A 57671-nucleotide genomic window follows, 5' to 3' on the forward strand; every position below is an offset into this window, starting at 1 on the left:
AGGGAACCTCTTTCTTTTGGGCTGGCTGGCCATTAAAGGAAACGAAGTTCCCTTTTTTGTATTATTATATAAAAAAATTGCCGCCAGTGATAGATTTTCTATCACCAACAACAAATATTGTAGAGCCTTTATTACACGATATTTCTATTCAAGTGGCTATTAAACCTAATATCAGGTAAAATATAAGTATATGATAATTTTACAAGCGCGGATAAGTTAGATATAAAATAAATAATGTTGTTTTTTGAAATGGAGAAATAAATGAGCTCAATAATGGGACAAGTAGTAACTGCAATGGTAACTGATGAGAATGATACAGAGTTTTTAGTACAAAAAGATGGTATGACAATGCATTTATTAAAAGACGAAAAAAATAGTCAATTAACAAATGGGTCGATGGTCAAAGGATTTGTTTATGAGAATGAAGACCATGATTTAAGTTTATCAACAACGATTCCTAGAGCTGGTATTGATCAATATGCTTTTGGTGACGTTGTCAAAGTCAGAAGAGATTTAGGTGTTTTCGTTGATATTGGGTTACCAGATAAAGATGTAGTCGTATCGTTAGATGATTTACCAGAAATGCGATCACTTTGGCCAAAGGCTGGGGATCGATTAATGGTCGGACTTAAAATTGATTCTAAGGATCGTATTTGGGGTGATGTTGCGGATGAAGAGATGTTCCGTGAAATTGCTAAAAAACCTGATGATTCATTAAAAAATCAAAATATGACATTTACAGTTATTCGTTTAAAAATGATTGGGACATTTGTCATTACTGATGATGATTATCTAGGATTTATTCATCCATCTGAACGTTTTAATGAACCTCGATTAGGGCAAGTGTTAGATGGCCGAGTAATTGGGATTAGAACGGATGGGACAATTAATTTATCTATTAAGCCACGCGCGTATGAAGCAATTAGTGACGATGCAGCAATGTTAGTTGCTGCGTTAAGCCATAATGATGAACAAAAATTGCCCTTTACTGATAAGAGTAATCCAGACGATATTAAAGAATATTTTGGTATTAGTAAAGGTCAATTTAAAAGAGCAGTTGGTCATTTATTAAAGGGACGTTATGTTAAACAAGAAGATGGCGAACTTATTTTAATAAAAATGCCTGAGGAACTTGAAGATAAGGCTGAGGAATCAGTTGACGATATAGATAATTAATAGATAGCGAGGGATTCTGGTGGATAAGGCACAACAAATTAAATTAATTGAAAATAAAATTCACCAGTCTAACTTTAAATTGACACCTCAGCGTCAGGCTATTATATCTGTTATTTTTGAACATTCGAATGAACATCTTAGCCCAGAAGAAATTTTTGTTTTGGTTAAAAAAGTATCATCTGAGATTGGATTAGCAACAGTCTATCGAACGTTAGATGTATTGGTCGAATTAAATATCATTGATAAAATAGCTTTTGAAGATGGTATGGCTAGATATGATTTAACAATAAATGATAAACAACATTTTCATCATCATCTTTTGTGTACGCAATGTGGTTCAATTGAAGAAATTCATGAAGATTTATTAGAGGATGTTGAAAGATTGGTTACGCAACAATTTCATTTTTTAGTGACGGATCATAGGTTAACTTTTCATGGAATCTGTATGAATTGTCAGAGAAAATCAAAAGAATAAACCACGGATTTGACATAACTATTATCAATTTCTAAGATTCGAATGATAATAGATGCCGTAAAAATGTCGTGTATAGAGGAGAACGCTAATGCTTATTAAGTATAAGAATGATTATGAAAAAATTGCGATGGGCTTGTTGTCATTCATTCCTGATTTGAAAGATGTTACTAGAATTAATTCGGCAATTAGCGGTTATCAAGATTCAGATACTCGTGTCTTATATCTTTGGAAAAATGCAGATGGTAATTTCACTGGCATAGTGGGTATTGAAAATGATGGTAATGTTGTGGTAGTGCGTGCTATTTCATTGAGTCCAGATGAAAGACATAAAAAAGTTAGTTTTTTAATTTTAGACGCTGTTTTAGCGCTATATCCTGATAAGAAAATTATGGGCACAATTGATACAACAAAATTAATTGAAAAATGGGAAATACAAAAAAATGAGCCAAAATATTGAAGCAATTAGTGATGTCACACTTAAGTTAGCTTCATTCGAAGGACCACTTGATTTGTTGTTACATTTAATTAAGGATTCTGAGATGGATATTTATGATATTCAAATTTCGGAAATAACAGATTATTATTTATCAATTATTAATCATGCTGAAAAGATGTCTTTAGAGGTGATTGGTCAATATTTAGTAATGGCATCAACTTTAATGAAAATTAAAAGTCAAATGTTATTACCAGTTGAGGTTTCCGAGATAGAAGAAATACAAATTGATCCGAGATCTGACTTAGTTAAGCAATTAATTGATTATCAAATTTTTAAAGATGCAGCTGGTGAGTTGGGTGTCAAAGCAAGTAATCGAGCAAATTATTTTTCTAAAGAACAGAGTCGTGTTCCTAAAAATGATTTTGTTAATCAGCAACTTGATATTCCTGGCTTGGATTTAGAATCACTTCAGAATGCTTTTAAAAGGGTCCTTGTGAAACAAGTTAATCAGCAGTCAGTTGAAAAGAAAATTAATGTACAACAATTTTCACTTACTGATAAAATCTTAGAAATTGAACGAATTGTGACAAATTCGATTGGTAGATTAACATTTGATGATCTTTTCGAAGATTCAATGAGGGTTGATGAAATTGTTATTACTTTTTTGGCGATATTAGAGCTTTCAAAACTGAATCAGATTGAATTAAAACAAGTTAATAGTCATGAGAATATTCAAATTTTAAAAATTGAACCATAGGTTTGTATTAGGGAGGTATGAAAGTGAGTCATTTAGCAAATATTGAAGGACTTTTATTTGTAAGTGGGGATCAAGGCATATCTTTATCAGAAATAGCCAGATTGACTGGTTTAATGAAATCAGCAGTTAAAGAGCAACTCGAAAAATTAGCGATTAAATATATAAATGATGTCGATTCTGGATTAGAATTAATTCAATATAATGATTTTTATCAATTAGTGACAAAAAAAGATTTGGCTAATTTAATCAAAGATTATTTTGATAATCCTAATTCAAGGAGACTTTCTGCTGCAGCACTAGAAACACTAGCTATTATTGCTTATAAGCAACCTGTGACACGACTTATAGTTGATGATATTCGAGGCGTTCAGAGTTCGGGATCATTGCAAAAGTTGGTTGCCCTAAATTTAGTTAGTGAAAGTGGGCGTCTTGATGTACCAGGGAGACCTATTTTATATAAAACAACAATACAATTTCTAAACTATTTTGGATTGACAAGCCTTAAAGAACTTCCAGAAATTGATGAAAATCAGAAGTTTAATGTGGAAGTGGGTCAGCTGTTTTGGGATAGTTTTAACGAAAAATTACAAGAAGATGAGGAATAATATGGCAGAGGCAGAAAGATTACAAAAAGTTATGGCACAAGCAGGTGTTGCATCGAGAAGACAATCTGAAAAAATGATTTCAGAAGGTCACGTCAAAGTAAATGGTAAAGTTGCAGATGAGTTAGGTATCAAGGTGACAAGTGAAGATAAAATTGAAGTTGATGGGATTCGCCTGAATGAAGAGCCATTAGTATATTATTTGTTCTATAAACCAAGAGGGGTTATCTCAGCGGTTAAAGATGATAAAGATCGTAAGGTTGTGACAGATTATTTTCCAGGTGTAAGAGAAAGAATTTATCCTGTTGGCCGATTGGACTATGATACTTCTGGATTATTGTTAATGACAAATGATGGTGAATTAGCTAATAAAATGACTCATCCAAAATATAAAATAGATAAGACTTATGTTGCAAAAGTGAATGGTATTCCATCAAATGATGATTTAAAAGCTTTACGTCAAGGCATTGTTATTGATGGTAAAAAAACGGCACCCGCTCACTCAAAAATTATTTCTGCAGATAAAAATAAGCAAAAGGCAATCATTTCTTTAACAATTCATGAAGGTCGAAATCATCAAGTTAAGAATATGTTAGCAGAGGTTGGTCATCCCGTTGAAAAATTAAAACGTGAAACTTATGGTTTCTTAGATTTATATGGCTTAACTTCAAGTCAATATCGTGAACTATCTGAAGAAGAGGTTCATGCATTGAAGAGTATCGCTGATCGTAAATAGTTGTAACTCATTTTTGCATATGTTATATTCAATAACGTAATAAAATATTTGGTTCGTCTTCAGGGGCAGGGTGAAATTCCCGACCGGCGGTTATAGTCCGCGACCCACATGATATATGTGGCTGGACTGGTGAAATTCCAGTATCGACAGTTAAAGTCTGGATAAAGAAGATAGGGCTTATTTGAGTAAGTAATTTCAAATGAACTCTGTTAATCTTTGTTGATTAATAGTGTTCATTTTTTTATTTATTTAAAAGGTTCTTCATTGAAGATGGCCTTCCAGGGGGTTCTCTAGCATGAAACAATCATCAATTTTTAGAGTTGTGATTACAGCATTTTTGGCTGCAATTTCGTATGTATTAATGTTTTTTTCTTTTCCGGTAATTCCATTAATTCCGTATTTAAAAATCGATTTTAGTGATTTACCTATTTTAATTGGATTTTTTATTTTAGGTCCTTTAGGTGGTACGATGGTTGCCGTGGTTCGTTCATTATTATATCTTGTTTCAACTGGAACGGATATTGCTAGTTTGATAGGTGTTGGAACTAATTTTTTGGCATCAATGGCAGTTTCTTTTCCAACCTATTATATTCTTAAGGGGCGTAACAGCGCTAAACCGACAATTGGTAAGAGTATTCTGGCTATCTTGATAAGTACGCTGGTTTTAACCGCTGCGTTGTCTATCGCGAATTATTTCGTGATTTTACCAGTGTATTTAAATGTTATTGGTATGAATATAGGCATGTCAGTATCTAAATACGTAATTCTTGGGATTGTTCCTTTTAACATCATAAAAGGTATTTTAGTCGTTGGGTTATTCAGTATTTTATATCGCAGAATGTATGAATGGGTTCAGGTAAATAATAAAAAATATAAATAAGTATAGTATAATGATGAGGAAGAATTCTTAAAGGATTCTTCCTCATTTTGGTTTAAAAGGGTGGAAATTTATGATTGAAGATTATCTTTTACAGATGTTTCAAAAAGAACGTCGACGATCTAACGTGATTTATAGCATCATCATAGGTCGTAATACAGTCTCCAACATATATTGGGGTATGCGTTACGGATTATTAGATTATTTTGGTATGGCACCTCGATTTTCAAATGAACGATTTCGAGTAGGTCTGTCTAAATTACAACAAAATCACTTTCTTGAAGAAAGTGATGGGCAGGTCTGGTTAACAGTACAAGGCGTAAATCGACAAAAAAAATTAACACGAGAGTTATATCAAATTAAATTTCCTGAATTAATGAGTCAATATAAATTTAAAGAATGGACAGAAACTTGTATTTTAGCAATTCAAGTTGTGTCTGAACTTAGTTTTGCTAACCGACATTATTATCCAATAGTGACATCTGAATTAACTAAATTTAATATTAAAAAATGGTTTTCAAAGAATGACAAAAAAAAGTTAGCTGAGCAAGTTAATTCAGAATTACATTTGTTTATTCAGAAAATCGATGTGAATGCTGAATTAATTTTTATGAATAAATTAATAGGACACCAACTTAATGGATTAACTGATCAACAATTGGCGATTGAGTTGGAGCTTTCAGAAATAGAGATTCAATTAATTTATCGAGATACAATGAACTTTTTTGCGAGTTGGGTTGAGCAACAGAAACAAAGTGTATTTAAAGAGTTGGTACAACTGGTTCGTAAAACGGGAATTATTTCTGAAAGTGCAAAAGATACGATGAGATTAGTTGATATGGGGTTATCTATTGATGATATTGCTAGAAGAAGAAATTTAAAAAAAAGTACAATTAATGAGCATTTGCTTGAACTAGCGATGCTTAGCGATGTATTTCCGTTCGATATTTTTTTAACTAAAAAAATAAGTGATGATTTAACTGAGGTAATGGGAAAAAATATTGACCGATTACCTTTTCAAAAAATACAAAATCAGTTACCTGATATGACTTTTTTTAATTATCGTTTGTATCAAATTTATAGGAGCAAAACAGAATGACCAAAATTAACTTAAAAGAAAAATTAACTGAATATTTTGGATTTGATTCGTTTATGATGGGTCAGGAAGAAACAATTGAAACAATTCTCTCAGGGCAAGATACATTATCAATATTGCCTACGGGGACTGGAAAATCATTATGTTATCAATTAGCTGGGTATCTTATGAATGGAACAACGGTTATTGTCTCGCCATTATTATCATTAATTCAGGATCAAGTCAGTCAATTTAATTTTCGCGGTAATGAGACGGCTATTGGCCTAACATCGCTATTGAGTTATTCTGAAAAAAAATACGTGTTAAAAAATATTCAATCTTATAAGTTTGTGTATTTATCTCCTGAAATGTTAAGTCAAACTGAGATTATAAATGTGCTTAAAAAGATTGATGTTTCTTTGTTCGTCGTGGATGAAGCGCATTGTATTTCAACTTGGGGACCCGATTTTAGACCTGATTATTTAAATTTGAATCATGCGATTACTGAACTTGGTTCACCTCGCGTATTAGCGCTGACAGCCACGGCTACCCCACAAATTCAAGATGATATTGTGGGACAATTAAAAACAGCAAATCGGCATTTTTATAAAGTTATTAAGTCGGTTAATCGAGATAATATTTTTTTAAGTGTCATAAAAGTGGCTAATGAGCTTGAAAAAAATGAGCAATTAATACAATTATTAAATAAAATCGAGGGTGTTGGTATTGTTTATTTTTCAAGTAAGAAGAAAGCTAATGAAATATCTGACTTGATAAATAAACAAACTGGATTAAAATCAGAACCTTATCATGCAGATTTGACAGATATGGCGAGATATACGGTACAGCAGCAGTTTATGACGAATCAAATTGATGTTATCTGTGCGACAAGTGCTTTTGGTATGGGTATCAATAAAAAGGATATTAGATATGTCATCCATTATCATATGCCTGCTGATTTTGAAAGCTACGTTCAGGAGTTTGGTCGAGCCGGCCGAGATGGTCAGCAAAGTATAGCAATTATTTTTTCACAGGCTAATGATCTGTTCTTGCAAAGAGGGTTGATTGATTTAACAATTCCAGATACTGATTTTATTAGAACTTATTTTAAAAAACATAAAGAATTAGTAGGGCTTGGGGAAGAAAAAGGTAAACTGTTGGATTATTATTATGAAAATCACGATTCAGTTGAAAAAGTCCAATTGCTTTTTAAACAAAGAAAAATGGAAAAAGAACTAGGATTGCAAGATATGGTAACGTTTATTGATTCTAGCCAATGTCGAAAGCAACAAATTTTGAAGCATTTTGGAGAATCAAAAGTAGTGGCACACAATGAAGCGTGTTGCTCAATCATTTTTAATGAGTCTATCCTTCAGCAAATTGGATTAGAAAAAAAGAACGATAAAATTGATAATAAACGACTAATTCAAGCAACAGATACGATTATTTCTAAATTGTTTCAATTATCTTGAGAATAATTTGGATTGTTATGGTAAAATAATGATAATTGTTTTTAGGAGGATTGAAAATTGAGTGATAAAAAAGATAATTCAGAGAAAAAGCCTTGGGAAAAGTCGTTTGAAGATGATAGAGACGATGATGGGAATTATTCTCGATCAGCAAATAGGCGCAAAAGTAAGAATAGTTCGTTATTAACTACGGGGTTACTAGTTGTTTTTGTTGCTATTATTATCGGAACAATTGGGTTTTATATTGTTGAAAGTAATAAAGTTTATCAACCATCAGATGCAACAACTAGTGAGCGTTCTTCAAGCAAGAAGACAGTAACTAAGACGGATAATGTAACAAGTTCCAAATCTAAATCTAATTCTAATTCCAAAGCCAAATCAGAATCGAAAGCCAAAGTAAGTTCTGAATCAAAGGCTAAGGCTAGCTCAGAATCAAGAGCAAAGGTAAAAGCTGAATCAAAAGCAAAGGAAGAATCGAAAGCTAAAGCAATTTCTGAATCTGCATCTAGTACAAGTTCAGCAAGTTCTTCAAGCACATCTTCAAAATCATATGTGACTGTTGAAGCAGGACAAGGGTTATATCGTGTTGCGGTAAATAATGGTTTAAGTGTAAGTGGCCTTTTGCAATTGAATCCTGGCTTAACTGCTGATTCAGCAATTACTGCAGGACAAAAATTAAGAGTTAAATAATAGATATGGATTGATTAAATATCAATCCATATTTTTATGGAGGAATTAGCCAGATGAAAAATAATATTCAAGTTGCAATCGATGGCCCAGCATCAGCAGGGAAAAGTACTGTTGCTAAATTGGTTGCCAAAAAATTAAACTATGTCTATTGTGATACAGGGGCAATGTATCGAGCAATTACTTTTGAAGCGATGTCAAAGAAGATTGCGCTTGATAATGATGATAGATTAGTTCGTTTATTAAAAGAGACAACAATCACTTTTAAACCAGCTGATCCGGAACAATTGGTTTTTATAAATGATCAAGATATTACACAAGCTATTCGCCAACCTGAGGTGACAAATAATGTTTCAACAGTTGCTGCGCAAGAAGGTGTCCGGCAAGAACTGGTGAAAAGGCAACAAGAAATCGCTGAAAATGGTTCTATCGTTATGGATGGCCGTGATATTGGGACAACTGTCTTACCAAATGCTGAAGTTAAGATTTTTTTAATTGCTAGTGTTAAAGAGCGAGCACTTCGTCGATTTAAAGAAAATCAAGTTAAAGGTATTGATACAACACTTGATGTCCTAGAATTTGAAATAGCTGAACGAGATCGAAAAGACTCTACTCGTGAAATTTCGCCACTTGTTCAAGCTAAAGATGCTATACTTGTAGATACAACTTCAATGGATATTGAGGCTGTTGTACAAAAAATAATGGAAATAATCAACAAATAATGAAATAAAATATGAAAGTTGAGTATTAGCACTAGTAATTACTCTTCATTTCAGCTAAAATAATAAATAGAGTTTATTCGCTAAGGAGGACATTGTCCATGAGTAATATTGAAGAAAATAATGATTTACTAGAAGCACTAAATAGTGTAATTGAAGTTAAGGTTGGTTCTGTTATAAAAGGTGAAGTTTTAGCGATTGATGATGCTAAACAAGTCATTGTTGGTATTGAAGGCGCCGGTGTTGAAGGTGTCGTTCCAGCAAAAGAACTAGCACTTAAAGCTGGCGAAGAAACAGAAGACGTTGTCAAAATTGGTGACGTTATGGATTTAGTCGTTATCTCAAGTATTGGTGGAGATAAGGAAGGTGGTAGTTACTTACTATCACAAAGAAGAATTGCTGAACGTGAAGTTTGGAATGACTTACAAAAATTGGCTGATGACGATGCTACAATTGAAGCAACAGTTACACAAGTTGTTAAAGGTGGATTAGTTGCTGATGCTGGTGTCCGTGGTTTCGTACCTGCTTCAATGATTGATGATCGTTTTGTTGAAGATTTATCAAAATACAATCATCAAACATTAGATTTCAAGATTATTGAAATTGATCCAACTGAAAATAGATTAATCTTGTCACATAAAGCTATTGTTAAAGCTCAAAGAGATGCTCAAAAAGCTGAAACACTTAAAACATTAACAGTTGGTGAAATTGTAACAGGAACAGTTGCTCGTCTAACAAACTTTGGTGCATTCGTTGACCTTGGTGGCATTGATGGACTTGTTCATATTTCAGAAATTTCATACAACCGTATTTCTAAAGCTGAAGATGTTTTATCAGTTGGCGAAGAAGTTAAAGTTAAAGTATTGGCAATTGATTTAGATAAGAACCGTATCTCATTGTCAATCAAACAAACATTACCTCAACCATGGGATAATGTTGAAAACGATATTCATGTTGATGACGTCTTAGATGGTACTGTTAAACGTTTGACGACATTTGGTGCATTTGTTGAAGTTATGCCTGGAATTGAAGGATTAGTTCATATTTCACAAATTTCTTACACACATATTGCAACACCAGGTGAAGTTCTAAAAACTGGTCAAGCCGTTCAAGTTAAAGTCCTTGAAGTACATCCAGCAGAACATCGTTTAGCTTTATCAATTAAAGCACTTGAAGAAAAACCAGCAACAGAAGAAAAACCAGAAAAGAAAAAAACAGTTAAAAAAGCTGCACCAAAAGCTAAAGCTTCTAAATCAACAATGAGTGGTATGCCAGAAGAAAGTACTGGTTTCACACTTGGTGATATTTTAGGTAAGGCATTAGAAGATGCAGATACTAACAAATAATTAAAATATTATTTTTAAGTAACGACTGAACTGTGGTTCAGTCGTTTTTATTATTACAAAAGATTTTTAGAGAGTGAGGTTATCGTCTATGGCAAATCCTGTTGTAGCAATTGTTGGACGTCCTAATGTTGGAAAGTCTACAGTTTTTAATAGAATAGCGGGTGAACGAATTTCGATTGTTGAAGATACGCCCGGTGTTACACGAGATCGTATTTATGCGCATAGTGAGTGGTTAGCGCAGAAATTTAGTTTAATTGATACTGGTGGTATTGATATTGGTGATGAACCTTTTTTAACACAAATCACTGAACAAGCACAAATTGCGATTGATGAAGCTGATGTGATTGTTTTTCTTGTAAGTGTAAAAGAAGGTGTAACTGATGCTGATGAAAAAGTTGCTAAAATTTTATATCGTTCTGATAAACCGGTAATTTTAGCCGTTAATAAGGTTGATAATCCAGAATCACGACAAGATATTTTTGATTTTTATTCACTGGGATTTGGGGAACCATTCCCACTTTCTGGAAGTCATGGACTTGGTGTCGGTGATTTGTTGGATGAAATTACAAAAAAATTCCCTGAGAATATTCCTGATGAAGATGATAGTCGAATTAAATTTAGTTTGATTGGTCGTCCTAACGTTGGTAAATCTTCGTTAGTGAATGCGATATTAGGTGAAAATCGAGTCATTGTTTCACCTATCGAAGGGACAACGCGTGATGCAATTGATACAGCTTTCGATTCGGAAGAGGGCGATATGTTCTCAATGATTGATACGGCTGGTATTAGAAAACGTGGGAAAGTTTATGAAAATACTGAAAAGTATTCTGTCCTACGTGCTATGCGGGCGATTGATCGTTCTGATGTTGTCTTGGTCGTGTTGAATGCTGAAGAAGGTATTCGGGAACAAGATAAGAGAGTGGCTGGATATGCTCATGAAGCAGGTCGTGGTATTATTATCGTTGTTAATAAATGGGATACACTTGAAAAAGATAATCATTCACTTTCTGATTTTGAAGCAAACATTCGTCAAGAGTTTGCTTATCTAAGTTATGCGCCCATCATTTTCGTGTCAGCTATTACACAACAACGTTTAACTAAGATACCAGCGTTAATTAAACATGTGAATGAGAATCATAGTCGTCGTATTACATCTTCAGTCTTGAATGATGTCATCATGGATGCTGTTGCTCATAATCCAACACCAACGGATAATGGTAAACGATTAAGAATTTACTACGCAACACAGGTAGCAATACAACCACCTACGTTTGTTGTATTTGTTAATGATACTGATTTAATGCATTTTTCATATGAACGTTTCTTAGAAAATCAAATAAGAACATCATTTGATTTTGAAGGAACACCAATTCATGTCATTGAAAGAAGAAGAAAATAAATTCCAATTGATAAAACGCTATCATTATATCTTTTTTTCTTCTAAAGTGGCTAAATACCTTGATGTCATACGTTTTGTATGGTATCTTAAATAAAGAATTAGTAGAGTAATCTCTGGTTCTGTTATTATTATTTAGTTAAAATAATAACGGCTGAATATCTCTTTAGATATTCAGATATATTTTAGGGGAGGTGAAACATTATGGCAAACAAAGCACAATTAATCGAAAATGTTGCAAAAGAAACAGGATTGACGAAAAAAGATGCTACTGTCGCAGTTGACGCTGTATTTGGTTCAATCCAAAGCACGTTAGCTACAGGCGAAAAAGTTCAATTAATCGGTTTCGGTAACTTTGAAGTACGCGAACGCGCTGCTCGTAAAGGTCGTAACCCACAAACAGGTGAAGAAATTCAAATTCCTGCAAGTAAAGTACCTGCATTTAAACCAGGTAAAGCTTTAAAGGATTCTGTTAAATAAGACTTAGAAAAAGCTAGTACAATTCATTTTGTACTAGCTTTTTCATTCTATAATTTATTTTATAGACAATAGCCAGGTAAGAGATTACTGGCTATTGTCTGCATGATAGATTAAACTGATCCATATTGATTTAATTAAGGAAGGGAAGTTATGTAATGACACATTCAGAAATTATGTTGGACTATTTGGACGAGGGCCAAATTGATGAAGCAATGAAAGAATTTGCTAAAGCATTGAGAAAAGATAATGATGCAACCTTGTTTAGTTTGGCTGAAGAACTGTATAGTTTAGGCTTCTTAGCGCAATCTAAGCGTACTTATGAAAGATTGTTGGAAAAATATCCAGAAGAAGACACATTAAGAACATTCTTAGCAGATATTGCGATTAGTGAAGGCAAATCTGATGAGGCACTTAATTATTTGTCAGAAATTGATGAAGATTCAGATGCATACCTACAATCTCTTATGGTTGCGGCTGATTTGTACCAAACGCAAGGTATGTTTGAAGTTAGTGAAAATAAATTATTGACGGCATATAAATTAGCACCAGATGAGGAAGTTATTCAATTTGCTTTAGGTGAATTATATTTCAATACGAAACAGTTTAGTCAGGCAATTGGGTTTTATCTTGAATTAATTAAGGCAGGTCAAACTGAGCTTTCGCAAGTTAACCTCGTTCAAAGATTAGGCGTTAGTTACGCAAATAGTGGTCAATTTGAAAGAGCAATGGCTTATTTGGAACAGATTCATTTAGAAAATATGGATTCTGATACTAAATTACAAATGGGATTAACGTATTTACAATTAAATGATCAACAAAAAGCAATTGATATTCTTTATGATTTGAAAGAAGAAGATCCTTCATACACGTCACTATATCCAATTCTTGGGCAAGCACTGACAAGCGAGAATCGATTGAATGATGCGTTACTTGTCTACCAAGAAGGTTTAGCAGTTGATGAGGTAAATGATACGTTATATGAACAAGCAGCTGTTGTTGCCTTAAAATTGGATGATGAAAAGCAAGCAGAAAAATATTTGAATAAAGCAATTGCTGTTAATCCGGATAATACGGGAATATTACTTCAATTAAGTAACTTATTAGTTAAGCAAGAACGTGATGATGAAGATATAAAATTGTTAGAAGATATAAAAAGTGATGGCGATGTGGATCCACAAATATTTTGGAATTTGGCAATTTCGTATGAAAGGCTTGAAGATTATGAAAAAGCTGAAGAAAATTATTTAGAAGCCTATCCATATTTTACTAATCAACCTGATTTTTTAAGATCTGTTATATTTGTCTTTAGAGAAAATGGGCGACAAGAAGAATTACAAGATGCAATCAAGCATTATTTAGCACTTGTTCCTGATGATCAAGAAATTATCGACATTCAAAATGATGCAAATTATTAAATTAGAAAAAGATAGTTATACCAATATGAAGGGTATGAGCTATCTTTTTTTAGTGTATCTATTTGGTTGAAGGGAGTGATTAAAATGGCAAAGATTCATTTAGTTACGCCAAAATTAGAAGATAGTGATGAAATATTTAATTTAATTGTTCATAGTCGGTTTGAACTAACCCAATGGCTTCCTTGGGTAGAATTTATGAAATCTAGTGCTGATGAAATTAATTTTTTACGTAAATCACTTCAAGATAAAACTAAATTAACATTCGTTATAAAAATCAGTGGAGATATCATTGGTATGATTGATTTACATGAGATAAATTATTTAGAGAGAACAGCTGAAGTCGGCTATTGGCTAGATAAAGACGCCGTTGGGAAAGGGACTGTATCGGTGGCGTTGAGGATGCTTGAAGAATTGGCTCATAGAGATTATGAAATTAAAAATTTGAAAATAATTTTAAACTTGAATAATAAAAAGAGTGCACAAGTGGCCAAAAGAAATGATTATCGATTCGTAGAAAAAATTGGCCAAAATTTATGTTTTGAAAAGGAATTAGGATTTTCCTAATTCCTTTTTTAATACGTTTAAATAGTTAAGTTCTGTTTAATTATTAAATGACGATAGTATAAAAGTGAACTTGGATCAATTCTTAATTTGGCCATAAGTTCTGAATCTGGTGCCGTGTTATTAGTGAGAATAAAAAAGCAAACAGCTGATTGGTATAGCGAACTTGGTGAGCTATTAGGTTCAATAAAGTGTAAATCTTTCTTTAGATATTTATGTAGACCAGGTAAAGATAATAAGGGGGATTGATTATTTTTGCGTAATTTTAAAAAGCAATCATCAGATTGTTGCATATCTTGTAGTTGTTGAATATAAATGTCAAACTGATTCAAAAAAATTTGTTCTGTCTCTGAGAAAATTAACTGCTTAAAAGAACGATAAAATCCAGGTTGTAAGATTTCTGAAATTTTATAGAAGTGTCGTGTCATTAATAAAACAAGTCGAGAATAATAACTAATGTCTGAATTTAAAAGATAGAAGTCAAAGTTTACTAACCAATCAAATGTTAAAATAGAACTGCTACTATTTTTTTTACCCTTTAACATTAGAGTTGGGATATGGGTATTAATCTGATGAACAAATAAGTATTTAAAATAACCATTCAAATGTGATAAAACCTTTGTATATGTTGAATTTTTAATTTCTCGTTTGTCTTGAAGCATGACTAGATACTGTCGGATGTCTTCTTCTAAAATCGTTTCAACACTGTTAGAGGTTTGATAAGTGATATTAAAATGGAGAAGGTAATTAAAAAAATCATGAATATCGTGATTATATTCTAAAATCGTTGATTTAGATAAAGAACGAGACCTTAATGATAAATTAAAAGCTTGTTTATAGGGATAATTCATTTGGAAAATCTCCTTAGTAATAAATAATAAGTTACTTTAACTATAACGCATTTAAAAAGAAAACGCACTGCAAAAATCGCAGTGCGCAAAACAAGTTATTTATTAAAAATCTGACTTATTTTATTCTTTTTCTGTCGATCATAACTAAATCCTTGACCTAATACCTCATTAACATTGCTAATCGAGACAAATGCATTTGGATCTAGCGTTTGTATTATTTCTTTTAATTGATGAAGTTCATTTCGGTTTATGACAATATAAATCATTTTTTTATCTTGGTGAGAATAAGATCCCTCACCATTAATATAGCTAACGCCTCTTTCTAATTTGGACCAAATTTCATTAGTAATCATTTGATACTGATTGCTAATAATTAAGATGCCAAGCCCGGAGTAACTGCCTTCAAGCGTGAAATTGACAATTCTTGAGAAAACGTATGAGCTTAATAGGGTATACATCATATGTCTAAGGTCCAAATAACTGAGTGATATAATTAGTACAGCGACATCAAGCGCAAGAATTGTTTTTCCCATTTGAATGCCACGTGTTTTTTCTAAAATTCGTGCAACGACATCCGTACCGCCAGTTGTACCGCCAAAACGATAAACCAATCCAGAACCCAAACCACCGAATGCACCCGCAAGTATACCTGCTAAAAATAAATCATTATTCACATCAATATGAATTGGGACACGTTGCCAAATCCATAAAAAAGCTGATAACATTATTGTTCCATAAATAGTGTAAATTAATGAGCGCTTACCTAAGAATCGGTAACCAATAATGATTAATGGAATATTAATTGCAAGTGTTGAATAGGCTGGATCAATGTGAAACCAATAACGTAAAATTAAGGTTACACCGGTAATACCACCTTCAGCCAGATGATTTGTGATATTAACAGTTGCTAGTCCAAATGCATAAAAACAGCACCCAAGAGCAATCATTATTAAATCTATTAATTTAATTCGTTCATTTTTTAAAATTGGGTTCACCTCCTGAAGTAAAGTTCCTTTGATTATCATACCATATTATCGATAAATGTCTGGCGACTAACATTTTAAATCTAGTATAAATCTGTTAAACTAGATTGTATTAATTAAAAGAGGAGGATTACTATGATTAAAGTTTTGGTCGCTGGATTTAAGGGACGAATGGGTACCACTACAACGAATATGATCTTAGAAAATCCATTATTTGAATTAGTTGGTGTTTACAGTACATCAGCTACAGAAAAAAATATAAATGAAATTGCTGACTATAAAACACATGATGTACCAATATTTAACGATTTAGAAAAAATAAATGTGGCAGCTGATGTTTGGATTGATTTTACTGTTCCAAACGCTGTTTTAAAAAATGTTAAATTCGCTATTTCAAAACATATATCACCCGTTGTTGGGACAACGGGTTTATCAGAAGATAATATAAATGAACTGAAGCAACTGGCTAAAGCTGAAAAGTTAGGTGGCTTAATTGCACCTAACTTTGGGATTTCTGCTGTGTTATTGATGCAATTTGCACAACAAGCTGCTAAATATTTACCTGATGTTGAAATTATTGAAATGCATCATGATAAAAAATTGGATGCCCCAAGTGGGACTGCTTTGAACACCGCAAAATTGATTGCTAAAGTTCGGAAACCTAAAGTTCAAGGAAATCCCGACGAAAAAGAGACATTACCTGGCGCAAGAGGGGCTGACTATGAAGGTATGAAAATTCATAGTGTCCGATTGCCTGGATATGTTGCGCATGAACAAGTATTATTTGGTGGAAATGGTGAGGCTTTAACTATCCGTCAAGATTCATTTGATCGCATTTCATTCATGTCTGGTGTTGCCGTAGCCGTTGAAAAAATAGGTCAATATGAAGAATTATTTGTTGGATTGGAAAATATTTTATGATTGTTTCTAATCTTGCGGATGATTTTATTAATGCAGAACCAGTGATTACGGCCATTGAAGATGCTGGATTTGAAGCTTATTTTGTTGGAGGTAGTGTGCGGGATACCATTTTAAAGTTGCCTATTCATGATATTGATATTGCGACTAGTGCATATCCCAATGAAATTAAAGAAATATTTAATAAAACAGTTGATACTGGCATTCAACATGGGACAGTGATGGTTTTAGATCATGGAGAAGGCTATGAAATCACCACTTTTAGGACAGAATCAACTTATCAAGATTTTAGACGTCCGGACCATGTTGAATTTGTTCGTTCATTAGAAGAGGATTTAAAACGTCGCGATTTTACAATTAATGCATTAGCAATGACTCATGAGGGCCAGATTATTGATTTATTCGGTGGTTTACAAGATTTAGAAAACCATCTTATAAAAGCAGTTGGTAAAGCTGATGAGCGTTTTAATGAAGATGCACTAAGAATGATGAGAGCGATTCGTTTTGCAAGTCAGTTGGATTTTACAATTGAGGAAGAAACCGCTAAGGCATTGAAAAAACATGCACCACTTTTGAAGAAAATTGCCATTGAACGTATTCATATTGAATTCGTTAAATTACTATTAGGGAAAAATCCTAAAATTGGCTTACAACATTTCGTTAAGGCTGATTTAGCACGATATTGTCCTGAATTTGATAAATATTTACCAGAATTAATAAATATGTCACAAATATCAACCATTAAATTAACCTCGGAAGTAGCTGCTTGGTCGTTAGTCATTCATGTCTTAAAAATAGCAGAATCTGATATTAGTCGATTTTTAGTGGCATGGAAAAGTTCAAATGAGCTGATTACAAATGTTCAAGTTGTTATTAAAGCACTAACGGGTATCTTAAATGACACTGTTAGTCGAGAACTGATGTATGAGACAGGATTAGAACGCTTGCTAATTGCCAATGAAGTCGCAGCAATCTTTAATAACCACTTAGATGCTAAAAAATTGGCAACGACTTATGAGCAACTTCCTATTAAGTCGAAAAAAGAGATGGTTATCAATGGTGGTCAATTAATAAAAGAAGTCGGTATTCGACCAGGTGAAAAGTTAGGTCGTATTTTAGCCATATTAGAACACCGCATTTTAATGGAAGAAGTTCCAAATGAATCAACTCAATTATTAAGATTAGCTGAACAATTAATGTCAGAATTAACGTAATTTAGAAATTACAAGACGTGTTCAGTAAATTTAACCTATAAAAGAGAATCAAATTAGATAAGAGAGTGATGACATGCAAACACTAAGAGTCGAACATTTAAAGAAAACATATGGTGAAAAGACATTATTTGACGATTTAAATTTTATCGTCAATGAAAAAGATAGAATTGGATTGATTGGAACTAACGGTTCAGGGAAAACGACATTGTTAAATGCGTTGACTGAACTTGATCCAGCTGATTCAGGCGATTTAATTAAACCTAATAATTACCGTATGAGTTATTTAAAACAAATTCCTGAATTAAATGACGATATGACCATTATGGAGGCAGCGTTTGAAGGGGCTTCACCTGTTTTTGAAACTATTCGCCACTATGAAGCAGTTTTAACAGCATACAGTGAACATCCTGAAGATGAAAAATTACAGCAACGTTATTCCGATGCAGAAGATCGCATGAACCGTGAAGATGCATGGAATGCCGACAACGACGTTAAAACCATCTTGACGCAATTGCAAATTACTGATTTAACACAAAAAGTTGCTACTTTGTCTGGTGGACAGAAAAAAAGAGTTGGGTTAGCTCAAGTCTTGATTCAAGCACCTGACTTATTAATTCTTGATGAACCTACTAATCATTTAGATTTTAGCTCAATTGAATGGTTAGAAAGCTATCTTAAAACGTATAAAGGCGCTTTAATTGTTGTTACTCATGATCGTTACTTTTTAGACCAAATTGCGAACCAAATTTTAGAATTATCATTTGGTAAGTTGTATGCTTACGAAGGTAACTATCAAGATTTTGTTGCTCAAAAAGCTGAAAGAGTGGCTCAAGAGGTTACGGCAGAACACAAAGAACAACAGTTATATAAAAAAGAATTAGCTTGGATGCGAACGGGTGCCAAAGCTAGATCAACAAAACAACAAGCACGCATTAATCGATTTAATGATTTAAAAGAAAATATGAATTCGTTACAAATCGATCAAGACGTTTCAATTGGATTAGGACAACAACGACTGGGTAAAAAGGTCATTGAATTAAAAGATGCTAGTTTAGTTTTAGAAAATCATAAAATTATAGATCATTTTAATGAATTAATTCAAGCAAGTGACCGAATCGGGATTACTGGTAAAAATGGTGCTGGTAAATCAAGTTTACTTAATGCTATTGCCGGTAAGTTACCGCTTAATTCTGGTGAATTATTAATGGGTGAAACAGTTAAATTAGGGTATTACCAACAACAAACTGAACCGATTCCTGGTGACAAAAGAATGATTAGTTACCTGAATGAAATTGGTGAAAATGTTGAAAACAAGCACGGTGAACGGATCAGTACCACGCAACTTTTGGAACAATTTCTTTTTCCTCGATTTATGCACGGAACGTTAATTAGACAACTATCTGGTGGCGAAAAAAGAAGACTTTATCTCCTTAAATTGCTTATGCAACAACCAAATGTTTTGTTATTAGATGAACCAACAAATGATTTAGATATTGGAACATTGACTGTTCTTGAGGATTATTTAGAATCATTCAATGGTGCTGTTATTACGGTTTCTCATGATCGATATTTTTTAGATAAAGTTGCAGATCAACTTCTTATTTTTGAAGGTGATGCTAAAATTAATCGCTATACTGGTTTGTTTACATCATATCTTGCAAATAGTGCAATACAAGATGAGACAGTAACAGCGAATAAGGCTAAAACTGTTGAAACTGAAACTATTTCAGATGACAAAGCAAAAAATAAATTAACTTATGCTGAACAAAAAGAGTTTGAAACAATTGAACAAGAAATCGATACCTTAGAAACTAAAAAAGAAAAAGCCGAAAATGATATGGCAAGTACTAACGGCAATGATTTTGTGGCACTAAGTGATTTACAAGTTTTAATTGATAAATTAGATACTGAAATCGAAGAAAAAATGACCCGTTGGGACTACTTAGGGAAATATGCAGAAAAGGAGTAATTATCGTATGGAAGAAACGTATTTACAACTCGAACGTGATATTTTAGAACATGGAAATGATAAGACTGATCGTACACAGACTGGAACTAAAAGTCTTTTTGGTTATCAAATGAGGTTTGATTTAAGTCAAGGATTTCCATTACTAACAACTAAAAAAGTACCATTCGGTTTAATTAAAAGTGAATTGTTGTGGTTTTTAAAAGGTGATACCAATATTCGCTATTTATTAAAACATAAAAATCATATTTGGGACGAATGGGCTTTTAAAAACTATGTTGAAAGCTCTGAATATAATGGCCCAGATATGACTGATTTTGGTCATCGTTCACTTTCAGACCCTGATTTTAAAAAAGAATATGACAGTCAAAAGAAACTTTTTTGCGATAAAATTATTGAAGACGATGCGTTTGCCGAAAAATTTGGCGAACTGGGTGATGTTTACGGAAGTCAATGGCGTAAATGGAAGACGAGGCAAGGGGACACAATTGATCAAATTAAAGATGTTATTGAAGCAATCAAAAAAACACCTGATTCTAGAAGATTAATTGTATCAGCTTGGAATCCAGAGGACGTCCCTAATGTTGCCTTACCTCCATGTCATACATTATTCCAATTTTATGTGGCCAATGGTAAATTGAGTTGTCAATTATATCAAAGAAGTGGTGATGTTTTTTTAGGTGTTCCATTTAATATTGCTAGTTATGCGTTGTTAACCCATCTAATTGCAAAAGAAGTTGGACTTGAAGTTGGCGAATTTGTTCATACGTTAGGTGACGCACATATTTATAATAATCATATGGATCAAGTGAAGGAACAGCTGACTCGTGACGTTCAACCAATGCCCAAGTTGTGGTTGAATCCGGATAAAAATAGTATTTTTGATTATAATATGTCGGATATTAAAGTTGAAGGTTATAATCCAGCACCTCCAATTAAAGCACCTGTTGCCGTTTAATCGTTTATTCTATAAGGAGATTACGCATGATTAATTTTATTTGGGCCGAAGATAATGAGCATCATATTGGATATCAGGGGAAACTGCCTTGGTATCTGCCAAATGATTTAAAATTTTTTAAGGCAACAACCCTCAATAAGGTCATTGTGATGGGGAGAAATACATTTGAAAGTTTCCCAGGATTATTGCCAAATCGAATTAACGTTGTTGTCTCAAGTCAAACAGATTTGATTGAAACAGATAACTTGAAAATTGTCCACTCGATAGCTGAATTGAAGACTTTATTAGGAAACTATACTGGTGATATTTTTATTATTGGTGGCGCAACTTTATTTTCAGAAATGTATTCAAGCGTTGATTGTCTGTACCAAACGAAAATTGATGCTATTTTCGAGGGCGATGTGACCATGATTCCTATCGAATATCACGATTGGAAATTGGTCAAAATAATTCCTGGTATCGTTGATGAAAAAAATAAATATAAGCATGAATTTAGAATTTATGAAAAAAATAAGCACTAAAAAAGTGAAGTTACACTCAAAGACTTGTAGTGGATTTCTAAGACGGATGTACCTTCTGTAAAGTAGATACGTTAAAAAATATAAAAGGCTAAACTCAATAGGGTTTGGCCTTTTAGTGCATTTTGATGCGATTATTATTATACGAAGACATAGCTTGACTAATTTGTTGAAGCCTTTCTTCTTCAGTAGCTGTATGATAAAAATTGAAGAATTCATCTTTTAAATGTCTCCCAAAACTTTTCATACATGCTTCTAGTTTTTAATTGTACTTTATCAATCTTAGTTATTTACTTGTTCTCTTTTTTCTTAAACTCAAAAATCCCATTAAGATACCACCAATTTTTTTGATTTAATATAATATCGTTTACCCATTTTAGTTTGTCATTGATATTGTATATTTTATTGATGGCTTGATAAGTTAAAATAGCCGTTGTCATAGCAACTTTTCCGTACCTCATTTCATGTTTATTACTTATACAGCATATAGTCACATATATTCCAGAACCTTTTGGAGAAATGAAGTTTCTACCTGGTTTACCAAGTCCAGCAGTTTGCTCGTTAGAAATAATAAGCGATTTTTTTATTTATTTATTGACATGCGCTGACGTAATTTTTTTCGTGCTGTATTCATTGTTAAAGTAACGGTATCGTATCTAAAAGTATTAAATATATCTGATTGTTTAATTGACAAAAAATCATTCCTTCTTGTTTGGTGGTTTGCAAATTATCAAAAAAAGTCTTAGTATACACATATGATGATTATTGATAGTAATTTAGATGACACGCGCGTAGAAATTTTTAAAACTTTATCCGATTCAAACCGGTTACGTATGATTCGGATTTTACATCACGCACAGAGAGAATTAACTTGTGGAGAGGTGGGAGAAGAACTTAATATTAACAAGTCGACCGTTTCATATCATTTTAAGATGTTGCGATTAGTTGGTTTGACAAATACACGACGTGATGGGCAAAATAAATTCCTTTCAATTCGAAATGAAACATTTGAAAAATATTTGCCTGGATTTTTGGATTCTTTGTAATCCATTTTTTTTAACTGATACTTCGATGGCCATCGTACAACAAAATGTATATTGAATCAAATTAGTAATCAATCTAATTTTGTTGGGGAGCTTATTATTAAATAGTTTGATAGTTATCAACTAATAGAATAATTTGAAAGGGGTTTGAAATGATAAAAAAAACGAATCTAGTGTTAATTATGACTGCTGTTTTTACAGCTACCTTTATGACATCTGTCGAGACAACCATTATTACAACAGCATTGCCGACTATCATTAACAAATTACATGGTATTTCTCTACAAAGCTGGGTTTTTTCAGTATATTTACTAATTACAGCAATAACAACTCCAATCTATGGAAAGTTCTCTGATCAAATTGGTAGAAAGCCTGTTTTCTTAACAGGTTTAGTTTTTTTTACTATTGGATCATTTTTTTGTGGAGTGTCACAATCTATGCCGATATTAATTGTATCGCGTATTATTCAGGGCATTGGTGCTGGAGCCATAATGCCGATTACATTTACGATTATTGCTGATTTATTTACATATGAACGGCGAGCAAATATATTAGCGCTGAACAACACTGCTTGGGGGGTCTCAGCTTTAGCAGGACCTTTGATTGGTGGCTTTATTGTAGACAAATTGAATTGGCATTGGGTATTTTTCATAAATGTTCCTCTTGGAGTTATCGTAATTTTATTGGTGCTTTTTGGATATAACGATAAAAAGGTAACGACAGGACGAAAGCATATTGATATTTCAGGAATTACATCATTATCAATTTCGTTAATTACACTACTTCTGATATTTCAAAACTTGAGTAATCAGGATAGTTCAATAATTTTAGAAATAACATTACTACTAGTTTTTATTTCAACTACTCTTATATTTTTGGTAGTCGAAAGAAAATCGGTTGATCCGTTAATCCCATTATCTCTTTTCAAGAATAGGACCTTTTCCGCTCAAATAATTACCGCATTACTGTTGAGCGGTGCACAGATTGGGTTTCAAATATATTTTCCAATTTGGTTGCAAGCTTTATATCGTGCGCCGGCTTCTATTGCAGGGCTAGCTATTACGCCAAGTCCGGTAATGTGGCTTGTAGCGTCCTTCTTCGTAGGAAAATTATTAAAAAAGTGGGCCCCAAAACAAATACTACTTGTGGTTACCTTAATATTAATAGTTGCATATATACCACTTGTATTTAGTAATCAAAACTTTAATCTTGTTTGGTTTTATGTCATTGCTGGTATAACCGGAGCTGCATTAGGCATAGCAATAACAACAAATACAGTAATCGCACAAAAGTTGGTTCCAGAAGAGAACGTGGGTCTAGCTTCTTCAATGCTTACGTTGGGACGGACTCTCGGGCAGACAATAATGACAGGTATGTACGGACTTGTATTTAATTTGAGTGTAGGCAGTCAACTAAGCAAACACCGTGAACTGTCGCTTTCACAAATTAATGAATTTATTAATTCAAATTCACAAGAAAGTATTATAAACTCTGTCAGGAAATTACTGAGCAACGTACTTTTAATTACACTTCATAATATTTTTTATTTAGTTATTTTAATGTTTCTTTTAGCCATTATTGTCAATTTTTTTGATAAACAAAAAAAACCAATCTGAAGTGAACCCCAAAAATTGGAGTGAACTTCTAAGATACTAATTGGTCGGAAAGATTTCGGTAGTCAACTGGAGTCTTTCCGACCAATTTTAATCTAATTAGATAATTATTATAGTTATCGCCAGATTTGATTACAGCCTTTTTTTAATCCTCATAGGTTTCAAAATAGTTACCTTAAAAAAGCATCAAAAAATTTATTAGGTGCCAAGACGTTTAATTCTGATGAATATCGTTGAACCCATGAAATCACTAACGATGAAAGGTAATCCTCAATGACTTGAATTTTAAACTGTTTAGAAAATTTAACCATAAAAATAGCCCCCAGAATTGGATTTTGGTCCAATACTGGGGGCTAACTATAGATTGAAAATAGCTTCACTTTTTACATTTTCAAGTATAAAATAAAATTGAAAAGAACATTAATCCTGTACCTAGCATCACAAACAGGTGCCAAACAACATGTAAGTATTTGACGCCATTAATACTATAAATGCCCGCACCAATTGTGAAGGCCAAACCACCAGAAACTAATAACCAAAAACCGGTTACGCCAAGACTAGCATAGAGTGGGAACATAGCACTTAGGCAAAGCCAACCCATAATCAGATAAATAATTGTTGAAATTGTTTTGAAATGACCTAACCAGATTGATTTATAAATAATTCCCAAAATGGTCATGACCCAAATAATTCCGAATAATGTCCAACCTAATGCGCCACCAACAGCGATAAGACAGTAGGGAGTATAAGTCCCTGCAATTAAAATATAAATACTGCTGTGATCAAATATTTGAAAAACGGTCCTTGCCCGTGTAAAAATTAAACTGTGGAATAACGTCGACGTTAAGTAAAGTAATACTAAAGATGAGCCATAAATGGCATATGATGTAATTTCTAATGCACTTCCATCATGAGTTCCTTTGATAATTAAAACAATTAATCCTGCTATGCTTAATCCAAAACCAATGCCATGGGTCACGGCGTTTAACACTTCATTCAAAATGAGGTAGCGCCTACTGTAATTTTGTTCCAAAAAAACACCTCAGTCATTAATTTCTATGTGAAATAGACTAGCATGTCTGATATACTAGACATTAAACATAGAAAAGTTTATAGTGACGTTATTGTATCATGATTAAAAACTTTTGTTAAGAAAGTGTGGATGAAGAAACATGTCAAACATTAAAATAGTAACAGATTCATCTGTTGGATTAATAGATGCTGAAGTAAAAGAAAACAACATTAATATTATACCTTTAAGTGTTATGATAAATGATTCGATTTACGTTGAAGGTGAATCAATTACAAATGACGAATTCGAAGAAAAAATGGAAACGTCAAAAACATTACCAAAAACAAGTCAACCACCGATTGGAACTTTTGTGGAAATGTTCGATAAACTTGGCTCAGATGGAAGCCAGGTCCTTTCACTTAATATGACAGATCAAATTAGTGGGACGGTGCATACTGCAGAACAAGCTGCACAAATGAGTCAATCAGATGTGACAGTTGTTGACACACGATCTACTGATCGAGGTATGGCATTCCAAGTTTTAGCAGCAGCTAAATTAGCAAATGCTGGTGCATCAATGAACGATATTTTAACAAAAATCGCTGAAATTCGTGAAAATTCAACCTTATATATGGCTGTTATGACCTTGGATAATTTAGTTAAAGGTGGCCGTATATCAAGATTAACAGGAGTCCTTTCAAGCGTTTTGAATATGAAAATCATTCTTGAAATGATAGATGGTGAATTAAAAATTAAAAATAAAGGCCGTGGTATGAAGACGGTTAATAAGTTTGTTTCAGATTTAGTTGAAGAATTAAAAACAACACCTCACGTTAAATCAATTGGTATTTCTCATGCTGGAAATGAAAAAAAAGCATTTGAAGTTCGTGATTTATTACAGGCGGCAGTTCCAACCATAGATATTCTAGTTCGCCAAACAGCTCCTATTATTGCCACACATGGTGGTCCAGGAGCATTTGCGGTTATGTTTTATGTAGATAAAGACTAAGAATCTTAAATGATCACATTTAAACTGGTCCAAAAACAACTGTTTTTGTCCAGTTTTTTTAATCTTAAAAAGGAATGATTTTTTGAAATTTTTAAAAAGCTTTTTAATCACTATTTTAAGTATTATGGTACTAAGTGGCGTTATATTTGGCGGTATGTGGTTCGCAACGGGCCATTTTTCAAATCAAAATTTAATTACAATTCCACACAAAAAAAAGGCGATTAAATTAGTAGCACTTGGTGATTCTTTAACGCAAGGTGTAGGAGATACAACCAATAAAGGCGGATTTGTACCATTGATTAAGGCAAAAATGAATGCTAAGCAACAAGTCAAAGTCACATCTTCTAACTTTGGCTTATCAGGAGATCGAAGTGACCAAATCTATGCTCGTCTAAAGAATCAACCTAAGATGCAAAAAACGTTATCAAAAGCCAATGTTGTAACTTTAACAGTTGGTGGGAATGATTTATTGCAAGTTATTCAAAAAAATATTTTATCTAATGACGTGACTAAATTAAATAAAGCAATAACTGCTGAAGAGCTGACGTATACAACTAAATTAAACGAATTATTTAAAGAAATTCGGAAATATAATAGTAGTGCGCCTATCTATGTCATTAGTGTCTATAATCCATTTTATGTTTATTTCCCCAATATGAATAGTATGACGACAATTGTTCAATCATGGAATAAAACGACTAATAAAGTTGTTAAGGCTGACAAAAATAGTTACTTTGTTACAATCGCAAAACAGCTTTCTGAGGGACAATATTATGGTAAAACAAATACGTTAACTAAAAAATCAGACAATTCCGATTTATCTGGGTTATCTGGTTTTAACCTTGAGAGTGTTTTACAGGAAAAAGATGAGAAAAACGATTATATTTCTGTAACAGATCATTTTCATCCGAATAATAAAGGCTATAAAAAAATGACCGATTTATTATACGAATCAATGCAAAAAAATCATTTATTTAAATAATGGGAGAGTTATGGCTAAGAGATCAGAACAAATTCACGTAAAATCTAAAAAAAATTTTAACGCATGGAAGGTAGCATTTATCGTGTTACTTTCTTTATTAATTGGTACGATGCTTTATCTTTTTGTTAGTGTGGCAAGCCAGTCGCAAGACCAAAAAACATTAACAACGCAAACGAATTCAAAAGCAACAGAAAGAACAAGCCTTAGTGTTGAAATGAATAAGGAACAGCTAAATGGAACGATTAATTATTATTTAAAATCAATTCAAAAAGGACAATCAATTAAATATCGATTTTTGGTAGATAAATCTGCGATCTTAATGGGTACAACAAAGGTTTTAGGGCAAAATATTTCGTTTACGTTGTACTCTGATCCAGTTGTGACACCTAATGGAAATATTGTATTAAAAACCAAATCAGTTGCTGTTGGTTCTTTACCAGTTCCTAAAAAATTTATCATGAATTATGTAAAAAAAGCATACACATTACCAAACTGGATTACCATTGATAGTCAAAAGCAAACAATTATGCTTAACTTAAAAGAGCTAGATATTGAAAATGGTATACAGGCTAGTGCGACAAAAATTGATTTAAAGAACAATATTTTTAAATTCGATGTATCTATTCCCTTAAATTAAACGAGGTATAATTTTATGAGACAAACATTCTATCAATTTTTAATGACCGAACGTAATGATCACGGTATAGATGAAGTGGCACAATTTGCGAATAATGCTTTTTTTGATCAAAGTTTCCCAAAACTATCAGATAATTATGATTTTGTATCCAATTATCTTGAATTAAATGCGGGCTATTTGCCTTCAATGACCATCTTTGATGATGCTTGGGCACGATATTTAGACAAAATGAATTAGTGGAGGTTTTTAAACATGGAAAAAAGAAAAAAAGCAAGACGGTTTAAAGCTGATCGTCATTTTTGGACATTGTTAGGTTCAATTTTTTTAGCATTTATTATTGGCGCCGCGGCAATGTATTTTTTTGCAATTAAACAAATTAATAAAGAAGTTAGCTCGTTACAAAGTACCAATTCAGATTTAACTAAAATTGAATCTGTATATTCAACGTTAAACAACTCTTATTATAAAAATATAAGCAAGAAAAAATTAATTAATGGTGCAATTAATGGAATGGTTGATGCAACTGGAGATAAATTTACGTCTTACTTAGGTAAAGCTGACGCAACTGATTTAAATTCAACTATTACAAGTAAATTTGTTGGTATTGGTGCAGAAGTTAAACTTAATAAGAAGAATATCCAAATTGTATCCGCCATCAAAGGAACGCCTGCTAAAAAAGCAGGTTTGAAGACAGATGATATTATTCAAAAAATAGATGGTAAATCAATTTATGGTGATAGCTTAGATAAAGCTGTTTCAAAAATTCGTGGTAAAAAGGGAACTACCGTTAAATTAACTATTAAACGTGATTCATCAACTTTTAATGTTTCAATAAAACGAGATGATATCCCTGTTAAAACGGTTTATAGTAATATTTCGAAGAAAAATAAAAAAGTTGGCTATATTCAAATTAGTACTTTTTCTGAGAATACGTCTAAAGAAGTTAAAGCTGCAGTAAAATCCCTTAGAACAAAAGGTGCTACATCATTTGTTCTTGATGTTCGTGATAATCCAGGTGGTCTTATGGATCAAGCATTGGCAATTGGGTCAATGTTCTTAAAAGATGGTAAAACAATCATGCAAGTTAAAACCAAAACTGGAGATCCGCAAGTATATAAAGCTGGTAAAAAGTATGATTCCGGGTTTAAAGTTACGGAAAAAACAGTTGTTATGATTAATAAAGATAGCGCAAGTGCTTCTGAAATTTTAGCAGCTGCACTTAATCAATCGGGTCATGACAAATTAATTGGTTCTACTTCTTATGGTAAAGGAACTGTTCAAACAATCAGTACTTTTACTGATAAGACAGAATTAAAAGTAACGATTGCTAAATGGTTGACGCCTGATGGTTCTTGGATTAACAAAAAAGGAATCAAGCCAACTGTTTCAGCTGATTACCCTGCATATGCTTACTCAGCATTAATTAATACTGATGAAACATACAAAAAAGAAGATGTTTCAACTCAAGTTAAAAATATACAAACTTATTTAAAGGCACTTGGTTATTACAAAAATAAAGATAATGGCTATTACGGTACATCAACGGTTAACGCCGTTAAGGCTTTGCAAAAAGCCAATAAATTGAATCAAACGGGTGAAGTTGATAAAAAAACGGCTTTAAAAATTGAAACTTTGATTCAGGAGAAACTTTCAAAAGATGATCCTGCATACGATGCGGCAATTAAAGCAGCCACAAATTAATAAAAGACTGGAGAGAGTGAAACTAAATAGCGGAACTCTCTTCTTTTTGTGCATAATTTAAGGTATTCTGATTAAGAACGTTAAATATAAAGAATTAAGCAAGTTAATCAAAAATTTTCTTGGCTTAACAAGGAGAATTTAAATGACAGTAATCCAATGGTTCCCAGGACATATGGCAAAAGCCTTACGATTAGTAAAAGAAAAATTAAGTTTAGTAGATATTGTACTCGAATTAGTTGATGCAAGGTTACCTGAATCATCTAGAAATCCACAACTGGAGCAATTACTTGCCACAAAACCTCATGTGATGGTTTTGACAAAAAAAGATATGGCTGATCCTAATGTGACTGCTCGTTGGTTGCATTACTATGAAAGTAAAGGGATTCCAGCTGTTGCTGTAGATAGTCAGCATGGACAACTAAATGCGATTGAAAAGAAAATAAATGTCGTTTTAAAAGATAAATTAGCGTTACGAGAAAGTAAAGGGATTATTCAACAACGTGTTAAGGTAATGTGTATTGGAATTCCTAACGTTGGAAAATCAACATTATTAAATCATTTAGTAAATAAAAATGTTGCCATAACAGGTAATCGACCTGGTGTAACAAAAGCACAACAATGGTTAAAAGCTGGGAAATCAATGTCACTTTTAGATACACCCGGTATTTTATGGCCAAAATTTGAGGATCAAAAAATTGGTCAACGTCTTGCTTTAACTGGCGCAATTAAAGATTCTTTATATTCAAAAGATGATATCGCCTTGTATGGATTAGAGCATTTTAAACAAACAAATCCAAAGGCATTACAAGAAAAATATAAATTAACTGATGAGCAAATGGCGATGAGCGATGTTGATTTATTATTAGCTTTAACAAAAAAAATGGGCTTTAAAGAGGATTACGATCGTGCAAGTGAGCGTGTCATTTTTGACATTAGACAAGGAAAACTTGGTCGTTATACCTTAGAGATTCCGCAATTAGGTGGCGAATAAACGTGTCTGAACTCACAATTGCTCAAATAAAAACACAATTACTTGATCATCCTTCAGATGATTTTATTCAAGAAATTACTGAAGATCCTCGTAAAGGTGTTATTAAACTTTTGGCACAATATCATAATCGACAAACAAAAACTCTTGAACACCAGGCTTCTTTTGAACATAGGTTATTGATAGAAAGAAATCTTTGGCAAAACGGTATTCCGTATATTGCTGGGATAGATGAGGTTGGCAGGGGGCCTTTAGCTGGCCCAGTGGTTAGTGCGGCCGTTATTTTACCTCATAATTTCAACTTAGTTGACGTAAATGACTCTAAAAAATTAACAGCTAATAAACGCGAGGCACTATATGGTCAAATATTAGCTGTGGCGATTTCTGTAGGTGTATCCGTGATAGATAATCAGATTATTGATGAAGTTAATATTTATCAAGCCACTCGAATTGCTATGTTGGAAGCTGTCAATTCATTAGATGTAAAGCCACAACAATTATTAATTGATGCCATGACAATTGATAGCGATATTCCGCAAGAAAGCTTCATTAAAGGTGATTCTAAAAGTGCTAGTATCGCAGCGGCTAGTATTGTGGCTAAGGTTTACCGTGATCATTTGATGACCTTTTATAATGAATTGTATCCGGGATATGATTTCACTCATAATGATGGTTACGGAACTAAAAATCATTTAGCAGGACTTGATGAATTGGGCGTAACGCCAATTCATCGTCAAACGTTTGAACCAATCAAATCAATGCTAAAAAAATAACCAATTGAATACGTACCTTATTAGTATTAACTAATAAGGAGAACCCATGACAATAAGAGAAACTTTAATTAAACTTAGATTATGTTCAGAAATTACGTATATTGGTGAAAATAAGCTTTTTGATTGGTTACAACAAAATCCAAATTGTACAGATTTAACTTTGGAATTAATCAATCATATTCTAAAATTTAATAGTAAAAAAAGAGCCAGCTTTAACAGGGTCTATACTAGTGCTTCGTTGCAGGCTGAAGTTGTTGCTAATGAAGCGCATGCCACAATTGTAACTATTATTGATGAAAATTATCCGTATCGGTTGAAAGAATGTTATCGGCCACCAATTGTTCTTTTTATGCGTGGTAATTTACAACTATTAAATCGGCAATCACTAGCTGTTGTTGGTGCTCGCCAAAGGACAGCCTATTCAATAGAAGCTATTCGATTGTTATTACCGGCAGTTGTTGAAAGTAAAAAAGTTATTGTAAGTGGATTAGCAACTGGTGTTGATACACTTGCACACCAGTTTTCAATCGCTAATGAAGCTGATACGATTGCAGTAATTGGGACTGGTTTAAATAGATACTATCCAAAAATAAATAAAGAATTACAAATTGAGATTAGTCAAAAAGGACTTTTAATTTCCGAATATGGACTCAATACGGGCCCTGAACGAAATCATTTCCCAGAACGGAATCGAATTATTGCAGGTCTGTGTGAATGCCTATTAGTTACGGAGGCTAAGCATCATAGTGGTAGCTTAATAACTGCTAACTTGGCGTTACAAGAAAATCGCACGGTTTTGGCCGTACCAGGATCAATTTCAAGTCCACTTTCACTTGGTTGTAACGAGTTGATAATAGCCGGCGCAATGCCAGTTATTAATGGTCAACAAATACTTGAAGAGTTTTACGAAAACTAATTACGCTTGACAAGCCTCTCTATCATGCTTTAAGATTACTTACGATTTTAAAAATGTTATTGCTACCAATATAATTACGATGAAGGAGTTCAATTATGCCAGTAACCAAGAAGAAAAAAAGAACACCGGCTAAGAAAAATCTAGTTATTGTTGAATCACCTTCTAAGGCCAAAACAATTGAAAAATACTTAGGAAGTAGCTATCATGTCGTAGCTAGTCTTGGACATATTAGAGATTTACCTCGAAGCAAGATGGGTGTCGATGTCGAAAATAATTATGATCCCCATTATATTTCAATTCGTGGCAAAGGTGATGTCATTAAAAGTTTAAAAAAAGAAGCGAAAAAAGCGAAAAATGTTTATCTTGCGGCCGATCCTGATCGTGAGGGTGAAGCAATTGCTTGGCATTTATCGCACATTTTAGATTTGGATATTACAGCAAAAAATCGTGTTGTTTTTAATGAAATTACAAAAGATGCAGTAAAAAATGCTTTTAATGAGCCTCGGTCAATTGATATGAATCTGGTTGATGCGCAACAAGCTCGTCGTATCCTTGATCGATTAGTTGGTTATTCAATTAGCCCTTTACTTTGGGCAAAAATAAAAAAAGGATTGAGCGCAGGTCGTGTTCAATCTATCGCTTTGAATTTAATTATTGAAAGAGAAAAAGAAATTCGCGCCTTCCAACCTGAAGAATATTGGACCATCGATTCTGAATTTAAAAAGGGCAAAGAAAAGTTTGATGCTGCTTTTTATGGTATCAATGGAAAGAAAAAAGCACTCAAAACTAACGATGATGTTCAAAAAGTGATGACTTTAATAGACACAAAAGTTGATTTTGATATCACTGCCGTTACAAAAAAAGAACGAAAAAGATTTCCCGCATTACCCTTTACAACAAGTACCATGCAACAAGATGCTAACAGAAAATTAAATTTCCGTACAAGAAAAACTATGATGGTTGCACAACAATTGTATGAAGGAATTCATCTTGGAAAACAAGGGACTGTTGGGTTAATTACTTATATGCGTACCGATTCAACTCGTGTATCTACAACGGCTAAACATGAAACTGCTCAATATTTACATGAAAAATATGGTGCAGAATATGCCGCTACCAAGCCAAGAAAAGGGAAACTACAAGAAGGCGCCCAAGATGCCCATGAGGCTATTAGACCTTCATCTGTCTTACGTACGCCTGCTTCAATGAAAGATTATTTGAGTAACGATCAAATGAAATTATATAAGTTAGTTTGGTCACGATTTGTTGCTAGTCAAATGACACCTGCAGTTATGGATACAATGTCTGTATCCATTGAACAAAATGGGGTCGTTTATCATACTTCTGGTTCAAAAACTAAATTTGCTGGATACACAAAAATTTATGAAGATAACAAAAAATCAGATAATATATTACCTGATTTAGAAGTTGGCGATCATGTTAATTTGGCTAAAAATCAGCCTAATCAGCATTTTACTCAGCCACCTGCTAGATTTACTGAAGCTAATTTAATTAAAACACTTGAAGAAAATGGTGTAGGCCGCCCATCAACGTATGCGCCAACGTTGGATACCATTCAACGCCGTTACTATGTAAAATTAGTTGCTAAACGTTTTGAACCAACTGAATTAGGTGAAATTGTTGATGATATGATTGAAGCTTATTTCAGTGATATTGTGAACGTTAAATTTACTGCTGAGTTGGAAAAAGGTCTTGATGACATCGAAGTCGGGGACGAGAATTGGGTTAAAGTCGTTGATGATTTTTATAAACCTTTTTCAAAAAACGTTGAACATGCTCAAGAAACAATTGAAAAAGTTCAAATTAAAGATGAACCCGCTGGATTTAATTGTGAAATTTGTGGGTCACCTATGGTCGTTAAAATGGGACGTTATGGGAAATTTTTCGCATGTAGTCGATTCCCAGATTGTCGTAATACAAAGGCAATTGTTAAAGAAATTGGTGTTATTTGCCCATTATGTCATCAAGGTGAAGTCATTGAACGTAAATCTAAACGTAATCGTTTATTCTATGGATGTTCAAGGTATCCAGATTGTGAGTTTGTTTCATGGGATAAACCAATTGGCCGTGAATGTCCTAAGTGTCAACATTATTTAATTGAGAAAAAAGTCAAAGGCGGCAAACAAGTTAAATGTAGCCATTGTGACTACGAAGAAGCCGTTCAAAAATAAATCAGATTATCTGGTAGCAGGAGGATTATAATGCCAAATATTAGCGTTAATGTAATTGGTGCCGGTCTTGCCGGTAGTGAAGCTGCATGGCAAATTGCCAATCGAGGGGTTCACGTTAACTTGTACGAAATGCGCCCCATTAAAATGACACCAGCTCATCACACTGAAAATTTTGCTGAACTGGTTTGTACAAATTCTTTAAGAGCCAATCAAATTTCGAATGCAGTTGGTCTTTTAAAAGAAGAAATGCGCCAATTAGATTCAGTAATTATGACATCTGCCGACCACAACTCAATTCCTGCTGGCGGTGCATTAGCCGTCGATCGAGATAAATTTTCTAAAGAAATTACTAATTTAGTCAAAAATCATGAAAATGTAACGGTTATTAATGAAGAGTTAACTGAATTACCAGAAGGACCAACCATTGTTGCCACTGGTCCATTAACATCAGCAGGATTAGCAGAATCAATTCAGCAATTAAATGGTAGTGAGGGCCTGTACTTTTATGATGCCGCTGCACCTATTTTAGAAAAATCATCATTAGATATGAATAAAATCTATCTAAAATCACGATACGATAAAGGTGATGCCGCTTACCTGAATTGTCCAATGACTAAAGAAGAATTTATTACTTTTTATAAGGCCCTCATTGAAGCTGAAACGGCTGAAATGCATGATTTTGAAGATGAAAAGTTTTTTGAAGGATGTATGCCAATCGAAGAAATGGCTAGAAGAGGTGCTAAAACGATGCTGTTTGGTCCTTTAAAACCAGTCGGTTTAGAAGATCCAAAGACTGGTAAACAACCTTTTGCTGTTGTTCAATTACGTCAAGACAATGCTGTCGGTGATTTATACAATATGGTTGGTTTCCAAACACACCTTAAATGGGGCGAACAAAAGAAAGTTTTTTCATTGATTCCTGGGTTAGAAAATGCTGAATTTGTTCGTTACGGTGTTATGCATCGTAACACATTCATGCGTTCTCCTGACACCTTAGAACCTACGTACCAATCAAAATTTAGAGATAATCTCTTTTTTGCTGGTCAAATGACCGGTGTTGAAGGTTATGTTGAAAGTGCTGCAAGTGGCTTATTAGCAGGTATAAATGCTGCTCATCTTGTTTTAGGAGAAGAACCAGTCGTTCTACCTAAGACAACTATGATGGGAGCCATGGCTCATTATATAACACACGCGAATGGCAAGCATTTCCAACCAATGAACGCCAATTTTGGTATTGTACCAAAATTAGGCGGAAAGAAAATTCGAGATAAGCAAGAAAAAAATCAAGCGGTTGCAAATCGTGCGCTAGAGCATTTAGCCATATTTAAACCAACTCTTTAAATATTTATGAAATATCTGATTAAATAATTGAGTTATCCTTCATTGTTGTGCTACAGTAGTAGCGTTCAATGAAGTTTTTTTATACAATAAAATGAGAAATAATGGAGGAATTTATTATGGCAACTGTTTCATTTCATGCAACAACAATTTGTGCCGTTAAGCATAACGGACATTGTGCAATGGCTGGAGATGGTCAAGTTACGATGGGTGAGAAAGTTATTATGAAAGGGACTGCCAGAAAAGTTCGTCGTATCTATAATGATCAAGTAGTAGTTGGTTTCGCTGGAAGCGTTGCTGATGCATTCAACCTTGAAGAACGTTTTGAAAAAAAATTAAATGAATTTAGTGGGAATTTACAGCGTGCTGCAGTTGAATTAGCACAAGATTGGCGTAGTGAACAATCATTACAAAAATTAGAAGCTCTTTTAATCGTGATGAATAGTAAAGAAATGTTACTTGTTTCTGGTAGTGGTGAAGTTATTGAACCTGATGACGATATTTTAGCAATCGGTTCTGGTGGTAATTTTGCACTCTCTGCTGCAAAGGCCCTTAAACACCATACAACTGATATGTCTGCCAAAGAAATTGCCGAGGCATCAATCAATATTGCTGGTGATATTGATATTTTCACGAATCATCATGTTATTTCTGAAGAATTATAGAAAGTAGGTAAATTTATGACTGTAATTGATAAAACACCAAAACAAATTGTAACTGAATTAGATCAATACGTTATTGGTCAGAATGATGCAAAAAAAGCGATAGCTGTTGCCTTGCGTAATCGCTATCGTCGGATGCAACTTTCTGAATCCATGCAAAAAGATGTCACACCTAAAAATTTAATGATGATTGGACCAACTGGTGTTGGTAAAACTGAAATCGCTCGTCGTTTAGCAACTATGTTGGAAGCGCCATTTGTTAAAGTAGAAGCAACCAAATTTACCGAAGTTGGTTATGCTGGACGTGATGTGGAATCAATGGTCCGTGACCTAGTTGATGTTTCAATCAAATTAGAAGAAGACGCTCAATATGGTCGTGTTTCGGGCGAAGCATCAAGAATGGCAGATAAGCGTCTCGTAAAATTGTTGGTTCCTGGTATCAGAAAACAAAAAAAAGCTGAAAATATCAATATTATGCAAATGATGTCTCAAATCCAAAAGGGGCAAATGCCAGCAGGTTTGGACACGGAAAACGAAGAAGAGGTTACTGATGACATTAGAAATGAACGGTTATCTGTGTCAGAACAATTAAATCGTGGTTTATTAGAAAATAACGAAGTTACAATCAAAATTGATGAACCTAAACAACCATCTGGTATGAACGGTATGATGGGCCAGATGGGAATTGATATAGGAGATTCATTAAGTGCTTTAACGCCAACTCGAAAAATCGAAAGAACGTTAATTGTATCAGAAGCACGAAAAATTTTAATTCGTGAAGAATCAAAAAAATTAGTTAATTCGGCAGATATTAACCAGGCCGCAATTGAACGTGCTGAAAATACGGGAATTATTTTTATTGATGAAATTGATAAAATTACCTCTAAATCTCAAAAAAATAGTGGTGAGGTCTCAAGAGAAGGTGTGCAACGTGATATTCTCCCAATTGTTGAAGGCTCTCAAATTTCAACTAAATTTGGCCCGATTAATACTGATCACATCTTATTTATTGCATCTGGGGCATTTCATGAAAGTAAACCTAGTGATTTAATCGCAGAACTTCAAGGTCGTTTTCCAATTCGGGTTGAATTAGATGATTTAAGTCAATCAGATTTTGTTAAAATTTTGACTGAACCTCATAATGCGTTGATTAAGCAGTATATTGCCCTAATTGGCACTGATAATATCAATGTGACATTTACAATTGAAGCAGTAGAAAAAATATCTGAAATTGCATATAACGTTAACCACGATACTGAAAACATTGGGGCACGTCGTTTGCATACTATCCTTGAAAAATTACTTGAAGATTTATTATTCGAAGGACCTGATATGCAGATGGGAGACATTACAATTACTGAAAGTTATGTCGAAGATAAGATTGGCAATATCGTTGCCGATAAAGATCTTAGTCGTTATATCTTATAGAAATGGGTGAATAAAATGACAGTTGAATTGAAAAATGATTTCATCACAGTTAAGATTTCTGAACAAGGTGCTGAACTAGTTAGTGTTAAAGGAAACGACACAGCTATTGAGTATATTTGGCAAGCAGACAAGAAATATTGGGGTCGACATGCACCCGTTTTATTCCCAATTGTTGGGCGTTTAAAAAATGATGAATATGAATATAATCAAAAAATGTATCAGATGGGACAACATGGATTCGCTCGTGATATGCTTTTTACGGTAATTTCTCAAACTGAAACGTCAGTTGTCTTGGAATTAGGATCATCTCCAGAAACAAAAGTTAAATATCCATTTAATTTTCGATTAAGATTACATTATATTTTGACTAATCATCAAATAAAAGTTATTTACGATGTCTATAATCCTGATGAAAATGAGTTGTTATTTTCAATTGGAGGCCATCCAGCATTCAATATTCCACTAAAAAATGCCTATCTAGATTTGGAAAATTACCAAATTGAGATTGCTCCCAACGTTGAAAGACGCCAAATTCCATTAGTTGGACCATTCAACGATATTGCAAATGCAAAATTGGTTAAGTTCAACGAACCTATTAAGCTATCTCGAGAAACTTTCAAAAATGATGCCTTAATTTATGAATTGAAACAATCAGAAACAACTGTTTTACTTTCAACGCCTGAAGATGATCATGGGGTTTCTGTGACATTAAATGGTGCTGATTATGTTGGTGTTTGGTCAAAATATCCTGAAAATTCACCGTTTGTTTGTATTGAACCATGGTGGGGTTTAGCTGATAACGTTGCGTCTACAGGCAAATTATCTGATAAAAGTAGTCTTTACAAGTTAGAAGAAAATCAATCATTTGAAGGATCATACGAAATTACAGTATTTTAGCCAAATAAAAAATCGATGAATATTCATCGATTTTTTTTATTCCGTAAATATAAGCCAAGTCCAAACGGCACCATACTCTCAGTTCCATTAAAAATACGCTTTATATTGTCTTTATGTTTATAAATAACGAAAATAGTTAAAATCCCCGCAATTATAGTTAATAGCCAATCTTGAAAGGCTATCGCAACTATCAACATTCCAATAAATCCAAGGACACTTGCAACACTCACCATACTTGTTAAAAGTATTAATGAAATGAAAATTGTACAAGCTATGATGAAAAATAATGGATTATAGGGTAATAAAATACCTGCGCCAGTAGCGACTGCTTTTCCACCTTTAAATTTAGTGAAAATAGAAAAGGTATGCCCAGCTACGGCGCCGACTCCAATTAGTAAAGGACTAACGGTTGCAGCAACACCGAACATGTGAGGAAGACTTGCAGCAATAATACCTTTTGAGATATCCATTACTAAAACGACTGTACCTGCCTTTGGTCCAAGAACGCGATAGGTATTTGTTGTACCAACGTTTCCACTACCAAATTTTCTGATATCTTTTTGATAAAAATATTTTCCAATCCAAACACCTGACGGAATTGATCCTAAAAAATAAGCAATCACTAACATTAAGACAATTGTACCCATGATTATAAACTCCTTTCGACCAGTAAATCTGATAAGTAGTATTTTAACATTCTTTTTAGAAGACACCAATTTATTTTATAAAAAAGAACGTCTATTCGGATTTTTCTTTACATTTCAAAAAAGAATGGGTTATTATAGTAACGTTACTGTATGAACACAGAGTAAGGAGAGTTTAACTGTATGACTAATCCAAATAAAATAAAATATAACGATGATTCAATTCAAGTTCTTGAAGGACTTGAAGCAGTTAGAAAGCGACCTGGTATGTATATCGGGTCAACAGATAGCAAAGGATTGCATCATCTTGTCTATGAAATTGTTGATAATGCTGTTGATGAAGCCTTGTCAGGTTATGGTTCACAAATTGATGTTACTATTCACAGTGATAACAGTATTACGGTTGTCGATTACGGTCGTGGTATGCCAATTGGTATGCATGCGTCAGGAATTCCAACTGTTGAAGTTATTTTTACTGTCTTACATGCTGGTGGAAAGTTCGGTCAAGAAGGTGGCTATAAAACTTCTGGTGGACTACATGGCGTTGGTGCGAGTGTTGTTAATGCCTTATCATCTTCATTAACGGTTGATACCGTCCGTGAAGGCGTGCGTTATGAAGAAAAATTTGAAAATGGTGGGCATCCAGTTGGAACATTAAAAAAATTGGGTGCTACTAAAAGAGCAAACGGAACAACGGTTACTTTTAAACCTGATGAAAGTATTTTTTCAACGACGGTTTATAAATATGATATTTTAGCTGAAAGACTGAAAGAATCCGCTTTTTTATTACGTGGTGTTAAAATTGTTTTAACTGATGAAAGAACTGATAAACAAGATATCTATCATTTTGAAGAAGGTATCAAAGAATTCGTTGCTTATCTGAACGAAGATAAAGATACACTTGGCGAAGTGATGTATTTTGATGGCACTAAAGATAAAATAGAAGTTGAAGTTGCAGCGCAATATAACGATGGCTATTCAGAAAACCTGATGTCTTTTGTTAATAATGTTCGAACAAAAGATGGTGGTACACATGAAGCCGGAATGAAGTCTGCTTGGACAAAAGCTTTTAACGAATATGCTAGAAAATTAGGCCTTTTAAAAGATAAAGATCGTAATTTAGAAGGTAGTGATGTTCGAGAGGGCCTTTCAGGCGTCATTTCAGTCCGAATACCTGAAGAGTTACTCCAATTCGAAGGACAAACAAAAGGAAAACTTGGCACACCTGAGGCAAGATCGATTGTTGATAGTGTCCTGAGTGAAAAACTTGGTTTTTATTTGATGGAAAATGGTGAGTTTGCACAAGAACTTGTTAGAAAATCAATTAAAGCTAGAGAAGCGCGTGAAGCTGCTCGTAAAGCACGTGATGATTCACGTAATGGTAAGAAGAAAAAGAAAAATGATCGCTTACTCTCTGGAAAATTAACACCCGCACAATCAAAAAACGCTAAGAAAAATGAATTGTTTTTAGTCGAAGGTGATTCTGCTGGTGGTTCAGCTAAACAGGGCCGTGAACGTAAATTTCAAGCGATCTTACCTTTACGTGGTAAAGTCTTAAATACTGAAAAAGCAAAATTACAAGATATTTTAAAAAATGAAGAAATTAATACAATGATTTATACAGTTGGGGCTGGCGTTGGGGCTGAATTCAAGATTGAAGACAGTAATTACGATAAAATTATTATCATGACTGATGCCGATACCGATGGTGCCCATATTCAAACATTATTACTAACGTTCTTTTATAAATATATGCGACCATTAATTGATGCTGGAAAAGTTTACATCGCCTTACCTCCTTTATACAAAATTCAAAAAGGGACTGGCAAAAAAATGGACAGCATCTATGCTTGGACTGATGAAGAACTTGCTAAAGCAACGGAAAAAATTGGACGTGGCTATAGTTTACAACGCTTTAAAGGACTTGGCGAAATGAATGCAGATCAATTGTGGGAAACAACAATGGATCCAATGACAAGAACTTTAGTTAGAATTCGAATTGACGATCCCGCACTTGCCGAAAAAAGAGTGACAACGTTAATGGGCGACAAAGTGGAACCACGTCGAAATTGGATTGAAGAGAACGTTCAATTCTCACTTGAAGAAGATGGTAGTATCTTGGATAAAGTTTCTAGTAAACAAGTTACCGATTCAAAAGATGATGAAGTACAATCAACGACTGACTAAGGAAGGGGGATTACCGATTTGGCTATAGAAAAAGATACATCAAAAATTCAAGAACTAACCTTAGAAGATGTTATGGGCGAACGATTTGGTCGTTATTCTAAATACATTATTCAAGAACGTGCTTTGCCCGATATTCGTGATGGTCTAAAACCCGTGCAACGTCGGATTTTATACGCAATGAATCAAGATGGGAACACGTATGATAAAGGCTTTAGAAAATCAGCTAAATCAGTCGGAAATGTAATGGGTAATTTTCATCCGCATGGAGATAGCTCTATTTATGAAGCTATGGTTCGTATGAGTCAAAATTGGAAATTACGCACGCCATTAATTGAAATGCACGGAAACAATGGTTCAATGGATGGTGATTCTCCAGCTGCAATGCGTTATACAGAAGCCCGTACAAGTAAAATTGCAACTGAAATGTTACGGGATATTGAAAAAGAAACAGTTGATTTTGTTTTAAATTTCGATGATACAGAATATGAACCCACTGTTTTACCAGCAAGATTTCCTAATCTATTAGTAAATGGTGCAACCGGAATTTCAGCTGGCTATGCAACTGAAATTCCACCGCATAATTTAAGCGAAGTTGTTAATGCTGTTGTCTACTTAATTGGACATCCTGATGCAACGCTAGATAAATTAATGACCTTTGTTAAAGGACCTGATTTTCCAACTGGTGGTATTTTACAAGGATTATCTGGTATTCAAAATGCTTATAAAACAGGACGTGGTAAAGTCGTTGTCCGCTCAAGAACAGAGATTCAAGAATTAAAAGGTGGTAAAACACAAATTATTATTTCAGAAATCCCATATGAAGTGAACAAAGCCGTTCTTGTTAAAAAAATGGATGAAATTCGCTTACTTAAAAAAGTGGATGGTATTGCTGAAGTTCGAGATGAAAGTGATCGTGAAGGATTACAAATTGCGATTGAATTAAAGCGTAACGTTAATGCGCAAGGTATTTTAAATTACTTATTCAAAAATACTGATTTACAAATTTCGTATAATTTCAATATGGTTGCCATTAATAATCAACGGCCTGAATTAGTTGGTTTAAAGAAATTCTTATCATCTTACTTGGACTATCAATTAAGTGTTACGAAAAAAAGAACTGAGTTCGACTTGAAAAAGGCTGAGTCTCGCCAACATATCGTTGAAGGACTAATTAAAGCATTATCTATTTTAGATCAAGTCATTAAAGCGATTCGTGCAAGCAAAGATAAAAAGAGTGCTAAAACCAGTTTAATGACTCTTTTTGACTTCACAGAAAAACAAGCTGAAGCCATTGTTTCATTACAATTGTACCGCTTGTCTAATACAGATGTGACTGCACTCGAAAAAGAAAATGCTGAACTTGCTGAAAAAATTATTAATTATAAAGCAATATTAGCCGACCCTAAAGTATTATCTGATGTGGTTAAAAGAGAATTAAAAAAAGTCTCAAAAGAATATGCCACACCTCGGTTAACTGAAATACAAGAACATATCGAAGATATCAAGATTGAAACAGCTGTCTTGGTTACACCTGAAGAAGTTCAAGTATTAGTGAGTCGTGATGGTTATCTTAAACGTAGTTCATTGCGTTCGTTTAATGCTTCAGGAGTAGAAGAAAATGGATTGAAAGATGAAGATTATATTATATTTAATGAACCCGTTAATACTTTGGATCATTTATTTATATTTACAAATAAAGGTAATATGATTTATCGACCTATTCATGAAATCACTGAAGCAAAATGGAAAGATACCGGTGAACATATTTCGCAAACCATTGGATTGGACGCTGATGAATACCTGATTAAGGCATTCTCTTTCAAAAAAGTAGATGCCCCTGGTAAATTTGTTTTTGCAACTAAAAATGGCTTTATCAAACAAACCACAGTTTCAGATTTGAAACCTGGACGAACTTATAAAGGTCATGCAAGTAAATTTATGAAATTAAAGGTCCCTGAAGATGACGTCATCCTAATTTCATATTTAGAAAAAGATGATGCCTCATTATTTGTCTTCAGTGCTTCACATGATGGTTACGGATTGAGATATCCGCTTGAAGAGGTCCCAATTGTTGGTGCCAAAGCAGCTGGTGTCATTGCAATGAATCTGAAACAAGACGATTTCGTTGCGTCAACTTGTTTAGTTACGGAGAACAGCCAAATTGGTTTGTTAACACAACGTGGCTCATTTAAGCGTATGGCTGTTTCAGAAGTTAGTTCGACAAGTAGGGCGAAACGTGGTGTGCTTATTCTTAGAGAGCTTAAGAAGGAGCCTCATAGAGTGATTGGAATTAAACCAATTACCAAAGATGTTAATTTAAGTGTTATTACTGAAAGTGGTCATGAATTTATTATTGAACCAATGTCACATCCGTTATCAGATAGATATTCAAATGGGTCATTCATTATTGATACAGAACAATTAGGAATACCTAATCTATTAAATGAGATTAAATAATAATTAAATTCTTTAAGAAAAAGGGCGAATTAGTTTGCTCTTTTTTTTTATTACGCTTATTATAATAATATGACTATTATTATTTAAACTGAGGAGACACAACTAATATGAAAACAAAGCAAGAAAATATATTTTCATCAAAAACGTTAACATATTTTCTGCAACTTGCAGATATTATGAATTACACGCAAACAGCACAAATATTAGGTATTACACAACCTGCACTAACGCAACAAATTAAAAAATTGGAACGAACAGTTGGTGCACCACTTTTTTATTCTGTTGGTAAAAAATTACATTTATCTGATGCTGGTTATACGATGTTGGATGCAACACATCAAATTTATGAAACGTTGAACAAAGCAACAAACGAAATTCAACAATCAACCAGTGCAACACAAGGGGAAATCACGATTGGTATCCTAGCCTCAATTGAAGATGAAGTATTTGATGATTTTGTCATACAATATTATAAAAATAATCCAGATATTATTGTGTCATTTCACTTATTGACACGTAAAGAAATCTGGAGTGAACTCGAAAATAATAAAATTGATTTGGCAATTATGTACCTTCCAGATGAAAGTATTAAAAACTGGAAACCGTACGAAAGTAAAAAAATCATTACTGAAAATTTATTATTTTTACATCATAATGAAAAATTAGCTTCTAAGAAGAAAGTTAAGCTTCAAGAAACCATTGATAATGTTTGGGTTACTTATCCAAATGATTATTATCTTGATAAAATAATTAAAACAATTTACCAAAATCAATTAGTGAACTTACCAAAAAGTGTTGCTCGATTTACAGCACCTTCACAAATTTTAAAATTTGCTCGTGCAACTCATGCTTACACGGCATTACCAACTTCATTTCTAGTTGCTCATCCAGAAAGTAAAGACCTTTGGACATCAAATTTTGACCCAGAAATTAAATTTGATTTATCATTTGTCTTTAGAAAAGATAAAGATGAAATTCCTAGAAATGAACATTTTTTAAGTGCTTTTGATGACTATTTAGAAGAAAAAGATTACATGACTCGTCTTAAAGAAATTAACAAAAATTAAGGAGATTATAAATAATGACTAAACAATTAATTTTCGGACACCAAAGTCCTGATACGGATGCAGTAGTAGCTGCCAAAGTATTTTCATATTTACAAAACAAATTAGGTTTTGATACTGAAGCTGTTGCCCTCGGTTCATTAAGTGAAGAAACAAAATTTGTTTTAGACTACTTTAATGAACCTGAACCAAGAATTATTAAAACAGCTAAAAATGAAGTTGACTCAGTTATGTTAGTTGATCACAATGAATTCCAACAAAGTGTTTCAGATATTGCCGACCTTGTTGTGACAGATGTTGTTGATCATCACCGTATCGCTAACTTCACAACAAATATGCCACTTAATTTCCGTGCAGAAGCTGTTGGTTGTTCAAGTACCATTCTTTGGAAAATGTTTAATGAAAATAATGTTGAAATTCCTGCTAACATTGCTGGTTTAATGATGTCTGCTATTATTTCTGATACCTTATTATTCAAATCACCTACCACAACACCAGTTGATATTGAAGCTACGAAGGCTCTTTCTAAAATTAGCAATACTGACTACAACGTCTATGGGTTAGATATGTTAAAAGCTGGTACTAACTTATCAAGTAAAACTGAAGAAGAATTAATTAACGGAGATGCTAAATCTTTCGATATGGCTGGAAAAACAGTTCGTGTTGCACAAGTCAATACCGTTGATTTAGAAGAAGTATCTAATCGTGAAACTGCTTTAGTTTCAGCAATTGAAGCTGACAGTAAAGCTAATAATTATGATTTATTCTTATTATTAGTGACAAATATTTTGGATAGTGATTCAGAATTATTAGTTGTCGGAGAACCTAAAAAAATGGTTGAAAAAGCTTTCGATAAAAAGCTTTCTGATAATAAATTATCATTACCTGGTGTCGTTTCAAGAAAGAAACAAGTCGTTCCTCAATTGCAAGCTGTTTTTGAAGCATAATAAAGATTAAAAAAGTTTAGACTTTATCTCTAAGCTTTTTTATTTTAAGGAGGAATTGGCAATGACACCTGAAGAACAAATTCAAGCAGTAAAAGAATATACGCAAAATAAATTAGCATCAGATACTTCTGGACATGACTTTGCTCATATTGAACGAGTCGTTGCAAATGCAAAGAATATTGCCTCAGAATCTTATAATATCAACTACTTAGTCATTGTTCTTAGCAGTTATTTACATGATGTTATTGATGATAAAGTAGTTGATAATGTTGAAAAAGAAACAGTTAGCTTAACTCATTTTTTAACATCTATCAATTTAACTAATAGCCAAATTACTGATATTTTAACGATTATTCAATCAATTTCTTTTAAAAAGCAATTAGGAAACGAAGCGGTTAGTTTGTCTGAAGAAGCTAAAATCGTTCAAGATGCTGATCGCCTGGATGCCATTGGTGCCATCGGAATTGCTAGGACCTTTTATTACGGTGGCCACGTTGGTAGTAAGATTTATGATCCGCAGCATGGTCCAAGAGTAAATATGACTCCAGAGGAATATAGAAACGTTAAAAATCAAACAGTTATTAATCATTTTTATGAAAAATTATTAACATTAGCTGACACAATGAAAACAGAACCAGGTTATAAATTAGCTAAAAAAAGGCATCAATTTATGCTAGATTTTCTAGAAAATTTCAAAGCTGAATGGGACGGACAAGCATAAAAAAAACGATTAACTCATCAAAATGAGTTAATCGTTTTTTTTATAATTTATTAATAGCATTTCGCTGCTCTTCATCAATCATATGTGTATATAGCGCGGTTGCGCTTGTTGAGCTTTGTCCTAACTGCGTCGCAACAAGTTGCTCATTTTTTGTCTCTAAATATAACTTAGAGGCAAGCGTATGTCGCAATTTATGAGGTGTAACGCGCACCTTAAACGCCGAGGAGTACTTAGCAACCAATTTTTCAATTGTACCACTCTCAATACGTTTACCAATGCCACGATAAGATGAACAAAATAAGGCTTTTTCTGATTTATCTGTTTTATAGTTTATTGCTCGCACTTCAAGATACTTAACAAGATAAGGAATGACCCATGGCGCAATTGGAACAGTATCTTTTTTACCACCTTTTCGAATAACAGTAATGTTGTTTGTTTTTAAATTTAGATCGGGTAGGTCACTATTCGCAACTTCTGAAACCCGTAAACCACTGCCTAGCATCAACGCATTAATCGCAATGTCACGATCCTTATCACGTTTAAAAAATGAAAGACCTTTTGGTTTCAATAAATTTGCATATTTTTGATCGATAAAATTGATATAATCACGATCTTCAGTTCCTAACATCAATTTATCCTTGATATTAGCCGCACGTGTTGCAAAAGTCTCATTATCTTTTACCACAGAAATTTTTTTCATTACATTACGATAAAAATAGGGCTCTCCATCTTCTTTTTCTGTTTCTTCAGAAAGATACCTAAACAAAGATGAAATAGCTGTTAATGAGCGATTTACCGTACTTCTCGAGAGCTGTGTATTACTATTAGCATTGTTTGATTTGCTTCTTGAAAGTAGGGAAGACTTATATAATTCCATATCTTCCTTTTTTAAATGTTCCAAAACGCTAATATCGATTGTTTTAATAGATGTGCCATCAACAATTCCTTCAGTCAATAACCAATCAAAAAAACGTCTAAATTCTGTTAAATATTGATATAAAGTCGCATTGGATAGGGGAATAGTAGATTTAGATTGGTAATACTCCTGTGCATACCAAGGCTGTTGTTGTAATTCATTTTCAATCAATTCTAAATACTTTTCTTTTCTCAAAAGAACACCTCATTCCACTAAATAATTCTATATGTAGAGAATAACATATCAAGCAGACAAGTTTCAACTTTCGTTAAAATCTAAAAAAATAGTTAAATAATAGCCATATCATAGCAATATTTAACATTTAGACATTAATTTAGCAAACTGGCATAAAAATACCTTAAAATTGCATTTTTAATGAGTAAAATGCAATTTTAAGGTATTTATTGATTTAATCCTATAAATGATGTTTTTAAGACATTCTAAATAATTAATAAAATCATATTATAATAATGAGATTTTATTTTTTAGAAAATAAAAATATGCTTGAATATAAGAAATTATAAAATATTTTTATAATTATCTAAAACAATCATACGTAAGTAAGTATTTATTTACAACATATTACTTTGAATGTACTGCTATCCAACTTTCATTAAATTGTGTGTTTTAACTAAAGTTGGATGTAATTCATTTGATAAACCTTGATTAACCAATATTTTTAGTCTTTTCAACTTTATGCATTTTTAACATCTATTTTATTTTGCTTTTGCTGATTCAGTCATCTACTGATGATTTTTTATCAGCATTCGATTTGGATTCTTTATTAAGCTTATCAGAACTCGTCGTTTCTGGTGTATTATTTTTATTTGATTCAATATGGCTGTATGTCGCATAGCCACCAATTGCTAAAAAGAATAGTACAAGTAAAATAATATATGATTTATTCATTATTTAAGACCCCTTTATCAGAATATTTAGATGATAATGAAAAACTGGCACTCATGAAATTTGAATGAGTGCCAGTTTATTAATATAAGTAATGTTACTATGCTTGATCAAAATCTTTAATCCATGCTAAGGCTAAGGCTTTTTCGCCCAAATGAGTCCCAATAACAGGTCCAAAGTAACTGATATCAAATGTCATATCAGGATATTTTTTCTTCATTTTAACTTGCCATTTAACAGCTGCAACTTCATCGTTTGCATGAATAATCAGTCCACGTAAAGGATAGTCAACTGACGCACGATGTTCTTCAAACAAATCCTCAACTCGTTTAATGGCTTTTTTTGTTGATCTAATTTTTTCAAACGCCACAATTTTATTTGAAATGCTATCAAACGTTAAAATTGGTTTAATTTTGAGAACACTTCCAATAAATGCTGAAGCATTAGATAAACGACCACCTCGTACAAGATTTTGTAAATCATCAACAATAAAATACTCACCTAATGTGTTTTTTAAATCATCTAATCGCGCAATAATAGCGTCGATATCAGCTTCTTCGTTAGCCATCTTAGCGGCTTCTAAAGCTAAATAACCCATTAACATAACTGTAATTCCTGAATCATAGGGTATGACACGTGTTGATTCAATCGTTGGTGCGATATTTTTTAAATTATCAATAAATCCTGAAATTGTATTTGTTAAATGAATACTTAAAACAATATCATAGCCTTCACTGCCTAATTTATCATACAAATTAATCATTTCTCCGACAGAAGGTTGTGAGGTACTGGGAAAAGATTCAGATGTCTTTAATTGTTCATAAAATTCTTCCGTTGTAATATCGACACCTTCATTATAAATTTTATTGTCGATAATTACTGGAATAGGGATAATTGTAATATTATTTTTTTCAGTCTGTTCTTTAGATAAGTACGCCGTACTATCTGTTACAATTGCTATTTTCATTAATTAAACACCTCGTTTTTATAACAGTTTAAACGTCAGTTCTCGTTAGACTTTTATCTAAGCGATTTAATAACATTCTTAATAAATTTTGTTCATCTTCTGGCCATTTTTCAAAAATGGTTGCTTCAAGACTAGTAAATCCTACGTCTACCGCTTTTGAAGATTCAACACCAACTTCAGTCATCGTATAAATTAATTGTCGTTTATCTTCACCAATACTGTGCTTATCAAGCATCTCTTTTTCAACTAAACGTTTTAATTGACGGCTGAGTGTTGAAATATCCAAATCAGTTTCTAAAGCTAACTTTTCTTGCGTGTTAAATTTAGCACTGATTTTTTTTAATAACTGCCACTCAGATATCGTTAAATTATTTTTTTTAGTTAAACGTTGTAAAATCATTTTATACTGTTTGTCAATTGATAATAAGTTTTCAAGACTTGTTTTCATTTTACTAACCCCTCAAATTCAATATATCTTGCATTATACAACATTTATACTAATTATGGCAAGAAAACTATTTAATAACGTTTCTTTGCGATTTATCACTCAAAACGTTACACTTATAGATATTAAACATATTTTATAGAAAGTGAGTTGATTAAATGTCATTTGATGGCGTTTTTACTCATGCAATGATTAGTGAACTGAGAACGAAACTAATCGGTGGTCGGGTCTCAAAAATATCACAACCCTACCCTAATGAGGTTATTGTTACAATTCGTGCTAATAGAAAGAGTCACCCACTTCTATTATCTGCACATTCGAGTTATGCTCGTGCACAAATTACTAATATTCCCTATTCGAATCCTAAAACACCAACTAACTTTACCATGATGCTTCGTAAATATATAGAAAGTGGTCAACTTGTTGCAATTGACCAAATTGCTAATGACCGGATCATTAATTTTTCATTCTTAACTAGAAATGAATTGGGTGATGAACAGCCCTTAATCTTAAGTTTGGAAATGATGGGTCGCTATAGTAATTGTCTCTTAATTAATCCAACAAACGATAAAGTTTTAGATACAATTAAACATATCAGTTCAGACCAAAATCGTTATCGAATGCTGATACCTGGCGCAACCTATCGTCAGCCACCAGCACAAGATAAATTAAATCCATTTACGGATACATCTAACGTTTTTAAAAATCTCCTATCTGAATTCCCAAATAAGGACGTTTTAGCAAAAGAACTTCAAAATCATTATCAAGGGCTGGCTGGTCAGTCTAGTATGGATCTTGCAACTGCACTCCACACTAATTTTGAAGATTTAGATGTAAGTTGGAAAGCTTTCTTTGCACAATTTGATACGCCTACGCCAACTATTTTATCTGGTAAGCGTCTTGATTTTTCAGCTATTCCAAATAAAGAAATCGGGACTGGTCAAACATTTGAGTCATTAAGCGAAATGCTTGATACCTACTATCTTGACAAAGCTAATAAAGACCGCGTTCAACAACAAGGTAGTCATTTGATTCGTGTTGTTAAAAATGAACTCAAAAAAAATCGTGGTAAACAAAAAAAATTAGAAAAAACGCTTAAAAACACTGAAACTGCTGACAAATTACGCGTCCAGGGTGAATTATTAACCACCTATCTTCATTTAGTTAAACAAGGAATGACAGAGATTACGTTACCTAACTTTTATGATAATGAAAAAAAGATGACAATCCAATTATCCAATCAAATTTCACCATCAAAAAATGCACAAAAGTATTTTAAAAAGTATCAAAAACAAAAAAATGCAGTCATTTTTGTTAATGAACAACTCCTTCTTAATCAAAAAGAAATTGATTATTTAGAAGAAATTCAATCAGAAATTGAATTAGCAGAACCTAAAGATTTACCAGACATTAAAACTGAATTACAACAACAAGGTCTGGTAAAAGAACAAAAATTAAACAAAAATAAAAAAGCGATTAAAGTTAAATTAAGTAAACCAGATGATTATTATGCAACTGATGGAACACTCATCTCTGTTGGGAAGAATAATCTTCAAAATGATCAATTAACAATGAAAACTGCTAATAAATCAGATATTTGGTTACATGCTAAAAATATACCTGGCTCACATGTAATTATTCATAGCTCTGATCCCAGTGATGAAACAGTGACGGAAGCTGCTAACTTGGCCGCTTACTTCTCAAAATATCGTCAATCAGCATCTGTCCCAGTTGATTATATTCAAGTTAAACGTATCAAAAAACCTAACGGTTCAAAACCTGGATTTGTTGTTTATGAAGGGCAAAAATCAACATTTATTACCCCTGATTTTAAGAAAATATTGGCTATGCGCCGCAAATAAAAAATATCGACTAAGAAGTCATCTTAGTCGATATTTTTTATTTATAGCCAATCACTTGGATTAATACGCCATTTATCCAGTAATAATTTTTCCTCAGAATCAATTTTTCCTTGTTCATTAGCAACTTTAATTAGTGTCGAATAAGTTGTTAAAGTATCAAATGGTGTGTCAATTTCAGCAAAGTTAGTGATACTTGCCTCTAGTTCATAACTAAAAATACCAATAACACCTAAAACGTCAGCACCTTCATTTCTTGCTGCTTTAACTGCTTGAATAACACTTCCACCCGTTGAAATAAGATCATCAATCAAGATAACTTTTTGTCCCTTAATTAAGCGACCCTCAATTTGTTGACCGGTTCCATGATCTTTAGGCTTCGTTCTGACATAAATTAAAGGTAAATTCAATTCTTCGGCAACCCATGCAGCATGTGGAATACCTGCAGTCGCAGTTCCAGCAATAACTTCTGTTTCAGGATACTTTTCACGAATAATATCGGCAATACCTTTAGCGATTCTAGTACGAATAATTGGATAGCTAATTGTTAAACGATTATCACAGTAAATTGGACTTTTTAACCCACTTGCCCAAGTAAAGGGTTCATTCGGTGATAATGTGACAGCCTCAATTTCTAATAAGTCACTGGCAATTATTTCTGCTAAATTCATCTAAGCGTCCTCCCACATTTTTTTAATTGTTTGATAAGCAGAAAATGGATCTTCAGCTTGCGTAATTGATCGACCAACAACGATTGCACTACTTTGATTTTTCTTTGCCTCAGTCGGTGTCATTACTCTCTTTTGATCACCCACTGCCTGACCTGCTAATCGAATACCAGGTGTGACAGCTAAAAATTTTTCAGATGTTGCGTCCTTAATCATTTTAGCTTCCTGCGCTGAACAAACAACGCCTGCTAAACCAGCCTGTTCTGTTAATTTAGCATAATTAACAACACTTTCAATTAAGGGACGTTCAACTAATTGTTCTGTTTCTAATTGTTTTTGACTAGTAGATGTTAATTGTGTAATCGCAATAATTTGTGGTAATTGTTTCGAATGATTCCCTTGATCTAGTCCATCTAATGCATATTTCATCATTTCAACACCACCAGCTGCGTGAACTGTTGTTAATGAAATACCAAGCCGGCTTAAACTTGTCATTGTTTGCCGAACTGTATTTGGAATATCATGACATTTTAAATCAAGAAAGATATCATGTCCTTGGTCAATTAATTCTTCAACGAAATGGGTCCCTTCACTGTAAAATAATTCCATTCCAACTTTAACAAAGAGACGTTCATCTTGAGGAAATAAATGTAAAAAATCCATTGTTTGCGTTTTATTTTGAAAATCCAAGGCAATAATAGGTCGATTAATCATTATCTACTCTCCCTTACTTCAGTAATTAATTCAGCTAAAGATTTTATATTGAGTTCATCTAATTTTGCAGGTAATGCTTCGATTAAATCTGGACAAACCATTGCATTTTTAAAATGAGCCGAACCAATTCCGACAGCACTGGCACCGGCAAGATACATTTCGATAACATCGTCAACTGTTTCAATACCGCCCATGGCAATAATCGGTAAGTCAGACACACGGCTCACTTCATAAACCATACGAACGGCAATTGGTTTAATTGCAGCCCCTGATAAACCACCGATTTGCCGTCCAAGAACCGATTTTCGAGTATGAATATCGATCTTCATACCTTGGACTGTATTAATTAAACTAAATCCATCTGCGCCATTAGTTTCCGCCGCAATGGCAATTTTTGTAATATCCGTTACATTAGGGGTTAATTTTACAAAGACTGGAATTGTTGTGACTTTTTTAACAGCTGCGACCAAATGACCCGTAATTTCTGGGTCTGTACCAAATAACATGCCACCGACATCAACATTTGGACAAGATACATTTAATTCTAAGGCAGTAACAAGACCCGAATCATTTAGCGACTTGGCCACTGTTACATATTCTTCTTCAGTGGCTCCCGCTACACTCGCAATAATTGGTAAGTCTGGATGAGCTGCTTTTAATGCTGGTATTTTTTCAGTCACAATAGCATCAATTCCGGGGTTCTTTAGCCCAACAGAATTTAAAATGCCATCGTTGATGGGCATGATTTGTGGTTGTTCATTACCATTTTTTTGTTCCATAGTTGCTGTTTTGGTAATGATGCCACCCAATAAATCCAAATCATATTTTTTAGCACTTGGAACATCGCCAAATCCAAAACAACCACTAGCTGGCATAATTGGATTTTTAAAATGAATGCCTGCTAATGTAACTGCTAATCGCTCTTCAACCAAATCATTTTCCCCCTCAGTTTTTATAGTGCAGCTACTGAAAATGCCTGACTTTCTAAAGCTTGAATCAGCGCATCAACCGTTTGTAATGACGTAAATAACGGAATATGTTGCATGATTGCCTTTTGACGAACTTGGTAACCATATGACCTTTTTTCATGATCATCTGATAACGTATCAATCACAAATTGAACCGTTCCAGATTGAAGTAAGTGGCTAATATCATCTAACTGCTTATCAATACTTTTAGCTTCCGTACTAACAAATGTTTTAAGGCCATGTGCTGCAAAGAAATCAACCATTTCAGTTGATGTTAAAACTTGATAGCCCAATGAAATAAATCGCTGGACAAGTGGTAATGCGGCATTTTTGTTTTTAGCGTCACTATTCAATAAAACAGAGCCATTACCTGATAAATTAATATTAGAAGCAACTAGCGCTTTGTAGAGTGCTTTAGAGAAGGTTTGATCTGTTCCCATGACTTCTCCAGTTGATTTCATTTCTGGCCCTAAAAATGGATCAACGTCATTCAATTTACTGAATGAGAAGACAGGTGCTTTTACATGAATTAAATCAGGTTCTGCAAACAAACCGTCTCGATAACCTTGTTCTTGTAAGCCGTAACCTAAAATAATCTTGGTTGCAACCTGAGTCATTTTTATACCTGTCACTTTACTTAAAAATGGCACTGTCCGACTGGCACGTGGATTAACTTCCAAAATATAAAGCTCATTTTGATGAACAATAAATTGGAGATTCATCAAACCCACACATTTTAGTTTAAGCGCAATTTTTTTAGTTGCACGAACAATTTCAGTTTTAATTTCATCTGATAAATGTTGTGATGGATAAACCGCCATTGAATCACCTGAATGAATCCCAGCATGCTCAATATGTTCCATAATTCCTGGAATTAAAACTGAAACACCATCACATATCGCATCAACTTCACATTCGATACCTTCAAGGTAACTATCAATTAAAATAGGATGTTGTGGCGCAACTTTAACATTATTAATCAAGTACGTTTCAAGTTCTGCTTGATTTTGAACAATTTCCATTGCACGTCCACCTAAAACATAGCTAGGTCTAACAAGCACCGGATAGCCAATTTCTGTGGCGCGTTCGATAACTTCATCTTGTGTCGTTGCCGTCTTACCAATAGGTTGTTTTAATCCTAATTGGTTAATGACTTGATTAAATGATTCTCTATCTTCGGCACGGTCTAGATTTTCAACCGATGTTCCTAATATTTTAACGCCATGCTGTTGTAGTCCCCCAGCAAGATTAATGGCAGTTTGCCCACCAAACTGTACAATAACCCCTAAAGGTTTATCAACATCAATCACGTTCAAGACATCTTCTAATGTTAATGGTTCAAAATATAATTTATCTGCAATCGAGAAATCAGTTGAAACCGTTTCAGGGTTACTATTCATAATAATGGCTTCATATCCAGCAGCTCGAATGGCTCTAACGCAATGGACAGTTGCATAGTCAAACTCGACTCCTTGACCAATTCGAATAGGTCCCGAGCCAATGACCATAATGGCTTGTTTGTGACTCTTTTTACTTTCATTTTCATGTTCATACGTACTATAAAAATAAGGCGTTGATGATTCAAATTCCGCAGCACACGTATCAACCATTTTATAAACTGGTATAATGTTATTTTCTTTCCTTAACGTTCTAACATCATCGGGCGTTACCTGCCAAATATTAGCAATAACTTTATCACTAAACCCATGAATTTTTGCTTCACTAAGAACATCAACATTTTGGGCATGAGTACTTAATGCCATTTCAATTTCGATGATATGTTTTAATTTATCTAAAAAAACTAAATTAATTTTTGTGAGTTCTGCAATTTCATCAATTGTGTATTCTCGGCGAATGGCTTCTGCCAAATAGAAGAGTCTTTGGTCAGTTGCATTAACCAATTGATTTTCTAATTCAGAATCGGTCGCATTTTGTGCACCCTCCAACTGTAAGTAATCTTCATCAATTTCTAAAGATCGAACCGCCTTTAGTAAACTTTCTTCCATGTTACGGCCAATCGCCATAACTTCACCAGTTGCCTTCATTTGTGTTCCAAGTGAACGATTAGCACGATTAAATTTATCAAATGGCCAGCGTGGTATTTTAGCAACAACATAATCTAATGCTGGTTCAAATTCAGCAAAAGTTGTTTTAGTAACTGGATTTAATATCTCATCTAAATTGAGTCCGATAGCTATTTTAGCAGCTATTTTAGCAATTGGATAACCCGTTGCTTTTGAAGCTAATGCTGATGACCGGCTCACTCGTGGATTAACTTCTATAATATTATATTTGAAACTATTAGGGTCAAGGGCAAGTTGTACATTACAACCACCTTCAATTTTTAACGCTCTAATTAATTTTAATGAAACATCTCGTAACATTTGATATTCTCGATCAGATAAAGTTTGAGTTGGTGCAAAAACAATTGAATCCCCCGTATGAATTCCGACTGGATCAAAATTTTCCATACTACAAACAACAATGGCATTGTCAGCATGATCACGCATAACTTCAAATTCAATTTCCTTGTATCCTGCAATACTCTTTTCTATCAAGCATTGTGTCGTTGGTGATAGTTCCAATCCATTAACAACCGTTTTTTCAAGTTCCTCAGCTGTTTTACACAAACCACCACCAGTTCCACCCATCGTAAATGCTGGTCTAACAATAACTGGATAGCCAGCAACGTTCGCAAATTCAAGTGCATGCTCTAACGTTTCGACCGTCAAAGATTCTGGAATTGGTTCATTTAACTCTTGCATTAATTGCTTAAATTGTTCACGATCTTCAGCTTGGTCAATTGATTTTAATTTTGTCCCTAACAACTCAATATTTAGTTCATCTAAAATACCTGATTGGGATAATGCCATGGCTAAATTAAGCCCTATTTGCCCACCCAGCGTTGGCACAATAGCGTCTGGGTATTCTTTACGTAAAATACCTGAAACTGATTCAACCGTTAAAGGTTCAATGTACACTTCATCTGCAATTTCTTTATCCGTCATAATTGTTGCCGGATTTGAATTGACTAAAACGACTTCATAACCTTCTTCTTTTAAAGATAAACAAGCTTGTGTACCAGAATAATCAAATTCTGCGGCTTGACCAATAATAATTGGTCCTGATCCAAGAACCATTATTTTATGAATATCATTTCTCTTAGGCATCTTTATTTTCTCCCAACTCTGTTTATCATTTCAATAAATTCATCAAATAAATAATCTGCATCATGAGGTCCAGGTGCGGCATCTGGATGGAACTGAACACTAAATGCTGGATCTGTTTTATGTCTAATCCCCTCAATGGAGTCATCATTAATCTCACGATAAGTAACCATTAATTTATCTGAATCAATGGAATCACTAGCTACTGCATAGCCATGATTTTGAGACGTAAAAT

The 57671-nt window shown here is 33.5% G+C and carries 58 protein-coding genes and 1 riboswitch (1 of these 59 running past the window's edge); of the genes, 42 read left to right on the forward strand and 16 right to left on the reverse strand.

Going from position 1 to position 57671, the window contains the following annotated elements:
* Positions 1-261 precede the first annotated feature (261 nt).
* The 16 genes from ACVQ8P_RS00890 to ACVQ8P_RS00965 all read left to right on the forward strand — a co-directional run bounded on the left by ACVQ8P_RS00890 (position 262) and on the right by ACVQ8P_RS00965 (position 14210).
* Positions 262-1176: a CvfB family protein gene (locus tag ACVQ8P_RS00890; RefSeq protein WP_462296965.1), complete on the forward strand. Its 915-nt coding sequence runs from the start codon at positions 262-264 to the stop codon at positions 1174-1176.
* 13 nt (positions 1177-1189) lie between these two features.
* On the forward strand, positions 1190-1651 hold the full coding sequence (locus ACVQ8P_RS00895; RefSeq protein WP_462297042.1) for a Fur family transcriptional regulator: 462 nt from the start codon (positions 1190-1192) through the stop codon (positions 1649-1651).
* An 88-nt stretch (positions 1652-1739) separates the two neighbouring features.
* Complete coding sequence (locus ACVQ8P_RS00900; protein ID WP_462296966.1) at positions 1740-2108, forward strand: N-acetyltransferase; 369 nt, start codon at positions 1740-1742, stop codon at positions 2106-2108.
* Positions 2068-2844: a segregation and condensation protein A gene (locus ACVQ8P_RS00905; protein WP_462296967.1), complete on the forward strand. Its 777-nt coding sequence runs from the start codon at positions 2068-2070 to the stop codon at positions 2842-2844. The genes ACVQ8P_RS00900 and ACVQ8P_RS00905 overlap by 41 nt, the downstream gene beginning before the upstream one ends.
* Positions 2845-2861: 17 nt before the next feature.
* Complete coding sequence (gene scpB / locus ACVQ8P_RS00910) at positions 2862-3449, forward strand: SMC-Scp complex subunit ScpB (protein ID WP_462296968.1); 588 nt, start codon at positions 2862-2864, stop codon at positions 3447-3449.
* Between the two features lies 1 nt (position 3450).
* The gene (locus ACVQ8P_RS00915) at positions 3451-4182 is read left to right on the forward strand and encodes a pseudouridine synthase (RefSeq protein WP_462296969.1); all 732 of its coding nucleotides are present in this window, start codon (positions 3451-3453) and stop codon (positions 4180-4182) included.
* Between the two features lie 51 nt (positions 4183-4233).
* A riboswitch (FMN riboswitch) is annotated at positions 4234-4358 on the forward strand.
* A gap of 119 nt (positions 4359-4477) precedes the next feature.
* Entirely contained in the window at positions 4478-5062 is a 585-nt protein-coding gene (locus ACVQ8P_RS00920) for an ECF transporter S component (protein ID WP_462296970.1), read from the forward strand.
* A 70-nt stretch (positions 5063-5132) separates the two neighbouring features.
* Positions 5133-6158, forward strand: a complete 1026-nt coding sequence (locus tag ACVQ8P_RS00925) for a helix-turn-helix domain-containing protein (RefSeq protein WP_462296971.1) — start codon at positions 5133-5135, stop codon at positions 6156-6158.
* Positions 6155-7606, forward strand: coding sequence for a RecQ family ATP-dependent DNA helicase (locus ACVQ8P_RS00930; RefSeq protein WP_462296972.1), 1452 nt, complete (start codon positions 6155-6157; stop codon positions 7604-7606). Before ACVQ8P_RS00925 ends, ACVQ8P_RS00930 begins: the two co-directional genes overlap by 4 nt.
* Positions 7607-7663: 57 nt before the next feature.
* Entirely contained in the window at positions 7664-8293 is a 630-nt protein-coding gene (locus tag ACVQ8P_RS00935; protein ID WP_462296973.1) for a LysM peptidoglycan-binding domain-containing protein, read from the forward strand.
* Between the two features lie 53 nt (positions 8294-8346).
* Positions 8347-9012, forward strand: a complete 666-nt coding sequence (gene cmk / locus ACVQ8P_RS00940) for a (d)CMP kinase (RefSeq protein WP_462296974.1) — start codon at positions 8347-8349, stop codon at positions 9010-9012.
* A 98-nt stretch (positions 9013-9110) separates the two neighbouring features.
* Positions 9111-10355, forward strand: coding sequence for a 30S ribosomal protein S1 (gene rpsA / locus ACVQ8P_RS00945; protein ID WP_462296975.1), 1245 nt, complete (start codon positions 9111-9113; stop codon positions 10353-10355).
* An 88-nt stretch (positions 10356-10443) separates the two neighbouring features.
* Positions 10444-11754, forward strand: a complete 1311-nt coding sequence (gene der / locus ACVQ8P_RS00950) for a ribosome biogenesis GTPase Der (protein WP_462296976.1) — start codon at positions 10444-10446, stop codon at positions 11752-11754.
* A 201-nt stretch (positions 11755-11955) separates the two neighbouring features.
* Positions 11956-12231, forward strand: a complete 276-nt coding sequence (locus ACVQ8P_RS00955; RefSeq protein WP_409022511.1) for an HU family DNA-binding protein — start codon at positions 11956-11958, stop codon at positions 12229-12231.
* A gap of 155 nt (positions 12232-12386) precedes the next feature.
* Positions 12387-13646 carry a tetratricopeptide repeat protein gene (locus ACVQ8P_RS00960; RefSeq protein ID WP_462296977.1) on the forward strand — a complete coding sequence of 420 codons (1260 nt, stop codon included), beginning with the start codon at positions 12387-12389 and terminating at the stop codon, positions 13644-13646.
* 84 nt (positions 13647-13730) lie between these two features.
* On the forward strand, positions 13731-14210 hold the full coding sequence (locus tag ACVQ8P_RS00965) for a GNAT family N-acetyltransferase (RefSeq protein ID WP_462296978.1): 480 nt from the start codon (positions 13731-13733) through the stop codon (positions 14208-14210).
* A gap of 17 nt (positions 14211-14227) precedes the next feature.
* Here ACVQ8P_RS00965 and ACVQ8P_RS00970 read toward each other — a convergent pair whose 3' ends face one another.
* Together ACVQ8P_RS00970 and ACVQ8P_RS00975 are read right to left on the reverse strand one after the other, a co-directional pair.
* On the reverse strand, positions 14228-15058 hold the full coding sequence (locus tag ACVQ8P_RS00970; protein WP_462296979.1) for a site-specific integrase: 831 nt from the start codon (positions 15056-15058) through the stop codon (positions 14228-14230).
* A gap of 95 nt (positions 15059-15153) precedes the next feature.
* Positions 15154-16044: a YitT family protein gene (locus ACVQ8P_RS00975; RefSeq protein ID WP_462297043.1), complete on the reverse strand. Its 891-nt coding sequence runs from the start codon at positions 16042-16044 to the stop codon at positions 15154-15156.
* 132 nt (positions 16045-16176) lie between these two features.
* Between ACVQ8P_RS00975 and dapB the strand changes: the two genes are divergently transcribed.
* The 5 genes from dapB to ACVQ8P_RS01000 all read left to right on the forward strand — a co-directional run bounded on the left by dapB (position 16177) and on the right by ACVQ8P_RS01000 (position 21618).
* Entirely contained in the window at positions 16177-16962 is a 786-nt protein-coding gene (gene dapB / locus ACVQ8P_RS00980) for a 4-hydroxy-tetrahydrodipicolinate reductase (protein ID WP_462296980.1), read from the forward strand.
* A complete protein-coding gene (locus tag ACVQ8P_RS00985; RefSeq protein ID WP_462296981.1) occupies positions 16959-18173 on the forward strand; it encodes a CCA tRNA nucleotidyltransferase in 1215 nt (404 codons plus the stop codon). Before dapB ends, ACVQ8P_RS00985 begins: the two co-directional genes overlap by 4 nt.
* 73 nt (positions 18174-18246) lie before the next feature.
* Positions 18247-20142: an ABC-F family ATP-binding cassette domain-containing protein gene (locus tag ACVQ8P_RS00990; RefSeq protein WP_462296982.1), complete on the forward strand. Its 1896-nt coding sequence runs from the start codon at positions 18247-18249 to the stop codon at positions 20140-20142.
* A gap of 7 nt (positions 20143-20149) precedes the next feature.
* A complete protein-coding gene (locus ACVQ8P_RS00995) occupies positions 20150-21097 on the forward strand; it encodes a thymidylate synthase (RefSeq protein ID WP_462296983.1) in 948 nt (315 codons plus the stop codon).
* Between the two features lie 26 nt (positions 21098-21123).
* Entirely contained in the window at positions 21124-21618 is a 495-nt protein-coding gene (locus ACVQ8P_RS01000; protein ID WP_462296984.1) for a dihydrofolate reductase, read from the forward strand.
* 112 nt (positions 21619-21730) lie between these two features.
* Here ACVQ8P_RS01000 and ACVQ8P_RS01005 read toward each other — a convergent pair whose 3' ends face one another.
* Both ACVQ8P_RS01005 and ACVQ8P_RS01010 read right to left on the reverse strand, forming a co-directional pair.
* Positions 21731-21862: a hypothetical protein gene (locus tag ACVQ8P_RS01005; RefSeq protein ID WP_462296985.1), complete on the reverse strand. Its 132-nt coding sequence runs from the start codon at positions 21860-21862 to the stop codon at positions 21731-21733.
* A 43-nt stretch (positions 21863-21905) separates the two neighbouring features.
* Positions 21906-22202 (reverse strand): hypothetical protein, encoded by a 297-nt coding sequence (locus ACVQ8P_RS01010; protein ID WP_462297044.1) that lies wholly within the window; start codon positions 22200-22202, stop codon positions 21906-21908.
* A 168-nt stretch (positions 22203-22370) separates the two neighbouring features.
* On the opposite strand from ACVQ8P_RS01010, the gene ACVQ8P_RS01015 reads away from it, so the two are divergent.
* Both ACVQ8P_RS01015 and ACVQ8P_RS01020 read left to right on the forward strand, forming a co-directional pair.
* Positions 22371-22661 (forward strand): ArsR/SmtB family transcription factor, encoded by a 291-nt coding sequence (locus ACVQ8P_RS01015; protein WP_462296986.1) that lies wholly within the window; start codon positions 22371-22373, stop codon positions 22659-22661.
* Between the two features lie 152 nt (positions 22662-22813).
* Entirely contained in the window at positions 22814-24274 is a 1461-nt protein-coding gene (locus ACVQ8P_RS01020) for an MDR family MFS transporter (protein ID WP_462297045.1), read from the forward strand.
* Positions 24275-24441: 167 nt separating this feature from the next.
* On the opposite strand, the gene ACVQ8P_RS01025 is transcribed toward ACVQ8P_RS01020, so the two are convergent.
* The gene (locus tag ACVQ8P_RS01025; RefSeq protein ID WP_462296987.1) at positions 24442-24582 is read right to left on the reverse strand and encodes a hypothetical protein; all 141 of its coding nucleotides are present in this window, start codon (positions 24580-24582) and stop codon (positions 24442-24444) included.
* A gap of 80 nt (positions 24583-24662) precedes the next feature.
* Positions 24663-25304 (reverse strand): PAQR family membrane homeostasis protein TrhA, encoded by a 642-nt coding sequence (trhA, locus tag ACVQ8P_RS01030; protein WP_462296988.1) that lies wholly within the window; start codon positions 25302-25304, stop codon positions 24663-24665.
* A gap of 139 nt (positions 25305-25443) precedes the next feature.
* Between trhA and ACVQ8P_RS01035 the strand changes: the two genes are divergently transcribed.
* The 13 genes from ACVQ8P_RS01035 to ACVQ8P_RS01095 all read left to right on the forward strand — a co-directional run bounded on the left by ACVQ8P_RS01035 (position 25444) and on the right by ACVQ8P_RS01095 (position 38806).
* On the forward strand, positions 25444-26292 hold the full coding sequence (locus tag ACVQ8P_RS01035) for a DegV family protein (RefSeq protein ID WP_462296989.1): 849 nt from the start codon (positions 25444-25446) through the stop codon (positions 26290-26292).
* Positions 26293-26374: 82 nt separating this feature from the next.
* Positions 26375-27274 (forward strand): SGNH/GDSL hydrolase family protein, encoded by a 900-nt coding sequence (locus tag ACVQ8P_RS01040; protein WP_462296990.1) that lies wholly within the window; start codon positions 26375-26377, stop codon positions 27272-27274.
* A 10-nt stretch (positions 27275-27284) separates the two neighbouring features.
* Positions 27285-27911, forward strand: coding sequence for a YpmS family protein (locus ACVQ8P_RS01045; protein ID WP_462296991.1), 627 nt, complete (start codon positions 27285-27287; stop codon positions 27909-27911).
* 15 nt (positions 27912-27926) lie between these two features.
* Complete coding sequence (locus ACVQ8P_RS01050; RefSeq protein ID WP_462296992.1) at positions 27927-28148, forward strand: YozE family protein; 222 nt, start codon at positions 27927-27929, stop codon at positions 28146-28148.
* 15 nt (positions 28149-28163) lie between these two features.
* A complete protein-coding gene (locus ACVQ8P_RS01055) occupies positions 28164-29612 on the forward strand; it encodes a S41 family peptidase (protein WP_462296993.1) in 1449 nt (482 codons plus the stop codon).
* A 142-nt stretch (positions 29613-29754) separates the two neighbouring features.
* Positions 29755-30603, forward strand: a complete 849-nt coding sequence (ylqF, locus tag ACVQ8P_RS01060; RefSeq protein WP_462296994.1) for a ribosome biogenesis GTPase YlqF — start codon at positions 29755-29757, stop codon at positions 30601-30603.
* 2 nt (positions 30604-30605) lie between these two features.
* On the forward strand, positions 30606-31373 hold the full coding sequence (locus tag ACVQ8P_RS01065; RefSeq protein WP_462296995.1) for a ribonuclease HII: 768 nt from the start codon (positions 30606-30608) through the stop codon (positions 31371-31373).
* 46 nt (positions 31374-31419) lie between these two features.
* On the forward strand, positions 31420-32289 hold the full coding sequence (dprA, locus tag ACVQ8P_RS01070) for a DNA-processing protein DprA (protein ID WP_462296996.1): 870 nt from the start codon (positions 31420-31422) through the stop codon (positions 32287-32289).
* Between the two features lie 95 nt (positions 32290-32384).
* Positions 32385-34481 carry a type I DNA topoisomerase gene (gene topA / locus ACVQ8P_RS01075; RefSeq protein WP_462296997.1) on the forward strand — a complete coding sequence of 699 codons (2097 nt, stop codon included), beginning with the start codon at positions 32385-32387 and terminating at the stop codon, positions 34479-34481.
* 30 nt (positions 34482-34511) lie between these two features.
* A complete protein-coding gene (gene trmFO / locus ACVQ8P_RS01080) occupies positions 34512-35822 on the forward strand; it encodes an FADH(2)-oxidizing methylenetetrahydrofolate--tRNA-(uracil(54)-C(5))-methyltransferase TrmFO (RefSeq protein ID WP_462296998.1) in 1311 nt (436 codons plus the stop codon).
* 116 nt (positions 35823-35938) lie between these two features.
* Positions 35939-36484: an ATP-dependent protease subunit HslV gene (hslV, locus tag ACVQ8P_RS01085; protein WP_462296999.1), complete on the forward strand. Its 546-nt coding sequence runs from the start codon at positions 35939-35941 to the stop codon at positions 36482-36484.
* A 15-nt stretch (positions 36485-36499) separates the two neighbouring features.
* The gene (hslU, locus tag ACVQ8P_RS01090) at positions 36500-37909 is read left to right on the forward strand and encodes an ATP-dependent protease ATPase subunit HslU (protein ID WP_462297000.1); all 1410 of its coding nucleotides are present in this window, start codon (positions 36500-36502) and stop codon (positions 37907-37909) included.
* A 15-nt stretch (positions 37910-37924) separates the two neighbouring features.
* On the forward strand, positions 37925-38806 hold the full coding sequence (locus tag ACVQ8P_RS01095; RefSeq protein ID WP_462297001.1) for an aldose 1-epimerase family protein: 882 nt from the start codon (positions 37925-37927) through the stop codon (positions 38804-38806).
* A 23-nt stretch (positions 38807-38829) separates the two neighbouring features.
* Here the strand turns inward: ACVQ8P_RS01095 and plsY are convergent, their stop codons facing one another.
* Entirely contained in the window at positions 38830-39453 is a 624-nt protein-coding gene (gene plsY, locus ACVQ8P_RS01100) for a glycerol-3-phosphate 1-O-acyltransferase PlsY (protein ID WP_462297002.1), read from the reverse strand.
* A 180-nt stretch (positions 39454-39633) separates the two neighbouring features.
* Here plsY and parE point away from each other — a divergent pair, with 180 nt between their 5' ends.
* The 5 genes from parE to ACVQ8P_RS01125 all read left to right on the forward strand — a co-directional run bounded on the left by parE (position 39634) and on the right by ACVQ8P_RS01125 (position 46826).
* Positions 39634-41637 (forward strand): DNA topoisomerase IV subunit B, encoded by a 2004-nt coding sequence (gene parE, locus ACVQ8P_RS01105; RefSeq protein ID WP_462297003.1) that lies wholly within the window; start codon positions 39634-39636, stop codon positions 41635-41637.
* Positions 41638-41709: 72 nt separating this feature from the next.
* Entirely contained in the window at positions 41710-44094 is a 2385-nt protein-coding gene (gene parC, locus ACVQ8P_RS01110; RefSeq protein ID WP_462297046.1) for a DNA topoisomerase IV subunit A, read from the forward strand.
* 107 nt (positions 44095-44201) lie between these two features.
* Positions 44202-45161, forward strand: a complete 960-nt coding sequence (locus tag ACVQ8P_RS01115) for a LysR family transcriptional regulator (RefSeq protein ID WP_462297004.1) — start codon at positions 44202-44204, stop codon at positions 45159-45161.
* A gap of 14 nt (positions 45162-45175) precedes the next feature.
* Positions 45176-46105 (forward strand): manganese-dependent inorganic pyrophosphatase, encoded by a 930-nt coding sequence (locus ACVQ8P_RS01120; RefSeq protein ID WP_462297005.1) that lies wholly within the window; start codon positions 45176-45178, stop codon positions 46103-46105.
* A gap of 61 nt (positions 46106-46166) precedes the next feature.
* On the forward strand, positions 46167-46826 hold the full coding sequence (locus tag ACVQ8P_RS01125; protein WP_462297006.1) for an HD domain-containing protein: 660 nt from the start codon (positions 46167-46169) through the stop codon (positions 46824-46826).
* A 40-nt stretch (positions 46827-46866) separates the two neighbouring features.
* Here ACVQ8P_RS01125 and xerS read toward each other — a convergent pair whose 3' ends face one another.
* The 4 genes from xerS to ACVQ8P_RS01145 form a co-directional block, all read right to left on the reverse strand.
* Positions 46867-47937: a tyrosine recombinase XerS gene (xerS, locus tag ACVQ8P_RS01130; protein ID WP_462297007.1), complete on the reverse strand. Its 1071-nt coding sequence runs from the start codon at positions 47935-47937 to the stop codon at positions 46867-46869.
* 540 nt (positions 47938-48477) lie between these two features.
* Positions 48478-48651: a hypothetical protein gene (locus tag ACVQ8P_RS01135; protein ID WP_462297008.1), complete on the reverse strand. Its 174-nt coding sequence runs from the start codon at positions 48649-48651 to the stop codon at positions 48478-48480.
* Between the two features lie 97 nt (positions 48652-48748).
* Positions 48749-49615, reverse strand: a complete 867-nt coding sequence (locus tag ACVQ8P_RS01140; protein ID WP_462297009.1) for a DegV family protein — start codon at positions 49613-49615, stop codon at positions 48749-48751.
* Between the two features lie 28 nt (positions 49616-49643).
* Complete coding sequence (locus tag ACVQ8P_RS01145; RefSeq protein WP_462297010.1) at positions 49644-50063, reverse strand: MarR family winged helix-turn-helix transcriptional regulator; 420 nt, start codon at positions 50061-50063, stop codon at positions 49644-49646.
* A gap of 155 nt (positions 50064-50218) precedes the next feature.
* On the opposite strand from ACVQ8P_RS01145, the gene ACVQ8P_RS01150 reads away from it, so the two are divergent.
* Positions 50219-51922: an NFACT RNA binding domain-containing protein gene (locus tag ACVQ8P_RS01150; protein WP_462297011.1), complete on the forward strand. Its 1704-nt coding sequence runs from the start codon at positions 50219-50221 to the stop codon at positions 51920-51922.
* Between the two features lie 41 nt (positions 51923-51963).
* On the opposite strand, the gene pyrE is transcribed toward ACVQ8P_RS01150, so the two are convergent.
* The 5 genes in view from pyrE to ACVQ8P_RS01175 are tightly spaced (at most 20 nt apart) and all read right to left on the reverse strand, a layout consistent with a single transcriptional unit that may run on beyond the window.
* Entirely contained in the window at positions 51964-52590 is a 627-nt protein-coding gene (gene pyrE / locus ACVQ8P_RS01155; protein WP_462297012.1) for an orotate phosphoribosyltransferase, read from the reverse strand.
* Positions 52591-53304, reverse strand: a complete 714-nt coding sequence (gene pyrF / locus ACVQ8P_RS01160; RefSeq protein WP_462297047.1) for an orotidine-5'-phosphate decarboxylase — start codon at positions 53302-53304, stop codon at positions 52591-52593. It abuts the gene before it with no gap.
* The gene (locus tag ACVQ8P_RS01165; protein ID WP_462297013.1) at positions 53301-54233 is read right to left on the reverse strand and encodes a dihydroorotate dehydrogenase; all 933 of its coding nucleotides are present in this window, start codon (positions 54231-54233) and stop codon (positions 53301-53303) included. The genes pyrF and ACVQ8P_RS01165 overlap by 4 nt, the downstream gene beginning before the upstream one ends.
* 20 nt (positions 54234-54253) lie before the next feature.
* The gene (carB, locus tag ACVQ8P_RS01170) at positions 54254-57439 is read right to left on the reverse strand and encodes a carbamoyl-phosphate synthase large subunit (RefSeq protein WP_462297014.1); all 3186 of its coding nucleotides are present in this window, start codon (positions 57437-57439) and stop codon (positions 54254-54256) included.
* A gap of 2 nt (positions 57440-57441) precedes the next feature.
* Positions 57442-57671, reverse strand: the 3' end of a protein-coding gene (locus ACVQ8P_RS01175) for a carbamoyl phosphate synthase small subunit (RefSeq protein ID WP_462297048.1). 847 nt of this gene lie beyond the right edge of the window; only the last 230 of its 1077 coding nucleotides appear in the window; its start codon lies off the right edge, out of view; it ends in the stop codon at positions 57442-57444.

This window comes from Dellaglioa sp. BT-FLS60, from assembly GCF_054941065.1.

What these genes read in the sequence shown, in the direction of transcription:
- parE (WP_462297003.1), top strand. Translation starts at nt 39,634, where the DNA reads ATGACTAATCCAAATAAAATAAAATATAACGATGATTCAATTCAAGTT.
- ACVQ8P_RS00970 (WP_462296979.1), bottom strand. Translation starts at nt 15,058, where the DNA reads ATGAATTATCCCTATAAACAAGCTTTTAATTTATCATTAAGGTCTCGT.
- hslU (WP_462297000.1), top strand. Translation starts at nt 36,500, where the DNA reads ATGACTGTAATTGATAAAACACCAAAACAAATTGTAACTGAATTAGAT.
- ACVQ8P_RS01115 (WP_462297004.1), top strand. Translation starts at nt 44,202, where the DNA reads ATGAAAACAAAGCAAGAAAATATATTTTCATCAAAAACGTTAACATAT.
- ACVQ8P_RS00985 (WP_462296981.1), top strand. Translation starts at nt 16,959, where the DNA reads ATGATTGTTTCTAATCTTGCGGATGATTTTATTAATGCAGAACCAGTG.
- scpB (WP_462296968.1), top strand. Translation starts at nt 2,862, where the DNA reads ATGAAAGTGAGTCATTTAGCAAATATTGAAGGACTTTTATTTGTAAGT.
- ACVQ8P_RS00930 (WP_462296972.1), top strand. Translation starts at nt 6,155, where the DNA reads ATGACCAAAATTAACTTAAAAGAAAAATTAACTGAATATTTTGGATTT.
- ACVQ8P_RS01025 (WP_462296987.1), bottom strand. Translation starts at nt 24,582, where the DNA reads ATGGTTAAATTTTCTAAACAGTTTAAAATTCAAGTCATTGAGGATTAC.
- ACVQ8P_RS00900 (WP_462296966.1), top strand. Translation starts at nt 1,740, where the DNA reads ATGCTTATTAAGTATAAGAATGATTATGAAAAAATTGCGATGGGCTTG.
- der (WP_462296976.1), top strand. Translation starts at nt 10,444, where the DNA reads ATGGCAAATCCTGTTGTAGCAATTGTTGGACGTCCTAATGTTGGAAAG.
- ACVQ8P_RS01015 (WP_462296986.1), top strand. Translation starts at nt 22,371, where the DNA reads ATGATGATTATTGATAGTAATTTAGATGACACGCGCGTAGAAATTTTT.
- ACVQ8P_RS00960 (WP_462296977.1), top strand. Translation starts at nt 12,387, where the DNA reads ATGACACATTCAGAAATTATGTTGGACTATTTGGACGAGGGCCAAATT.
- ACVQ8P_RS00915 (WP_462296969.1), top strand. Translation starts at nt 3,451, where the DNA reads ATGGCAGAGGCAGAAAGATTACAAAAAGTTATGGCACAAGCAGGTGTT.
- ACVQ8P_RS01140 (WP_462297009.1), bottom strand. Translation starts at nt 49,615, where the DNA reads ATGAAAATAGCAATTGTAACAGATAGTACGGCGTACTTATCTAAAGAA.
- hslV (WP_462296999.1), top strand. Translation starts at nt 35,939, where the DNA reads ATGGCAACTGTTTCATTTCATGCAACAACAATTTGTGCCGTTAAGCAT.
- trmFO (WP_462296998.1), top strand. Translation starts at nt 34,512, where the DNA reads ATGCCAAATATTAGCGTTAATGTAATTGGTGCCGGTCTTGCCGGTAGT.
- parC (WP_462297046.1), top strand. Translation starts at nt 41,710, where the DNA reads ATGGGCGAACGATTTGGTCGTTATTCTAAATACATTATTCAAGAACGT.
- pyrE (WP_462297012.1), bottom strand. Translation starts at nt 52,590, where the DNA reads ATGAATTTAGCAGAAATAATTGCCAGTGACTTATTAGAAATTGAGGCT.
- dprA (WP_462296996.1), top strand. Translation starts at nt 31,420, where the DNA reads ATGACAATAAGAGAAACTTTAATTAAACTTAGATTATGTTCAGAAATT.
- plsY (WP_462297002.1), bottom strand. Translation starts at nt 39,453, where the DNA reads ATGGGTACAATTGTCTTAATGTTAGTGATTGCTTATTTTTTAGGATCA.
- ACVQ8P_RS01125 (WP_462297006.1), top strand. Translation starts at nt 46,167, where the DNA reads ATGACACCTGAAGAACAAATTCAAGCAGTAAAAGAATATACGCAAAAT.
- ylqF (WP_462296994.1), top strand. Translation starts at nt 29,755, where the DNA reads ATGACAGTAATCCAATGGTTCCCAGGACATATGGCAAAAGCCTTACGA.
- ACVQ8P_RS01050 (WP_462296992.1), top strand. Translation starts at nt 27,927, where the DNA reads ATGAGACAAACATTCTATCAATTTTTAATGACCGAACGTAATGATCAC.
- ACVQ8P_RS00925 (WP_462296971.1), top strand. Translation starts at nt 5,133, where the DNA reads ATGATTGAAGATTATCTTTTACAGATGTTTCAAAAAGAACGTCGACGA.
- ACVQ8P_RS01045 (WP_462296991.1), top strand. Translation starts at nt 27,285, where the DNA reads ATGGCTAAGAGATCAGAACAAATTCACGTAAAATCTAAAAAAAATTTT.
- ACVQ8P_RS00955 (WP_409022511.1), top strand. Translation starts at nt 11,956, where the DNA reads ATGGCAAACAAAGCACAATTAATCGAAAATGTTGCAAAAGAAACAGGA.
- ACVQ8P_RS01135 (WP_462297008.1), bottom strand. Translation starts at nt 48,651, where the DNA reads ATGAATAAATCATATATTATTTTACTTGTACTATTCTTTTTAGCAATT.
- rpsA (WP_462296975.1), top strand. Translation starts at nt 9,111, where the DNA reads ATGAGTAATATTGAAGAAAATAATGATTTACTAGAAGCACTAAATAGT.
- ACVQ8P_RS00995 (WP_462296983.1), top strand. Translation starts at nt 20,150, where the DNA reads ATGGAAGAAACGTATTTACAACTCGAACGTGATATTTTAGAACATGGA.
- ACVQ8P_RS01145 (WP_462297010.1), bottom strand. Translation starts at nt 50,063, where the DNA reads ATGAAAACAAGTCTTGAAAACTTATTATCAATTGACAAACAGTATAAA.
- dapB (WP_462296980.1), top strand. Translation starts at nt 16,177, where the DNA reads ATGATTAAAGTTTTGGTCGCTGGATTTAAGGGACGAATGGGTACCACT.
- ACVQ8P_RS01035 (WP_462296989.1), top strand. Translation starts at nt 25,444, where the DNA reads ATGTCAAACATTAAAATAGTAACAGATTCATCTGTTGGATTAATAGAT.
- ACVQ8P_RS00920 (WP_462296970.1), top strand. Translation starts at nt 4,478, where the DNA reads ATGAAACAATCATCAATTTTTAGAGTTGTGATTACAGCATTTTTGGCT.
- carB (WP_462297014.1), bottom strand. Translation starts at nt 57,439, where the DNA reads ATGCCTAAGAGAAATGATATTCATAAAATAATGGTTCTTGGATCAGGA.
- ACVQ8P_RS01000 (WP_462296984.1), top strand. Translation starts at nt 21,124, where the DNA reads ATGATTAATTTTATTTGGGCCGAAGATAATGAGCATCATATTGGATAT.
- topA (WP_462296997.1), top strand. Translation starts at nt 32,385, where the DNA reads ATGCCAGTAACCAAGAAGAAAAAAAGAACACCGGCTAAGAAAAATCTA.
- ACVQ8P_RS01095 (WP_462297001.1), top strand. Translation starts at nt 37,925, where the DNA reads ATGACAGTTGAATTGAAAAATGATTTCATCACAGTTAAGATTTCTGAA.
- ACVQ8P_RS00890 (WP_462296965.1), top strand. Translation starts at nt 262, where the DNA reads ATGAGCTCAATAATGGGACAAGTAGTAACTGCAATGGTAACTGATGAG.
- cmk (WP_462296974.1), top strand. Translation starts at nt 8,347, where the DNA reads ATGAAAAATAATATTCAAGTTGCAATCGATGGCCCAGCATCAGCAGGG.
- ACVQ8P_RS00990 (WP_462296982.1), top strand. Translation starts at nt 18,247, where the DNA reads ATGCAAACACTAAGAGTCGAACATTTAAAGAAAACATATGGTGAAAAG.
- ACVQ8P_RS01150 (WP_462297011.1), top strand. Translation starts at nt 50,219, where the DNA reads ATGTCATTTGATGGCGTTTTTACTCATGCAATGATTAGTGAACTGAGA.
- ACVQ8P_RS01120 (WP_462297005.1), top strand. Translation starts at nt 45,176, where the DNA reads ATGACTAAACAATTAATTTTCGGACACCAAAGTCCTGATACGGATGCA.
- ACVQ8P_RS00965 (WP_462296978.1), top strand. Translation starts at nt 13,731, where the DNA reads ATGGCAAAGATTCATTTAGTTACGCCAAAATTAGAAGATAGTGATGAA.
- ACVQ8P_RS01055 (WP_462296993.1), top strand. Translation starts at nt 28,164, where the DNA reads ATGGAAAAAAGAAAAAAAGCAAGACGGTTTAAAGCTGATCGTCATTTT.
- ACVQ8P_RS01005 (WP_462296985.1), bottom strand. Translation starts at nt 21,862, where the DNA reads ATGAAAAGTTTTGGGAGACATTTAAAAGATGAATTCTTCAATTTTTAT.